This is a genomic window from Sphingobium agrisoli (assembly GCF_041877245.1).
Classification (GTDB): domain Bacteria; phylum Pseudomonadota; class Alphaproteobacteria; order Sphingomonadales; family Sphingomonadaceae; genus Sphingobium.
The window spans coordinates 222,113-276,795 of sequence record NZ_JBHDJI010000004.1; the positions used below are offsets into that span (position 1 = coordinate 222,113).

55 protein-coding genes and 1 tRNA gene (2 of these 56 running past the window's edge) are annotated in these 54,683 nt (G+C 65.9%); 31 read left to right on the plus strand and 25 right to left on the minus strand.

From position 1 onward, the window contains the following. Positions 1 to 1,447, plus strand: partial view of a gamma-glutamyltransferase gene (gene ggt, locus ACETPF_RS09330; RefSeq protein WP_373934305.1) — the 3' portion only. 251 nt of this gene lie to the left of the window's left edge; the window shows 1,447 of its 1,698 coding nt (coding positions 252–1,698); its start codon lies beyond the left edge, outside the window; the stop codon is at positions 1,445 to 1,447. Between the two features lie 261 nt (positions 1,448 to 1,708). On the opposite strand, the gene ACETPF_RS09335 is transcribed toward ggt, so the two are convergent. The 3 genes from ACETPF_RS09335 to ACETPF_RS09345 all read right to left on the minus strand — a co-directional run bounded on the left by ACETPF_RS09335 (position 1,709) and on the right by ACETPF_RS09345 (position 3,256). Beyond that, complete coding sequence (locus tag ACETPF_RS09335) at positions 1,709 to 2,212, minus strand: LolA-like protein (protein WP_373934173.1); 504 nt, start codon at positions 2,210 to 2,212, stop codon at positions 1,709 to 1,711. Between the two features lie 63 nt (positions 2,213 to 2,275). Next, positions 2,276 to 2,698, minus strand: coding sequence for a SufE family protein (locus ACETPF_RS09340; protein WP_373934174.1), 423 nt, complete (start codon positions 2,696 to 2,698; stop codon positions 2,276 to 2,278). Positions 2,699 to 2,746: 48 nt separating this feature from the next. Next, positions 2,747 to 3,256 (minus strand): hypothetical protein, encoded by a 510-nt coding sequence (locus tag ACETPF_RS09345; RefSeq protein WP_373934175.1) that lies wholly within the window; start codon positions 3,254 to 3,256, stop codon positions 2,747 to 2,749. A gap of 128 nt (positions 3,257 to 3,384) precedes the next feature. Between ACETPF_RS09345 and ACETPF_RS09350 the strand changes: the two genes are divergently transcribed. Both ACETPF_RS09350 and ACETPF_RS09355 read left to right on the plus strand, forming a co-directional pair. Then, entirely contained in the window at positions 3,385 to 4,272 is an 888-nt protein-coding gene (locus ACETPF_RS09350; protein ID WP_373934176.1) for an aldose 1-epimerase family protein, read from the plus strand. Positions 4,273 to 4,722: 450 nt separating this feature from the next. Next, the gene (locus ACETPF_RS09355; RefSeq protein ID WP_373934177.1) at positions 4,723 to 6,300 is read left to right on the plus strand and encodes a peptide chain release factor 3; all 1,578 of its coding nucleotides are present in this window, start codon (positions 4,723 to 4,725) and stop codon (positions 6,298 to 6,300) included. Between the two features lie 155 nt (positions 6,301 to 6,455). Here ACETPF_RS09355 and ACETPF_RS09360 read toward each other — a convergent pair whose 3' ends face one another. After that, on the minus strand, positions 6,456 to 7,589 hold the full coding sequence (locus tag ACETPF_RS09360; RefSeq protein WP_373934178.1) for an FAD-dependent oxidoreductase: 1,134 nt from the start codon (positions 7,587 to 7,589) through the stop codon (positions 6,456 to 6,458). 404 nt (positions 7,590 to 7,993) lie between these two features. Between ACETPF_RS09360 and ACETPF_RS09365 the strand changes: the two genes are divergently transcribed. The 4 genes from ACETPF_RS09365 (at position 7,994) to ACETPF_RS09380 (ending at position 11,672) form a co-directional block, all read left to right on the plus strand. Then, positions 7,994 to 9,244 (plus strand): putative DNA modification/repair radical SAM protein, encoded by a 1,251-nt coding sequence (locus tag ACETPF_RS09365; RefSeq protein WP_373934179.1) that lies wholly within the window; start codon positions 7,994 to 7,996, stop codon positions 9,242 to 9,244. 66 nt (positions 9,245 to 9,310) lie between these two features. Then, positions 9,311 to 9,661 (plus strand): hypothetical protein, encoded by a 351-nt coding sequence (locus ACETPF_RS09370; protein ID WP_373934180.1) that lies wholly within the window; start codon positions 9,311 to 9,313, stop codon positions 9,659 to 9,661. A gap of 56 nt (positions 9,662 to 9,717) precedes the next feature. After that, positions 9,718 to 10,182 (plus strand): hemerythrin domain-containing protein, encoded by a 465-nt coding sequence (locus ACETPF_RS09375; RefSeq protein WP_373934181.1) that lies wholly within the window; start codon positions 9,718 to 9,720, stop codon positions 10,180 to 10,182. Positions 10,183 to 10,274: 92 nt separating this feature from the next. Continuing rightward, positions 10,275 to 11,672, plus strand: coding sequence for a UdgX family uracil-DNA binding protein (locus ACETPF_RS09380; protein WP_373934182.1), 1,398 nt, complete (start codon positions 10,275 to 10,277; stop codon positions 11,670 to 11,672). 81 nt (positions 11,673 to 11,753) lie between these two features. On the opposite strand, the gene ACETPF_RS09385 is transcribed toward ACETPF_RS09380, so the two are convergent. Next, positions 11,754 to 11,843 (minus strand) — tRNA-Ser (locus ACETPF_RS09385). A gap of 137 nt (positions 11,844 to 11,980) precedes the next feature. Between ACETPF_RS09385 and hspQ the strand changes: the two genes are divergently transcribed. The 5 genes from hspQ (at position 11,981) to ACETPF_RS09410 (ending at position 15,578) form a co-directional block, all read left to right on the plus strand. Continuing rightward, entirely contained in the window at positions 11,981 to 12,352 is a 372-nt protein-coding gene (hspQ, locus tag ACETPF_RS09390; RefSeq protein ID WP_373934183.1) for a heat shock protein HspQ, read from the plus strand. Continuing rightward, on the plus strand, positions 12,309 to 13,043 hold the full coding sequence (locus ACETPF_RS09395; protein WP_373934184.1) for a GDSL-type esterase/lipase family protein: 735 nt from the start codon (positions 12,309 to 12,311) through the stop codon (positions 13,041 to 13,043). The genes hspQ and ACETPF_RS09395 overlap by 44 nt, the downstream gene beginning before the upstream one ends. A 109-nt stretch (positions 13,044 to 13,152) precedes the next feature. After that, entirely contained in the window at positions 13,153 to 15,090 is a 1,938-nt protein-coding gene (locus ACETPF_RS09400) for an OPT family oligopeptide transporter (RefSeq protein ID WP_373934306.1), read from the plus strand. A 70-nt stretch (positions 15,091 to 15,160) separates the two neighbouring features. Next, the gene (locus ACETPF_RS09405; RefSeq protein WP_373934185.1) at positions 15,161 to 15,340 is read left to right on the plus strand and encodes a DUF3606 domain-containing protein; all 180 of its coding nucleotides are present in this window, start codon (positions 15,161 to 15,163) and stop codon (positions 15,338 to 15,340) included. A 52-nt stretch (positions 15,341 to 15,392) separates the two neighbouring features. Further along, positions 15,393 to 15,578, plus strand: coding sequence for a hypothetical protein (locus tag ACETPF_RS09410; protein ID WP_373934186.1), 186 nt, complete (start codon positions 15,393 to 15,395; stop codon positions 15,576 to 15,578). Positions 15,579 to 15,626: 48 nt separating this feature from the next. Here ACETPF_RS09410 and ACETPF_RS09415 read toward each other — a convergent pair whose 3' ends face one another. Continuing rightward, the gene (locus ACETPF_RS09415; protein ID WP_373934187.1) at positions 15,627 to 17,957 is read right to left on the minus strand and encodes a TonB-dependent receptor plug domain-containing protein; all 2,331 of its coding nucleotides are present in this window, start codon (positions 17,955 to 17,957) and stop codon (positions 15,627 to 15,629) included. 118 nt (positions 17,958 to 18,075) lie between these two features. On the opposite strand from ACETPF_RS09415, the gene ACETPF_RS09420 reads away from it, so the two are divergent. After that, positions 18,076 to 19,134, plus strand: a complete 1,059-nt coding sequence (locus tag ACETPF_RS09420) for a phytase (protein WP_373934188.1) — start codon at positions 18,076 to 18,078, stop codon at positions 19,132 to 19,134. A 20-nt stretch (positions 19,135 to 19,154) separates the two neighbouring features. Here ACETPF_RS09420 and ACETPF_RS09425 read toward each other — a convergent pair whose 3' ends face one another. From ACETPF_RS09425 to ACETPF_RS09435, 3 genes are all read right to left on the minus strand, one after another. Then, positions 19,155 to 21,806, minus strand: a complete 2,652-nt coding sequence (locus ACETPF_RS09425) for a M1 family metallopeptidase (RefSeq protein WP_373934189.1) — start codon at positions 21,804 to 21,806, stop codon at positions 19,155 to 19,157. A gap of 546 nt (positions 21,807 to 22,352) precedes the next feature. Further along, positions 22,353 to 22,550 carry a hypothetical protein gene (locus ACETPF_RS09430; RefSeq protein WP_373934190.1) on the minus strand — a complete coding sequence of 66 codons (198 nt, stop codon included), beginning with the start codon at positions 22,548 to 22,550 and terminating at the stop codon, positions 22,353 to 22,355. A 58-nt stretch (positions 22,551 to 22,608) separates the two neighbouring features. After that, positions 22,609 to 23,430 (minus strand): cold-shock protein, encoded by an 822-nt coding sequence (locus tag ACETPF_RS09435; RefSeq protein WP_373934191.1) that lies wholly within the window; start codon positions 23,428 to 23,430, stop codon positions 22,609 to 22,611. A 281-nt stretch (positions 23,431 to 23,711) separates the two neighbouring features. Here ACETPF_RS09435 and ACETPF_RS09440 point away from each other — a divergent pair, with 281 nt between their 5' ends. Genes ACETPF_RS09440 through ACETPF_RS09455 form a run of 4 tightly spaced genes read left to right on the plus strand, consistent with a single transcriptional unit; the run spans position 23,712 to position 25,867 of the window. Beyond that, complete coding sequence (locus ACETPF_RS09440) at positions 23,712 to 24,329, plus strand: ribonuclease D (protein ID WP_373934192.1); 618 nt, start codon at positions 23,712 to 23,714, stop codon at positions 24,327 to 24,329. Between the two features lie 19 nt (positions 24,330 to 24,348). After that, entirely contained in the window at positions 24,349 to 24,999 is a 651-nt protein-coding gene (locus ACETPF_RS09445; protein WP_373934193.1) for an LPS export ABC transporter periplasmic protein LptC, read from the plus strand. Continuing rightward, positions 24,996 to 25,550, plus strand: coding sequence for an LptA/OstA family protein (locus ACETPF_RS09450; protein ID WP_373934194.1), 555 nt, complete (start codon positions 24,996 to 24,998; stop codon positions 25,548 to 25,550). Before ACETPF_RS09445 ends, ACETPF_RS09450 begins: the two co-directional genes overlap by 4 nt. A gap of 23 nt (positions 25,551 to 25,573) precedes the next feature. After that, the gene (locus tag ACETPF_RS09455; protein WP_373934195.1) at positions 25,574 to 25,867 is read left to right on the plus strand and encodes a hypothetical protein; all 294 of its coding nucleotides are present in this window, start codon (positions 25,574 to 25,576) and stop codon (positions 25,865 to 25,867) included. Positions 25,868 to 25,875: 8 nt separating this feature from the next. On the opposite strand, the gene ACETPF_RS09460 is transcribed toward ACETPF_RS09455, so the two are convergent. From ACETPF_RS09460 to ACETPF_RS09470, 3 genes are all read right to left on the minus strand, one after another. Then, positions 25,876 to 27,183, minus strand: coding sequence for a sensor histidine kinase (locus ACETPF_RS09460; RefSeq protein WP_373934307.1), 1,308 nt, complete (start codon positions 27,181 to 27,183; stop codon positions 25,876 to 25,878). 181 nt (positions 27,184 to 27,364) lie between these two features. Beyond that, positions 27,365 to 28,030, minus strand: a complete 666-nt coding sequence (locus ACETPF_RS09465) for a response regulator transcription factor (RefSeq protein ID WP_328276995.1) — start codon at positions 28,028 to 28,030, stop codon at positions 27,365 to 27,367. A 47-nt stretch (positions 28,031 to 28,077) separates the two neighbouring features. Beyond that, entirely contained in the window at positions 28,078 to 28,416 is a 339-nt protein-coding gene (locus ACETPF_RS09470; protein WP_373934196.1) for a hypothetical protein, read from the minus strand. 35 nt (positions 28,417 to 28,451) lie between these two features. On the opposite strand from ACETPF_RS09470, the gene ACETPF_RS09475 reads away from it, so the two are divergent. Next, on the plus strand, positions 28,452 to 29,981 hold the full coding sequence (locus ACETPF_RS09475; RefSeq protein ID WP_373934197.1) for a DUF389 domain-containing protein: 1,530 nt from the start codon (positions 28,452 to 28,454) through the stop codon (positions 29,979 to 29,981). A 15-nt stretch (positions 29,982 to 29,996) separates the two neighbouring features. On the opposite strand, the gene ACETPF_RS09480 is transcribed toward ACETPF_RS09475, so the two are convergent. Further along, positions 29,997 to 30,725 (minus strand): SIMPL domain-containing protein, encoded by a 729-nt coding sequence (locus tag ACETPF_RS09480; RefSeq protein ID WP_373934198.1) that lies wholly within the window; start codon positions 30,723 to 30,725, stop codon positions 29,997 to 29,999. 141 nt (positions 30,726 to 30,866) lie between these two features. Here ACETPF_RS09480 and ACETPF_RS09485 point away from each other — a divergent pair, with 141 nt between their 5' ends. Together ACETPF_RS09485 and ACETPF_RS09490 are read left to right on the plus strand one after the other, a co-directional pair. After that, entirely contained in the window at positions 30,867 to 32,648 is a 1,782-nt protein-coding gene (locus ACETPF_RS09485; protein WP_373934199.1) for an ABC-F family ATP-binding cassette domain-containing protein, read from the plus strand. A gap of 228 nt (positions 32,649 to 32,876) precedes the next feature. Beyond that, entirely contained in the window at positions 32,877 to 34,127 is a 1,251-nt protein-coding gene (locus tag ACETPF_RS09490; RefSeq protein WP_373934200.1) for a dicarboxylate/amino acid:cation symporter, read from the plus strand. Here ACETPF_RS09490 and ACETPF_RS09495 read toward each other — a convergent pair. From ACETPF_RS09495 to mutM, 4 genes are all read right to left on the minus strand, one after another. Continuing rightward, complete coding sequence (locus tag ACETPF_RS09495; protein ID WP_373934201.1) at positions 34,096 to 34,689, minus strand: peptidylprolyl isomerase; 594 nt, start codon at positions 34,687 to 34,689, stop codon at positions 34,096 to 34,098. The genes ACETPF_RS09490 and ACETPF_RS09495 overlap by 32 nt on opposite strands. Positions 34,690 to 34,721: 32 nt before the next feature. Beyond that, positions 34,722 to 36,128: a chromosomal replication initiator protein DnaA gene (gene dnaA, locus ACETPF_RS09500; RefSeq protein ID WP_373934203.1), complete on the minus strand. Its 1,407-nt coding sequence runs from the start codon at positions 36,126 to 36,128 to the stop codon at positions 34,722 to 34,724. A gap of 422 nt (positions 36,129 to 36,550) precedes the next feature. Continuing rightward, positions 36,551 to 36,814: a 30S ribosomal protein S20 gene (gene rpsT / locus ACETPF_RS09505; protein WP_373934204.1), complete on the minus strand. Its 264-nt coding sequence runs from the start codon at positions 36,812 to 36,814 to the stop codon at positions 36,551 to 36,553. A 121-nt stretch (positions 36,815 to 36,935) separates the two neighbouring features. After that, positions 36,936 to 37,748 (minus strand): bifunctional DNA-formamidopyrimidine glycosylase/DNA-(apurinic or apyrimidinic site) lyase, encoded by an 813-nt coding sequence (gene mutM / locus ACETPF_RS09510; protein WP_373934308.1) that lies wholly within the window; start codon positions 37,746 to 37,748, stop codon positions 36,936 to 36,938. 81 nt (positions 37,749 to 37,829) lie between these two features. Between mutM and ACETPF_RS09515 the strand changes: the two genes are divergently transcribed. From ACETPF_RS09515 to ACETPF_RS09550, 8 genes are all read left to right on the plus strand, one after another. Continuing rightward, on the plus strand, positions 37,830 to 38,561 hold the full coding sequence (locus tag ACETPF_RS09515) for a class I SAM-dependent methyltransferase (protein WP_373934205.1): 732 nt from the start codon (positions 37,830 to 37,832) through the stop codon (positions 38,559 to 38,561). Between the two features lie 130 nt (positions 38,562 to 38,691). After that, complete coding sequence (gene ubiB, locus ACETPF_RS09520; RefSeq protein ID WP_373934206.1) at positions 38,692 to 40,230, plus strand: 2-polyprenylphenol 6-hydroxylase; 1,539 nt, start codon at positions 38,692 to 38,694, stop codon at positions 40,228 to 40,230. After that, the gene (locus ACETPF_RS09525; protein ID WP_373934207.1) at positions 40,231 to 41,070 is read left to right on the plus strand and encodes a nucleotidyltransferase domain-containing protein; all 840 of its coding nucleotides are present in this window, start codon (positions 40,231 to 40,233) and stop codon (positions 41,068 to 41,070) included. It abuts the gene before it with no gap. Next, positions 41,067 to 42,308 (plus strand): bifunctional phosphopantothenoylcysteine decarboxylase/phosphopantothenate--cysteine ligase CoaBC, encoded by a 1,242-nt coding sequence (coaBC, locus tag ACETPF_RS09530; RefSeq protein WP_373934208.1) that lies wholly within the window; start codon positions 41,067 to 41,069, stop codon positions 42,306 to 42,308. Before ACETPF_RS09525 ends, coaBC begins: the two co-directional genes overlap by 4 nt. Then, on the plus strand, positions 42,286 to 42,732 hold the full coding sequence (gene dut / locus ACETPF_RS09535; protein WP_373934209.1) for a dUTP diphosphatase: 447 nt from the start codon (positions 42,286 to 42,288) through the stop codon (positions 42,730 to 42,732). The genes coaBC and dut overlap by 23 nt, the downstream gene beginning before the upstream one ends. 4 nt (positions 42,733 to 42,736) lie before the next feature. Beyond that, on the plus strand, positions 42,737 to 43,141 hold the full coding sequence (locus ACETPF_RS09540) for a hypothetical protein (protein ID WP_373934210.1): 405 nt from the start codon (positions 42,737 to 42,739) through the stop codon (positions 43,139 to 43,141). Then, positions 43,138 to 43,911 carry a HesA/MoeB/ThiF family protein gene (locus tag ACETPF_RS09545; RefSeq protein WP_373934211.1) on the plus strand — a complete coding sequence of 258 codons (774 nt, stop codon included), beginning with the start codon at positions 43,138 to 43,140 and terminating at the stop codon, positions 43,909 to 43,911. The genes ACETPF_RS09540 and ACETPF_RS09545 overlap by 4 nt, the downstream gene beginning before the upstream one ends. Then, positions 43,893 to 44,258, plus strand: a complete 366-nt coding sequence (locus ACETPF_RS09550; protein WP_373934212.1) for a DsrE family protein — start codon at positions 43,893 to 43,895, stop codon at positions 44,256 to 44,258. The genes ACETPF_RS09545 and ACETPF_RS09550 overlap by 19 nt, the downstream gene beginning before the upstream one ends. A 3-nt stretch (positions 44,259 to 44,261) precedes the next feature. Here ACETPF_RS09550 and ACETPF_RS09555 read toward each other — a convergent pair whose 3' ends face one another. The 4 genes from ACETPF_RS09555 to ACETPF_RS09570 all read right to left on the minus strand — a co-directional run bounded on the left by ACETPF_RS09555 (position 44,262) and on the right by ACETPF_RS09570 (position 47,148). Then, on the minus strand, positions 44,262 to 44,441 hold the full coding sequence (locus ACETPF_RS09555) for a hypothetical protein (RefSeq protein ID WP_373934213.1): 180 nt from the start codon (positions 44,439 to 44,441) through the stop codon (positions 44,262 to 44,264). A gap of 58 nt (positions 44,442 to 44,499) precedes the next feature. Continuing rightward, positions 44,500 to 45,579 (minus strand): M48 family metallopeptidase, encoded by a 1,080-nt coding sequence (locus ACETPF_RS09560; protein ID WP_373934214.1) that lies wholly within the window; start codon positions 45,577 to 45,579, stop codon positions 44,500 to 44,502. A gap of 3 nt (positions 45,580 to 45,582) precedes the next feature. Continuing rightward, the gene (locus ACETPF_RS09565; protein ID WP_373934215.1) at positions 45,583 to 46,635 is read right to left on the minus strand and encodes a YjgN family protein; all 1,053 of its coding nucleotides are present in this window, start codon (positions 46,633 to 46,635) and stop codon (positions 45,583 to 45,585) included. 75 nt (positions 46,636 to 46,710) lie between these two features. Then, positions 46,711 to 47,148 carry an ExbD/TolR family protein gene (locus tag ACETPF_RS09570; protein WP_373934216.1) on the minus strand — a complete coding sequence of 146 codons (438 nt, stop codon included), beginning with the start codon at positions 47,146 to 47,148 and terminating at the stop codon, positions 46,711 to 46,713. 171 nt (positions 47,149 to 47,319) lie between these two features. Between ACETPF_RS09570 and thrS the strand changes: the two genes are divergently transcribed. Both thrS and infC read left to right on the plus strand, forming a co-directional pair. Beyond that, on the plus strand, positions 47,320 to 49,302 hold the full coding sequence (thrS, locus tag ACETPF_RS09575) for a threonine--tRNA ligase (RefSeq protein WP_373934309.1): 1,983 nt from the start codon (positions 47,320 to 47,322) through the stop codon (positions 49,300 to 49,302). A gap of 131 nt (positions 49,303 to 49,433) precedes the next feature. Continuing rightward, complete coding sequence (infC, locus tag ACETPF_RS09580) at positions 49,434 to 49,967, plus strand: translation initiation factor IF-3 (protein WP_373934217.1); 534 nt, start codon at positions 49,434 to 49,436, stop codon at positions 49,965 to 49,967. Positions 49,968 to 50,029: 62 nt separating this feature from the next. Here the strand turns inward: infC and ACETPF_RS09585 are convergent, their stop codons facing one another. From ACETPF_RS09585 to ACETPF_RS09600, 4 genes are all read right to left on the minus strand, one after another. Further along, on the minus strand, positions 50,030 to 51,145 hold the full coding sequence (locus ACETPF_RS09585) for a zinc-binding dehydrogenase (RefSeq protein WP_373934218.1): 1,116 nt from the start codon (positions 51,143 to 51,145) through the stop codon (positions 50,030 to 50,032). Positions 51,146 to 51,161: 16 nt separating this feature from the next. After that, complete coding sequence (msrA, locus tag ACETPF_RS09590) at positions 51,162 to 51,836, minus strand: peptide-methionine (S)-S-oxide reductase MsrA (RefSeq protein WP_373934219.1); 675 nt, start codon at positions 51,834 to 51,836, stop codon at positions 51,162 to 51,164. After that, a complete protein-coding gene (locus ACETPF_RS09595) occupies positions 51,820 to 52,005 on the minus strand; it encodes a hypothetical protein (RefSeq protein ID WP_373934316.1) in 186 nt (61 codons plus the stop codon). The genes msrA and ACETPF_RS09595 overlap by 17 nt, the downstream gene beginning before the upstream one ends. A 211-nt stretch (positions 52,006 to 52,216) precedes the next feature. After that, positions 52,217 to 53,419, minus strand: coding sequence for a pyridoxal phosphate-dependent aminotransferase (locus tag ACETPF_RS09600; RefSeq protein ID WP_373934220.1), 1,203 nt, complete (start codon positions 53,417 to 53,419; stop codon positions 52,217 to 52,219). 208 nt (positions 53,420 to 53,627) lie between these two features. Here ACETPF_RS09600 and ACETPF_RS09605 point away from each other — a divergent pair, with 208 nt between their 5' ends. After that, on the plus strand, positions 53,628 to 54,683 hold the 5' portion of the coding sequence (locus tag ACETPF_RS09605) for a helix-turn-helix transcriptional regulator (protein ID WP_373934221.1). The gene runs 6 nt beyond the window's last position; only the first 1,056 of its 1,062 coding nucleotides appear in the window; it begins with the start codon at positions 53,628 to 53,630; its stop codon lies off the right edge, out of view.

The following is a 54,683-nucleotide window of genomic DNA, read 5'->3' on the forward strand; positions in this document are numbered from 1 at the left end:
TCATGACGGCCGCACCGGCGCGCTCGAAACGCTCGACGGCCGCGAGACCGCGCCCGCTGCCGCCCGCCCTAATCGCTTCATGAAGGACGACAAGCCCCTTTCCTTCCGCGACGCCTGGCCGGGCGGCTATTCGGTCGGCGTCCCCGGCAACCTCCGCATGGCGTGGGACGCGCACACCAAATGGGGCAAGCTCCCCTGGGCGGACCTGTTCCAGCCCGCGATCCGCTACGCGCGCGATGGCTTTCAGCTCGGCGAACGCACCGCCACCGCGCTCCGGGCCACGCAAACGGTCTGGGCCGATTTCCCCGAGATTCAGAAGCTCTTCTGGGTGAACGGCGCCCCGCCCCCGGTCGGCACGACCCTCAAAAACCCGCCGCTCGCCGCCCTCTACCAGCGCATCGCGGCGGAAGGCCCCGACGCCTTCTACACCGGCGAGAACGCAAAGCTGCTGAGCGCCGCCGTCACCGGCGCGCCGCGCAACCCCGTCCCCATGACGGAGGCCGACATCGCCGCTTACCGGGCGATCCCGCGCGACCCCGTCTGCGGGACATATCGCGTCTGGAAAGTCTGCGGCATGGCCCCGGCCTCGGCTGGTGGCATCACCGTCCTCGAAATATTGGGCATGGTCGAGCGCTTCCCGCTCAAGCAATGGGGCAAGGACGACCCGCGCAGCTGGCACGTCATCGCCGAAGCGATGCAGCTCGCTTATGCTGATCGCGAAACCTGGCTGGGCGATCCCGCCTTCGTCGCCGTGCCGGTCAAGGGGCTGACCTCCTCCGCTTATCTCAAGCAGCGCTCGGCCCTCATCCGCCTCAACCGGGCGCTGAACGACTATAAACCCGGCACGCCCCCCGGCGCCCCACCCCGCACCCCCGCCAGGCCCCAGCCCGAGGAAGGCACCAGCCATTTCGTCGCCGTGGACCGCAACGGCGATATCGCCGCCTGGACCTCCACCATCGAAAGCTTCTTCGGCAGCCAGCTCGTCGCCAACGGCGTGATCCTTAACAACGAACTCACCGACTTCAGCTTCACGCCGGAAAAGGACGGCGCCCCCGTCGCCAACCGGGTGGAGCCGGGCAAGCGCCCGCTGTCCTCCATGTCGCCGACCATCGTCTATGACGCGAAGGGCGTTCCCGTCTTCACCGTCGGCGCGGCGGGCGGCAAGACCATCATCATGCAGGTGGCGAAGGCGCTGATCGCCCATTTCGACTGGGGCCTGTCGACGCAGGATTCGATCGCGCAGGGGCTTGTCTTCTTCAACGGCGACGGCCTCGTCCTCGAACAGGGCACCGACCGCGAGGCGCTCAAGACCCCCCTCGAAAAGCTGGGCCACCGCGTCAACGTCACCCGCCTCGGCCTCAAGGCCAACGCGGCTGAGCGCCTTCCCGACGGCCGCTGGACGGGCGCCGCCGATCCCCGCAGCCCCGGCGTCTCGCTACAGGAATAGCCCCCCCGTCGCCCCGGCCATGAGCCGGGGCCCCGCTTCTTCTCGCCCTTGCGGGGAGAAAAGTGATCAGGTTCACGCGGAGCCGCGGAGACACGGAGGAGTGGGACGCTCAATGACAATGTTCGCGCAGAGGCGCAGAGGCCGCGGAGAAAGGTGAAATGCCGCCAAAGGCGGCCTCATTTTCTCTCTTTGTCTCCGCGCCTCCGCGCCTCCGCGTGAACAAAACTCTGCGCCTCTGCGCGAACCAAAACCGACTTGCCGTCACCCCTTCAAATCCAGCCCCGCCACGTTGAAGGTGAAAGGCGCGGTCTGCGCCTTGCCATCCACCACCAGATCGACCGTCACCGTCTTCGCCTTGCGGATCGCGGCATAGGCCCCCTGCGAAGGGGCAATCGTGATGCCGTCGTCATTGGTCGCGACCCGGCCCTTCCATTCCTCGGCCTTGCCCCCGTCGATCCGCGCCGTCACGCGGCAATCGGACAGGTCGCAGGTGAAGGGCGCGCCCACCAGCTTGACGGTCACGTCCGCCGTACCGCTCTTGAGCGGCTGCACGAGCAGAACGGAAAAGGTATCCGGCGCGGTCATCGTCTGCACCGCATTGGCGCTGCCGATATAGGCGACCTTCGCGCCCTTTGCGCTCTCGCCCTCGCCGCCTTCATATTTCCATGTCTGGCCGATCTGCTCGCGCTGGGTCGGCCCCTTGTCCTTCTCGCCCGAACAGGCCGTCAGTGCGGCAACGGCCGCGATCGTCAGGATGGCGCGCATCGCTCGTCTCCTCTTGTGCGTTGGTTACGCAGGGAGAATGTTTCGACCCGCGATAAGGTTGCCTCAGGCGTAGCGCGCGGCGGTTTCGCGGATCAGCGCGATCATGTTGGGGATGCCCTGGGTCCGGTTGGAACTCAGCTGGTTCCTGAGGTCGAAGGGCGCGAGCGTCCCTTCGATATCCGCCGCACCGATTTCCCCGGCCGCGCGGTCCTGCACGCTCAGCAGCACCAGCGCGATGATCCCCTTCGTGATGGCAGCGTTGCTGTCGGCCAGGAAATGCAGCCGGCCATCCTCCAGAACGGTCGGATAGACCCACACCGCCGCCGAACAGCCGCGCACCAACGTCGCGTCGGTCTTGAGCGCGTCGGGCATCGGCTCCAGCTTGCGCCCCAGGTCGATCAGCAACCGATAGCGGTCGTCCGCATCGAGAAATTCATACTCGTCCTGAAGGTCGGCGATGGTCGGCAGATCGGTCATGCCCGCCATATAGGGCCATTTGCCGGCGGCGGAAGCGGCTTTTGGGCCAGCCTCCGATCAACTCGCGACCTTGCACCCCTTCGCACTCGCCAACCCGCGCAAATAGCCCCGCCGCGCGATCCCCGCCGTCACCGCCGCCTGCAATCGCCGCTCGGCCGGGGCCGCGCCGCTGATCTCGCGCACCAGGCCGCGGAAGGGGATCAGCGAATTGACGATCGTCTTGCCCACAGCCTCGGCGATCTTGCCCGTGCGGTTCTCGTTGGCCTGCGTGCCCACGGTGAAGTCGGCGCCCAGCACCGCGTTCAGTTCCGCCATCGCGGCATTCAGCCCCTTGCACGTCCGCGACGGCGGCGCAGCATAGGGATTCTCGACCGCCTTCACCAGCACCGGCGGGATCTCGTCCTTGTCGAGGCCCACATCCTTGGCCGGCTGCGTCGCGATCTTGCCGGCCTTGTCCAGCGTGTCGTCCCGCTTTTCCTCCTGCTTGCTCTCACTCTTCTGTTCCTGCGCTTGCGCGAGCGCGGGCGTGAGCAGCATGAGCGCGGCGGCGATGGCGATCTTGGTCATCCGATTGTCTCCCTGACCGCCAAACCGCCATCGGGGCGTCATGGTTCCCCGCCCGAAACGATATGCCGTGCGAGACAGGCCCGCCGCCCCGCGCTAGAAGGGCCGTCCCTCTCACGGAGCCACCATCCTTGTTCGATCCCGAAGCGCATTTCGCCATCGTCTCCCCGGCGCTGTCCGCCAGCATCAATCCGCTCGGCGCTGAACTCTGGTCGCTGACCGACGGCGCCGGCCGCAACCTCATGACCGACGCCGATCCGCGCTGGTGGACGGGCCATGCGCCGCTGCTCTTCCCCTTCGTCGGCCGATCGCGCGGCGATATCTATCGCCTTGACGGCCATGAATTCCCGATGCCCCAGCACGGCTTCGCTCGCCGCAAATGCTTTACCCTGGCCCACCAGTCCGACGCCCGCGTCACCCTGCGCCTCGACGCTGATGACGAGAGCCGCGCCGCCTATCCCTTCGACTTCCGGCTCGACATGGATTTCGCGCTGGACGGGCCGACGCTGCACATGACCGCGACGGTCAGCAACATGGGCGAGGCAAAAATGCCCTTCGCCTTCGGCTATCACCCCGCCTTCGCCTGGCCGCTCCCCTATGGCGGCGGCGTGGAGGATCACCGCATCACCTTCGAGAGGCCCGAACCCGCCCCCATCCGCAAGGTCGGCGACGAACCCGGCCTCATCGCCCGCGAACCCTTCCGCTCACCGGTCGAAGGCGACACGCTCGCCCCGAACCACGCCCTGTTCGAGGGCGACGCCCTCATCTGGGATGACCTGAACAGCCGATCCCTCACCTGGGGCGTCCCCGGCCAGCCGCACCTGCGGATCGACTTCCCCGACACGCCCTGGCTTGGCCTGTGGCAAAAGCCGGGCGCCCATTATCTCTGCGTCGAACCCTGGGCCGGCATGGCCGATCCGGTCGGCTTCACCGGCGACGTCTGGGACAAGCCCGGCATCATGGCCCTCCTCCCCGGCGACACCCGCAGCTTCCGCATGGACGTGACGCTGGTTCAATGACTGATGTCAATCTTCGAACCGTGAGGAACAAAAGGCCGCCGTTCGTCGCGGCAGCTATATGGGCAGCACTTATATTGGGGCTTGTAGTCTTCCTGTTTTGGGTGCGGGAATATTCCGAAGAACGCGAGGCCGCACGATCCCATTTGGTTTATTCTGCTAAAACTACAGCCGATCGCGACAATATCGCCACATGCCTATCGGACGACTTGCCACTGACGGACAGGGCGTGGACAGCCCAAGCCGTCGGCAATTGGGAGCGTGAAAACAGCGCTCGCCATCTGAGCGTCGCGATACTTGATATGCAAGACAGCCGAAGCGTAGCCATCTTCACGCGAGACGGACGGCCTCTGCGCGAACAGGAACGCGCAGTCATCGGTCGATGCTTGCGTACTTCGGAGCACAGATAGAACGGGCTGGGAACTCCACCGATATTCGCTATATGGGCGCGCCATGACCATCCCCTCCCGCCGCACCTTCGCCATCATCTCGCACCCGGACGCCGGCAAGACCACGCTCACCGAAAAGCTCCTGCTCGAAGGCGGCGCGATCCACCTCGCCGGCGAAGTGAAGGCGCGCGGAGCCAATCGCCGCGCCCGCTCCGACTGGATGAAGATCGAGCAGCAGCGCGGCATCTCCGTCACCTCCTCGGTCATGACGTTCGAGCGGACGCGCGACGGAGAGACGATCACCTTCAACCTGCTCGACACGCCGGGGCACGAGGATTTTTCCGAGGACACCTATCGCACGCTGACCGCCGTCGATTCCGCCGTCATGGTGATCGACGCGGCCAAGGGCATCGAGCCGCAGACGCGCAAGCTGTTCGAGGTCTGCCGCCTCCGCAACGTCCCCATCATCACCTTCGTCAACAAGGTGGATCGCGAAGGCCGCGAAATCTTCGGCCTGCTCGATGAAGTCGCCGACCAGCTCCAGCTCGACGTCTGCCCCATGAGCTGGCCCGCCGGCATGGGCGGCGAGTTCGAGGGCATATACGACTTCGCCACGAACCGCCTGCGCCAGCCGACCGGCCCCTCGCGCGAATATGAGGGCAAGGAAGCGCATCTCTCCGGCTTGGACGATCCGAAGCTGGCCGACCTGCTATCGGCGCAAGCGCTCGACCGCCTGCGCGAGGAAGCCGAACTGGCGCAGGGCGGCTATGCAGAATTCGACCTTGCCCGTTACCGCGCGGGCGACCTGACGCCCGTCTATTTCGGGTCGGCGCTCAAACTCTTCGGCGTCACCGAACTGATCGACGCGCTGGCCGCCCACGCCCCGCCGCCCCGCGCCCAGCCCGCCGAACCCGCCGCCGTCGAACCCGACCAGAACGAAGTCACCGGCTTCATCTTCAAGGTGCAGGCGAACATGGACCCGATGCACCGCGACCGCATCGCCTTCATGCGCCTCGTCTCGGGCAAGTTCCGCCGCGGCATGAAGCTCACCCCCTCAGGCAGCGGCAAGCCGCTCGCCGTTCACTCGCCCATCCTCTTCTTCGCGCAGGACCGCGAACTCGCCGACGAGGCGTTCCCCGGCGACATCATCGGCATCCCCAACCATGGCGCGCTGCGGGTGGGCGACACGCTCAGCGAAAAGCCGGGCCTGCGCTTCACCGGCCTGCCCAATTTCGCGCCGGAAATCCTGCGCCGGGTGCAACTGAAAGACCCCACCAAGACCAAGCAGCTTCGGAAAGCACTCGACGACCTGTCCGAAGAAGGCGTCATCCAGGTCTTCTACCCCGAAATCGGTAGCCAGTGGATCGTCGGCGTCGTCGGCCAGCTCCAATTGGAAGTGCTGATCTCCCGCCTCGACGCCGAGTACAAGGTCGCCGCCGGCCTCGAACCCTCCCCCTTCGACACCGCCCGCTGGATCAGCGGGGACGAGGCCGCGATCAAGGATCTGGTCGCCTATAACGGCGCGAACATGGCGAAGGACCGCGACGGCAACCTTGTCTTCATGGCCCGCAGCGCCTGGGACATAGGCTATCAGCAGGAACGCCACCCCAAGGTGAAGTTCAGCGCCACGCGGGAGCGGTAGCATGCAACCCTATAACCGTTCGTGCTGAGTAGGGACTGAGCTTGTCGAAGGCCCGTATCGAAGCATCCGCGCTAAGGCGGGATCCTTCGATACGCCATTTCGACTGCGCTCAATGGCTACTCAGGATCAACGGAAAAGTTCAGACCAGCTCCCCCTCACCTCCAAAACCCCGCCAGCCGCCTGACCCACTCCTGCGCCGCCACATGGTCCGGCTCCTCATTGGCGTCGCCATAGCCGAACCATTCATCCTCGCCGACCTCCTGCACGACGATCCCGTCGCGCCGCGCCAGCATCGAGAGCGTCCCATAATAGACGCCATAGGTGACGCCCGCCTGCGGGATCAGCCAGGCGATCTGGCCGCGCACCGGCACGATGCTCTCGTCGCGCCACAAAGCCCGCGCGCCATAGCCGGTGCAGTGGATGATCGCCGGCTGCTTCAGTTTCGTCACGTCGCCGGGCGCATGAAACTCCATCGGCACGATCGTCCCGCCCGCGATGAGGAAATCGGTCGTCAGCTGCCGCATCAGATCGGCGACGTTGAAGGTCAGCGAACTGTTGCGCCGCGCATAGGCCGGCCGGAAGGGATGCGTCCCCGGCGCCAGATCGACGCTGCGCGGCATGATGTCGGCGAGGCGGCTTTCCAGATGCAGGAAGTCATCCTCTCGCTCCACCTCCGGCGTCGCCATGCGCGGCTGGCCGAACGGCGTGTCCGACAACGCATAGCGATCGGTCCATTCGACCGGATCGCCCGCCATCCCGAGCAGGCTCTGGAAATAGGAAAAGGACGCCCGCGCCATCCTTTCCCATCGGTCGCCGAAGCCGGGATCGACCGCCTTCTCCATCGCGACCCGGCTGTCGGGCGACCAGGTTCCGGTCGCCCGCGCCGACCGGACGAAGGGGAACTGCTCCTTGGCATAGATGGTGACGTGCGCGCCCGCGCGCTGCGCCGTCAACGCGGCGGTCAGCCCCAGCGCGCCCGCGCCGATCACCGCCACGTCGCGCACCCCGTCCGCCAGCGCCAGCGCGACCGCCATCTCCGCCGATCCCCAGCTCAACGACCAGCCGCTGCCGCCATGGCCATAATTGTGGACGACGCGCTTGCGCCCGACCTGCTCCGCCTCGATGCGTGGGCCCGCCGCGCGGAAGGGGCGCAGGCAGACGGTGGTGCGGAATATGCGATCGGGCGTCGCGCGCACCGGCTCCACCACCGCGAACGGATCGAACGCCGCGCCCGCCTTGGTTGCAAAGGGCAGCGCTCCCGCAATGCCCATGAATGCCCGTCTGTCCATCCGCGCCTCCCGCCTGATCCGCCCTCTCCAACGAACCATAACGGCGCGACCGCAGGACCAAAATGTGTTTCACGCGGGGACGCGGAGAATGGATGATGCCGGCTTTGCCGGCCCATATCTCCTCAGCGCCCTCTGCCTCTCTGCGCCAACATTGTCCCAAGCCCCCTCCGCGCCCCCGCGTAACTCCCAAAAACAGCAGCCCCCAAATCCTATTCTCCTACGCCCGTCCGCGAACAGGCTCCAACACGGTCAGAAATACCGTATAATTTACAATGACTTATCTGTAGGAGAATCGCGAACATGCGAATCAACTGTTCAACTCGCTGTCCAAATTGCCCTGCCCCTTCGGCCACCCTTGATCCATATCATGGACAGTGGCGCACTTTGAACATATCAGGAACGGCATGGCGCAGCTGACCACCCGGCAGAAACTGGAAATCCTCGCCGACGCGGCGAAGTACGACGCTTCCTGCGCCTCGTCCGGCACGGCCAAGCGCGACAGCCGCGGCGGCAAGGGGATCGGTTCGACCGAGGGCATGGGCATCTGCCACGCTTACGCCCCCGACGGCCGCTGCATCTCGCTGCTCAAGATATTGCTGACCAACAGCTGCATTTTCGACTGCCACTATTGCATCAACCGCCGCTCCAGCGACGTCCGCCGCGCCCGCTTCACGGCGCAGGAAGTCGTGGACCTGACGCTCAGCTTCTACCGCCGCAACTATATCGAGGGGCTGTTCCTTTCCTCAGGCATCATCCGATCGTCCGACTACACGATGGAGCAACTGGTCGAAGTCGCCCGCTCGCTCCGCGAAGATCATGACTTTCGCGGCTATATCCACTTGAAGACCATCCCCGACGCCGACCCCGAATTGGTGCGCGTCGCCGGTCTCCACGCCGACCGCCTCTCGATCAATGTCGAACTGCCGACCGAAAGCGGCCTGAAGCGCCTAGCCCCGGAAAAGGACGGCACCCGGATCGAGGGCGCGATGGGGCATCTCAAAAGCGAGATCGATGACACCAGGGACGCCAGGCGCAAATATCGCCACGCCCCTAAATTTGCACCCGCCGGCCAGTCCACCCAGATGATCGTGGGCGCCGACGCCGCCGACGACCGCGCCATCATCGCCCGCGCCAGCAATCTCTACGACCGGCACAGGCTGCGCCGCGTCTACTACAGCGCCTTCTCCCCCATCCCCTCGCCCAGCGCCGTCCTGCCCCTGAAGCGTCCACCGCTGCTGCGCGAGCACCGCCTCTACCAGTCGGACTGGATGATCCGCTTCTACGGCTATGACGCGCGCGAGATTGCGGCGGCGACCGATCAGGCGACCGGCAACCTGCCGCTCGACATCGATCCCAAGCTCGCCTGGGCGCTCAACCACCGCGCCGCCTTCCCGGTGGACGTCAACCGCGCCCCGCGCGAGGCGCTGCTGCGCGTCCCCGGCCTCGGCGTCAAGGCGGTGGACCGCATCCTCATGAGCCGCCGCCACCGCCGCCTGCGGCTCGACGACATCGCCCGCCTGACTACATCGATCAAGAAGCTCCGCCCCTTCCTGATCGCCGCCGACTGGCGGCCGCTCGCGCTCACCGACCGCGCCGACCTGCGCGCCCGCCTCGCCCCGCCGGCGCGGCAGCTCGACCTTTTCACTCAATTGTAATTTTGGGTTGATCGCCGGGCCGGATCGTGAAACTCTGCTGCGGGGTCTTCGGAAGGGAGTATCGGCTTGGCGACCGCACTCGGCAACGGCGCGCATCCGCGCAAAAGCTTCGCCAAACGGATCAGCACGCATCTCGCCGCCGCGCTGGTCGTCTTCTGCCTGGCGCAGATCGGCATCGTGGCGAAAATGGGCGGCTCGCTGGTCCTGCACCTCGGCATCATCGTCGCGATCGGCGGCTACGCCATCGCCGCGCGCGGGCTTGAGCGTCGCTGGCGGATGCTGGAGCGCGGCACGCTGTCGGCAAGCAGCCTTGCCACCCGCTATCGTGTCGATGTGGCGCAAATCTGGGCCGCCAGCATCGTCGGCGCCCTGCTCTGGATACCCGTCGGCATCATCTATCGCTTCCTCTTCGGGTAGGTTCGGACCCAAAAGCGCCCGCCATCGTTGTCCGCCCGTAACTAAGGAGGACTCCCATGGCCGACGCCACCATCTTCGATCGCCTCAAGCAGGATCATGACAGCCACCGACAGCTCTTCGCCAAGATGGACGAGGCGAAGGACGATGCCGACCGGCTGGAAAAGCTGTTCGACCAGTTCAAGGTCGAGGTGAAGGCCCACGCCGCCGCCGAGGAGGAAACCCTCTACGCCACCATGCTCTCCCGCCCCGACCTGCGCGAAGACGCCCAGCATAGCGTCTCCGAGCATAAGGAGATCGAGGATTATCTGGAGGAGATGGAGGAGCAGGAGTTCAACGGAAAGGAATGGCGCGAAACCTTCGCCCAGCTCAAGAAGCGCTACCTCCACCATATCGAGGAGGAGGAAGAAGAGATGTTCCCGGACGCGGCCAAGGATTTGACGGACGAAGAGGAAAAGTCGCTCGGCGACAAGTTCGCCGAACGCAAACCCGCCGAACTGGAACGCGCCCAGGCAGAGGACTAAGCACTCCGTCACAACATCCGTTCGGTTCGAGCTTGTCGAGAGCGATTCCCTGGCTTCTCGACAGGCTCGAACCGAACGGGCTTTAGGAAGCAATGCACCGCATCGCCCTCTCCACCCCGGACGATTTCGACGGCTGGCGCACCGCTGCCCGTCGGCTTGCGGTGGCGGGGGTCGATCCGGCCGACGTGACCTGGCAGGTGGGCGACGTTCCCACCGACCTCTTCGCCGCCGATCCGCTCCCGCCAGAGCCGCTCCGCGCCGCCTTCTCGGTTCCCCGCGCCTTCATCGACCTTGCCGGAAAGGCGATCCTGCACAACGACCCTGAACGTTTTGCCCTGCTCTACGCCCTGCTGACGCGCCTGCGCGACCGACCCGGCACGATGGAGGACAAGGCCGATCCGCTGCTCCGCCGCGTGGACGTGCTGGCGAAGGCGGTGCGCCGCGATATCCACAAGATGCGTGCCTTCGTCCGCTTCCGCGAGGTCGAGGAAGGCGGGGAAACCCGCTTCGTCGCCTGGTTCGAGCCCGACCATCATATCGTCCGCGCCAATGCCGGCTTCTTCGTCCGCCGCTTCGCCACAATGCGCTGGTCGATCCTGACGCCGGAGATCAGCATCCATTGGGACGGCGAGGCGTTGACGCAAGGACCGGGCGCAACGCGCGCCGACGCCCCCGACGGCGATCCGGTCGAGGCTTTGTGGAAGGGCTATTATGCCGCGATCTTCAACCCCGCCCGGCTCAAGACCGGGGCGATGCTATCGGAAATGCCCAAGAAATATTGGCGCAACCTGCCCGAAGCCGCGCTCATCCCCGATCTCATCGCCGGCGCACAAGCGCGCGAGGCGGCCATGATCGCCACCGCCCCCACCCCACCTAGGCGCCAGGGCAACGCTGCCACCGTCTGGGCCGGCATCCGCGACGCGGCGATGGCCTGCACCCGCTGCCCGCTCCACCAGGACGCGACCCAGACTGTGTTCGGCGAAGGCCCGCTCGACGCGCCCCTCCTCTTCATCGGCGAGCAACCCGGCGATCAGGAGGATCGGGCCGGCCGGCCCTTCGTAGGCCCCGCCGGGCAATTGTTCGATCAGGCGCTGGAACAGGCCGGCGTCGACCGCGGCAGCGCCTATGTCACCAACGCGGTCAAGCATTTCAAGTTCGTCCGCCAGGGCAAGCGCCGTCTCCACCAGTCGCCCGATGCCGGCGAGATTCAGGCGTGCCGCTGGTGGCTGGGGCAGGAAATCGATCTCGTCCGCCCCCGCCTGATCGTCGCCTTGGGGGCGTCCGCCGCCCGAGCGATGCTGGGCAAGGCGGTCACGATCAGCCGCACCCGCGGGTCCGCGATCCCGCTGGACAACGGCGCCGAAGGCTGGGTGACGGTCCACCCCAGCTACCTCCTCCGCCTCCCCGACGAAACCAGACGCGCCGAAGAACGCGCCCGCTTCATCGAGGAACTCCGCGCCATCGGCGAACGGCTGAAGGCACTCGCCTGAGCCAGGTCTTTCGTTCCGGCTTTTGCCGCATCGGCCGGCCATGGGGCGTGGCCCGCGAAGCCCGCGATTTTCTAGGAAAACTGGCGGAGAGGGTGGGATTCGAACCCACGGTACCCGTAAAGGCACACCGCATTTCGAGTGCGGCGCATTCGACCACTCTGCCACCTCTCCGCAGAAGGTCCGCGATGCGCCGTTTGCGGCGCTGCATCCCCGGTCGAGCGGCGGCCATTAGCGAATGAAAACCGGCTTGCCAAGCATAGCGCCGCTATTTTTCTTGTCTGCGCGCAACCGTTCCCTAAGTTAGGGATATGACAGATGTGACTCAGATTTTCGGCACCGGCATCACCGCTCCGCCGATCGTCCATGCCCGTTTCAGCATCGGCGATGTGGTCAAGCACCGCATGTTCGGCTTTCGCGGCGTCATCTTCGATATCGATCCGGTCTTCGCCAATAGCGAGGAATGGTATGAAGCGATTCCCGAAGCCGCCCGACCCGACAAGCACCAGCCCTTCTACCATCTGCTCGCCGAGAATGGCGAGTCGAGCTATGTCGCCTATGTCAGCCAGCAGAATCTGGTGTCCGACGACAGCGACGAGCCGGTCGACCACCCCGCCATCACCGGCATGTTCGGCGCCTATGCCAACGGCAAATATCGCCTCCGCCCGCTCCATCGCCATTAAGGCGGCACGATGGCGCGCGGGCGCACTGCTGCTGGCCGGCGCGTTGCTGGCGGCGGCGGCGCCGGCGCAGCCGCCCAATGCCGACCCGGCCTTTCCCTTCTCCAACGAGATCGAGGCTTTCGCCGGCGCGAACAATAGCGGCGCGATGGTGCGCGAAGGCGTCCTCTTCCTGGGAAGCTCGAGCATCCGCCTGTGGGACATAGCAGGCAGCTTCCGCGACCGCACAACCATCAATCGGGGCTTTGGCGGTGCGACCACTGCGCATGTGCTGCATTATTACAAGCGCCTCCTGCCCCCTGCCTCGCCGCGTTCCGTGATCGTCTATGTGGGCGAGAACGACCTTGCCGCCGGCACGCCGCCCGATGCGGTCAGTCGTAACGTGCTTGCCCTGCTCAAGCGGCTGAGGGCGGACTATCCCCGCGCGCCCATCGCGTTCCTTTCGCTCAAGCCCAGCCCGATTCGATGGACGCTGCGCCCCAAAATGGCCGCCGTGAACGATGCCGTCGCTGCGAAGGCCAAGGATATGGACGTCACCTATCTGGATGTCGGCAGCAGCCTGCTGGCGCCCGACGGCCTGCCCGACGCATCCCTGTTTCGGCCCGACGGGCTGCACATGAACGCACGGGGCTATGATCGCTGGACCCGGCTGGTCGACGCGTGGCTTGGCCGGGCGGGGCAGAAAGCCTCCTGATCCACTTTGCGATTGATCCACGGCCAAGCAACATTATTACCGTTCGCACGAAACGCATAGAAGGCAGGGGGACGCGAGGGTGACGACTGACAAGGCAGCAGGCCAGGCCATGGCCGAACTGACGATCCGTGGGGTCGTTCTCGGCGGCCTCATCACCCTCGTCTTCACGGCGGCCAATGTCTATCTGGGCCTGAAGATCGGCCTCACCTTTGCCACGTCCATCCCGGCGGCAGTCATATCGATGGCGGTGCTGCGGCTGTTTTCGACCGGCACGATCCTGGAAAACAACATCGTCCAGACGATTGCATCGGCGGCCGGCACGCTGTCGGCGATCATCTTCGTGCTGCCCGGCCTCGTAATCATCGGTTGGTGGCAGGGCTTTCCCTATTGGCTGTCCGCCTGCACGATCGCGCTCGGCGGCATATTGGGCGTCATGTATTCGGTGCCGCTGCGCCGCGCGCTCGTCACCGGATCGGACCTGCCCTATCCCGAGGGCGTAGCGGCCGCCGAAGTGCTCAAGGTCGGCGCCGGATCGCGTGAGGGGCTGGAGGAGAACAGGCGCGGCCTTGCCGCCATCGTGGCGAGCGCAGCGGCCGCCGCGACCTTCTCGATCGTCGCCAAGACGAAGCTGATCGCGGAGGAAGCCGCGACCTTCTTCCAGTTCGGCGCGGGCGCGACCTCCATCTCGACCAGCTTCTCGATGGCGCTGATCGGCGTCGGCCATCTGGTCGGGCTGTCGGTCGGCGTCGCCATGTTCATCGGCCTGCTGATCAGCTGGGTCGGCCTTGTGCCCTACCTCACCGCTCCCCTGCCTGCCGGTGCCGACTTGGGCGAGATCGTTGGCACGGCCTTCCGCATGAAGGCGCGCTTCATCGGCGCGGGCACGATCGGCGTGGCGGCGATCTGGACGCTGCTCAAGATATTGGGGCCGATCGTCAGCGGTATTCGCTCGGCGCTCGTAGCCAACGCGACACGCAAGGCGGGCAACGCCGCCAGCCTGGACATTACCGAGCGCGACCTGCCGATCGGCATCGTCGGCGGCGTGATCCTCGCCAGCCTTGTCCCCATCGGCGTCCTGCTCTGGATCTTCGCGCAGGGTGGGCCGATCGCCGCCAATCCGGTGCCAGTGATCGGCCTGACGCTTGCCTATGTGCTGGTCGCGGGCATCGTCATCGCGTCCGTGTGCGGTTATATGGCCGGCCTGATCGGCGCGTCGAACAGCCCGATCTCCGGGGTCGGCATCCTTGCCGTGCTCGGCGCGTCGCTGCTGCTGGCCGCGCTCTATGGCGCAGGCGGTGATCCCACGCAGACCCAGGCCCTGATCGCCTACGCGCTCTTCACCACCGCAATCGTATTCGGCATCGCCACCATCTCGAACGACAATCTCCAGGATCTCAAGACCGGCCAGCTCGTCGGCGCGACGCCGTGGAAGCAGCAGTTGGCGCTTGTGCTGGGCGTGATCTTCGGGTCGCTGGTGATCCCGCCGGTGCTTGACCTGCTCAACAGCGCCTTCGGCTTCGCCGGCGCGAGCGGCGCGGGCGCCAATGCCCTGCCCGCCCCGCAGGCGGCGCTCATCTCCGCGCTGGCGAAGGGCGTTCTGGGCGGCGATCTGGATTGGACCCTTATCGGCATCGGCGCGGGCATCGGGGTGGTAGTGATCGCCATCGACGAGGCGCTCGGTCGCGCCGGCAAGCTGCGCCTGCCGCCACTTGCCGTGGGGATGGGCATCTACCTGCCGATGGCGCTGACGCTGCTGATCCCGGTCGGCGCGGTGGTCGGCCATCTCTACAATCGCTGGGCGCTGCGCCAGTCCAGCCCCGAATTCGCCGAGCGCATGGGCGTGCTCATGGCGACCGGATTCATCGTCGGCGAAAGTCTGTTCGGCGTCGCCTTCGCCGGCATCGTGGCGGGTACGGACAGCGACGCGCCGCTCGCGCTAGTCGCAGAAAACGGCTCGGCCGTGCCGCTTGCCATCCTGATCTTCGCGGGCGTCATCGCCGGTCTCTACGCCCGCCTGAGGCGCTGGGCGTCCGACCCCCTGTCCTAAAGGGAAGCGGAAAAAGCGCCTCGTTTATGCGCTTCTGACGATCCGGCCGGAAAGTCAGAAGGGTTGCCACATGAATGACGATCAGCGCGCCGACCGCGTGACGATCGAGTCCGACGCGTCGGTGCTGTACTGGACCTATCGCTTCAACGTTTCGCGGGAGGAGCTGGAAGAAGCGATCGACGCCGTGGGCGACAGCGCCGCCGCCGTCGCCGCCTATCTCAAGGTCGATCCCGCCGCGAACCGGGGATAGGAAAGCGCGCCGGCGCGTTTCCCCTCCTTCGCACCACGCACGGGAGGTTGCCATGCCGCAGGATGACGCACCGCATCCCACTAACCAGGACGATGACGACGCGCCCGCGCCGGAGCAGGGCTCGCCGGAGGGCGATCCGCAGGACGTGCCGGCCGATGCCGCCGCGCAGGTTGAAAAGGGCGAACCGGCGCAGGTCAATCCGCTAGCCCCGCCCGGCAATTCCAAGGCGGGAAGCTGAACGCAAAAAGGGGCCGCGCATCAGCGCGGCCCCCTCAACGTCAGTGTGTCAGAATGCCATGCGAGCGATCAGCTGGAAGACCGGGCCGGCCTTCTCGCTTTCAAGCTCATATTCGTCGAAGTCGCGGTCGATCTGGTCGGCCAGATTGTCGAACTTGTTGAAGCGCTCGCGCTTCGCGCCGTTCAGCAGGTTCGATCCCACCGCGCGGATGGTGAATTTCTTGCCGAAGCGCTTTTCAACGAAGACTTCCAGCTCCGCGCCATAGGTCGTCGTCACCTCCTCTGCGATGACGCGGCTATAGGCCGTCCCCTGCTTGCGATAGGTCGCGCCGAACGCTGCGCCAAAGCTCGGAAAATCCTGGATGAAGCCGAAATTATAGACATATTTCGACTGATTGTTGAAGCGCCGCTTGCCCAGCTCATCGCGGATCTCGCTGTCCAGCCAGGAGAGGTTGCCGAAGAGGCCGGTATTGGGCAGGCCGATGAAGCCGAGATCGGTCGACAGGTCGAACTCGACGCCATAAACCTTGCCATCGCCGACATTGCGCGGGGTATAGACGAAGGTGCCCTCGCCTTCCGACCCTTCCTCGCCGGTATTGGTCAGCTCGATCAGATCCTTGACGTCGCGGTAGAAGAAATTGACGCCAACGATGCCGCGCGCGCCCATGCGATGCTCATAGCCCAAGTCGATACCCCAGGCGCTTTCCGGGTCCAGCCGCGGATTGCCGAGCAGATCGCTGTCGCCGACCTCCTCTTCCAGCGTCGACGGCAGGATATAGTCGAATTGCGGCCGGCGCAGCGTGCGCGCGACCGATCCAATCAGCCGGTCATGATCGGTCAGTGACAGCTTGAACGAGGCCGAGGGGAGCAGTTTGCCATAGCTGTTGCGCTGGTTGGCGTCCGCCTCATCCACCGTATAGTCGGTGATGTGCACCTTGGTATGTTCGTAGCGGACCCCCGCTTCCCATTTGAAACTCGCGGTGGCGCCCTCCACCAGCGCAAAGATGTCGCGCCGCTTCTCCTTGATGCGGTTGTCACCGCCATCAATCGCTTCGGGTTCTTCGAACGCCTCCGCCAGTTCGGTGGGGTTCCTTTCGAACTGGTCCCAGGCGAAGCTGCCCTCGCTTTCCTGTTCCGCCTCGAAAATGCCGGTGCGACGGACCTTGTCCTGGTAGAAACCGCCGACCACGAACTTCATCGTCTCACCGAGCGGAATTTCGTGGTCGAGCTTAATCGAAAATTCCCGGTCCTTGATGTCGGTCCGGGTCAGCGTGCCCTCGAATTCGGGGTCGTCGCCTTCGTCGACGTCAAAGCCGATCTCATATTCGGTCTCGCGGCGATCCTCGATGAACTTGGCATAGCCGACGCGCAGCGACGTCTTTCCCGCTGACCAGCTCTGCGTGAGCTTGCCGTCGATCGAGAAATTCTCCTGGTCGATCTTCGCCACATTGGCATTGTCGCTCAGCAGATTGCCGACCGGCACCGGGCCCGTCACCGCAATCGGATCGTCATATTCGAAGCTGCGCTCGTCCTCGGTCCGGTCGGTCTTCACATAAAAGCCGTTGAGCTTGAAATTGGTGTCGCCCGCGTCGATCTCGTAGCTGCCGTTGAAGCTGTAATCCTTGCCATCGCGGGTGTCGGTCTGATCCTCGCGGTTGTCGAAATCGTCGACCGCATAGTCGGGATTATTCTCCGGCGAATCGCCGTAGCGCAGGCTTTCCTTCTTCTTGGGATTATGACGCCCCTGAAGATTGCCCCCCAGCAGCAGCCGGCCCGGCCCGACCGCACCGCCCCAGACGAAGCCGAGGCTCGGCTCCAGTTCATTGTCGTCGTAGATCAAGCCGCCGGCGCGGACATAGCCACCATTCAACTCATAGCCGTCGCGCAGGTTGATGTTGAGCGTACCCGCGATCGCATCGCCAGTGCGGCGCGCCGAGGAGGAGCGCACGATCTCCACGCTGTCGATCAGTTCGGCGGGGATGCGGTCCATGAAGAAGCTGCGGTCGGCCGAGGAACCGGGGACGCGCTCGCCGTTGATGAGGATCTGGGTATAGCCGGGCGGCAGGCCGCGCAGCTGTGGCGCGTCGCTTTCGATCACGTCGGACAGGAAGGTGACGGACGGCACGCGCTTCAGCGCATCGCCGGCGGTCAGCGGCTCGAAGCGCTGAAAATAGTCGGTGCCATATTTCAGCACGGGTTCGGGGCTGTCGGTGCGGTCGCGATAGCCGATGCCCGCGATGACGACGATGTCGGCGGCATTGGTAATCGAATCGTCGCCGCGTGCGATTTCGTCCGATGTCGCCGGTGCCTGCGCAAGAGCTGCTGAAGATATCAGCGCGAACGGCGCGCATCCGAGCATGAGCCACTTATTCGCGGTCATAACTTTCCCCTATTTTGGTGCAATGGTTTGACGCGCGAGCCGCTTCTTGTATTGGCCCGTCTCGAAGCGCGGCTAGGAGTTGTTCATGACCAGATCACGAAACTTTTGTTTCAATCCGATGACTATGCTGCCAGCGATTGTGACATTTTGTGGCTGCGTAGCGACCGAGCAAGACGTTCCGGTCGCCGTGCGCATCGCTAACGCCACCCCGGCAGTCACCGTGACCGCGCGCGGCGAGACGACCCCGGTGGGTACGTCAAACGCCGACGCGGCAGACGATCCGGCGATCTGGCGGAATACCGCCGATCCGGCGCAGAGCCTGATCGTGGGCACGGACAAGAAGGCGGGGCTCTATGTCTATGGGCTGGACGGCACGACCCGCGATTTTCTCGACGCGGGGCGGGTCAATAATGTCGATCTCAAGGATGGCGTGGCCATCGGCGGCGCGGATGGCATATTGGTCGCGGCGTCCGATCGGAACGACATCACCCAGGCCAAGGTCGCGCTGTTCCGGCTCGATCGCGCCACCGCAAAGCTGACCGCGTTGGGGAAGATCGATGGCGGCAGCGGGGAAGCCTATGGCATATGCCTTGGCCGGGACGAATCCGGGCTATCGGCCTTCATCGTGCTCAAGGACGGCACCATCAATCAGATCGCGATCGATGCGTCCGGCGCGACGCCCACCGGTACGATCGTGCGCACGATGAAGCTGGGCACGCAGGCGGAGGGGTGTGCGGTCGATGACCGGACCCATATCCTCTACGTCGCCGAGGAGGATGTCGGGCTGTGGCGGTTCGACGCCCGCGCCGGCGGATCGACCGCCCCCACCAAGATCGCGGCGGCGGACGGCAAGAACCTGGTCATGGATGCCGAGGGTGTGGCCATCGCGCCGGCGGGCGAGAAGGACGGCTATGTCATCGTCTCCAGCCAGGGGGACAATGCCTATGTCCTCTACCGGCTGTCCGACGACGCCTATGTCGGACGGTTCCGGATCGTCGATGGGGCCATCGGCGGCGCGGAGGAGACCGACGGGATCGAGTTGATGCTCGGCGACTTCGGGCCGAACTATCCCGGTGGGCTGTTCATCGCGCAGGACGGGCATAACGCCGCCGCCGCGCAGAATTTCAAGCTCGTCGCGTGGGACGATATCGTCAAGGCGCTGGGGCTGCCGAACTAGCAGCCCCAGCCCTTTTCCGCTTACCGCTTGGCGGCGAACCAGGCGGTGAGCGGGGCTTTCAGGCGCGCGCGCGTCTCGATCCGGGTCTTGATCGCCGAGATGGAGCGATCGACCACCTTGCGCGATTCGGGCGTCAGATACTGGGTCGCATAGGCGTCCAGCTTCGTCACCATCGCCGGGTCGGCCGATCCGCCGCCAAGGCGGGCAAGTGCCTGGCTACGGGCCGATACGTCGATCATCGCCTCATATTGGGTGCGGTGCACCAGCACATAGTCGACCGCGAGCATCGGGTGCTCGCCACCCACCTGCGCGATGATCGCGGCGCTGGTGGTCTTGCCCGGTTCGTCGGTCATGGCGAGGTCGAGCGCCTGCGCGCCGAGCTTCTCGTCACGCGCCCCGCCGAGCAAGCCGTAGAGCGTGCTCTTTTCCAGATCGGTCTTGGCCCCCTTCGCCATCGCGCGCAGCTTGTCCCAGGTCGCCTGATCGGCGTTCTTGGCGATGATCGAGAGCCAGACGTTCCGCAGCGGCCCGTCGAGCGCGGTGGGATCGGTCGCCAGCGCGGCGAATCGGCGATTGGCTTCGGCGACGACGCCCTTGTCGCCCATATCGCCCAGCGTCGAGACCAACGCCGAACGAAGCACCGGCACCTGCGGCCCTTCGCCCGGCTTCACATCATAGCCGATGCCATTGAGGACCGGGGTCAGCTTGGCCGAGGCATAGGCCAGCACGCGGGCCTGCGCCGCCTTGTCGCTTTCCAGCATGGCATAGGCGCTGTCGAGATAGCCCGGCACTTCGGCAAGCACGGCGGGGCTGGCAGTCGTGGGCACCGCGTCCACCAGGTCGAGCGCCAGCCCGATCGGCTGATAGCCGCCCAGGCCCAGTGCGAAATTGTCGGCGAGAAGCCCGGTCTGGTCGATACTGGCGAGCTTCGTGAAGTCCTTCGCCAGCGCCTTCACGTTCGCTTCGGGGTAGAGCGAGCGATAATAGCCCGTCTGGCCGGCATTCACGACATAGGCGCCGCAGCCCGGCAGGGTCAGCTGCCCCTTGCCCTGGAGGATCAGCCGCTGCGCGTCGCCGCCCACGGTCTGCGCCTTGACCGGCACGTTCCAGCTCAGGGGCGCCTTGTCCTTCTGGTCGCGGCTGAACTCGCTCTGGCTTAGCGTCAGGACGGTCTGGCCACCCTGACATTGGGCGCTGTCGACCTTGACCAGCGGGATGCCGGGCTTCGAAGTGAAATCATGCGCGATGCTGACCAGGCCCTTGGCCCCTGCCCCCTCAACCGCCTTCCACAGGTCGTCGGTAACGGTGTTGCCGTAAGCATGGGCCTTCATGTAGCTGCGGATACCGCTGCGCCACACATCCTCGCCGGCATAGCCCTCCAGCATGGTGATGACCGCTTCGCCCTTTTGATAGGTGATGGCGTCGAACGCCTGGTTCACCTGATCGACGGTGGTGATCTTCTGCACGACCGGATGGGTCGTGGCGAGCGCGTCGAGGCTCATCGCCGCCTCGCGCCCGTCGACGCGGGTCAGCAGCATTTCCCAGCCGGGTTGCAGCTTGTCCGTCACCTTGGTCGCCATCCAGCTGGCGAAGCCTTCGTTCAGCCACAGATCGTCCCACCAGGCCATGGTGACGAGGTCGCCGAACCATTGGTGCGCCATTTCATGCGCGACGGTTTCGTAGATGCGGCGCTTGGTCGCTTCGGAGGTGAAGCGCGGATCCACCAGCAAGGCCCGCTCGAAGGTGAAGATCGCGCCCCAATTCTCCATCGCGCTGAAGAACTGGCTCTGGCCGGGGCCGGCGACATTATCCAGCTTGGGCAGCGGATAGGGCACGCCGAAATAGTCGTTGAAATACGGCAGGATGGACGCCGAGGCGTCGAGCGCCAACTGCGCCTTGCCCGTATTGCCCTTGCCGGTGATGACGCCCACTTCGGTCGCGCCCGCCATCTTGGTCGCGCGCTCCAGTTCGCCCAGGCCGAAGAACAGCAGGTAGGACGACATTTTGGGGCTGGTGCCGAAGGTCACTCGGGTCTTGCCGCCGCCAAGGTCGGTCGAGCCTTTGACCGGCATGTTGCCGACCGCCAGTTCGCCGGTGGGGATGACCGCCGACAGGTCGAACGTCGCCTTGTAGCTGGGCTCATCCCAGCTCGGTACGAAGCGGCGGGCGTCGGGCGCCTCGAACTGGGTGAAGAGGGCGCGCTTCGCTTGTCCCTCATTATTGGTGTAATCGAGCGCGAACAGGCCGTTGGCCTGCTGGTTGATGATGCCGGCATAGGCGATGGCGAGTTTATAATTGCCGGGCGCGAGCGGCTTGCCGAAATCGAGCGTGACGGTCTGCGCGTCGGCATCGACCTTTGCCGTGCCCTTGATCGGCTTGCCCTTGGCGGGGGTCAGGGTTACGTCGCCGATGCTCAGGTCAGCCGCGTTCAAGACGAGCGTCGGCAAGCTCTGGCTGACGGTCACGTCGATCGCGACCTTGCCCGTGAACTTCAGGTTGGCGGCGTCGGGCGTCACCTCGATCGCATAATGGCTGGGCGCAGCGCCGCGCGGCAGCTGGGTCGTGATGGTGGCGGCAGGGCCGGCGGGCTGGGCCGGCTGCGCCAGCGCGGGCGCGGCGATCGCCAGCGGTGCGGCGGCGACCAGCAGCGGCAGGATTTTGGTGAAGGGCATAGGTGGGACTCCGACACGTCGTGGGACTGCGCGCCGGATTAGGGCGCGCGCGATGAACGCGGGATCAACCGTTTCGCTGCATCGGTCAAGCGATGGCGATCCGCCATTATGTCGTTGGTCGAATGTTGTTGGCCGTTTGTCAAACAGGATCGCGGGGCGGATGGCGGCTGCGCGGCGGTTCCTACGAAGTATACAGCGTGGCGGGGGTCAAGCGCCCGCGACGCGCCCGTGACGCGCCACCGACGCGTTCGCGACGCGCCTCTTCCTACAGAGGGGCGGGATTCTTCGTGCGAGGGGCGCAGTGGGTGAGGCATCGACCAGGATGGAGCACAACAAATCCTATTAGGAAAGGGCTTGTCGCTGTGGTGGCCGGGCGGGCGAAGGCAGCGGGATGCCGGGTCGAGCCCGGCATGACGAAGGAGGAGCGATCAAGTTTACCTTTATCGTGCGCTGGCGCGGGAGGCCAGCTCAGAGCGCGAGACCGGACCTTGGCGTGCGCCGGGGCGCAGCGCACTCTGGCCCATACGGAAATCGTGCAATTCGCAATCAAAGACCGCGCAGGAGATGGAAGAGCCACATCAGCCCGAACATGGCGGCGGCAATCAGAATCAAGCAGCCGATAGGATGCATGGTAACGGTGCAGCCGGGGTTGTGATCCCCCCGACGCTCCTCCGCCTTCCAAATTTCCTCGTCCGTCAGTGTGCTTCTCCACCGGAACCCAACAAAAAGGGAGGCGACCCGCATTGGCGCCTCCCTTTCGCATCCTCTCCCCTGCGCGAACAGGGATGGTAGGCCTTGAGCCTTATTCGGCCTTCGACTGGAGGTTCACCGCCGCATATTTGCCGCGACGATCGACTTCCAGCTCGAAGTCCAGGCGGTCGCCTTCGTTGAGCGCCGACATGCCGGCGCGCTCGACGGCGCTGATGTGGACGAAGGCGTCGGGCTGGCCGTCGTCACGCTGGATGAAGCCGAAGCCCTTCATGGCGTTGAAGAACTTGACCGTGCCGCTGGCGCGCTCACCGGTGAGCTGGCGCTGCGGGCCGCGATCGCCGCCGCCGAAGCCGCCGCGATCGGGACGATCGCCGAAACCGCCGGCGCGGGGTTCGCGCGGAGGCGCGCGATCGGTCACCGGCAGGGGCTCGCCCTCGATCACCAGATCGGTCGCCGACACCTTGCCACCGCGATCGACCAGGGTGAAGCCAAGCGGCTGGCCTTCGGCAAGACCCGTCAGGCCCGCCTGCTCGACCGCGCTGATATGGACGAACACGTCCTCGCCGCCGTCATCACGGACGATGAAGCCGAAGCCCTTCTGCCCGTTGAAGAATTTGACGACGCCTTTGCCTTCGCCGACGACCTGGGCGGGCATGCCGCGACCACCGCCGCCGAAACCGCCGCCGCCGCCACCGAAGCCACCGCCCCGGTTGCCGCCGCCAAAGCCGCCGCCGCCGCCGAAGCGGTCACCGCCGCCGAAGCCGCCGCCGCCACCGAAACGATCACCACCGCCGAAGCCGCCACGATCGCCACCAAAGCCGCCGCGATCACCACCGCCGTAGAAATTGTCGTCGCCGAAACCGTCGCGCTTGTCCTTGCCGCGCCCGCCGCGGCGACCTCTGTCAAAACTCATGCCCTGTTAGTCACTTTCGCTTCGCCCCAAGACACATTGGACAAACATGTCGGGCGAATGACATGCAGAATCCACCGCAATCGCGCGGTTTGGGAATCACTATATCAACTTTTCACGGAGGCGCGAATGATTTTCACCAAAGCGATCCCGTTCCGTTCCATTTGTCGCGCCCGTTGCGCGCAAGGCACAATTCGTCGCGCATACGAGGCGTTTCGGCCAGAATTCGAGCGGATGCAACGGCTCGATTGCGGTTGCGCCGCTTTCCCCATAGAGGGAAAGCCATGACCGTGCATTTTCATGAAGAAGACCTGCCCGAGGGCGTGCTGGCCCCCGGCCCCATAGCCGTCGACACCGAGACGATGGGCCTGATCACCCCGCGCGACCGCCTGTGCGTCGTCCAGATCAGCGACGGCAAGGGCGACGAGCATCTGATCCGCTTCAACCCCGGCAGCGATTATGCCGCGCCGAACCTGAAGGCCGTGCTGGCCGATCCTTCGCGGCTCAAACTCTATCATTTCGGCCGGTTCGATATCGCCGCGATCCAGCATTATCTGGGCGTGGTCGCGGCGCCCGCCTATTGCACCAAGATCGCCTCGCGCCTGATCCGCACCTATACCGACCGCCATGGCCTGAAAGAACTGGTGCGCGAACTGCTGGGGCAGGACATCAGCAAGCAGCAGCAGTCGAGCGACTGGGGCGGGCCGGTGCTGTCCGACGCGCAGAAGGATTATGCCGCGTCCGACGTGCGCTACCTCCACCAACTCAAGGCCGAGCTGGACAAGAGGCTGGTGCGCGAAGGACGGATGGACCTTGCCCAGGCCTGTTTCGATTTCCTGCCGCACCGCGCCGCGCTCGATCTGGCGGGCTGGCCCGAGATCGACATTTTCGCGCATATGTAAAGGGGAGCCGACCGGGTCCATGTCCGTCCAGGCCGATCAGCAACGCGACGTGCGCCGCCAATGGGCGCGGCCGGGCGGCAGCCATGACCGGATGGTGGGGCTGCTGAAGAACTGGCTGCCCGTCGCGGTCGGCGTGCTGGCGGCTTTGCTGGCGACCGCGCCCTTCACCAATGGCGACAAGGTCAGTTTCGTGCTCGACAAGAACAAGGTCGAGGTGGCGAAGGACCGGATGCGGCTGACCGAGGCGCTCTATCGCGGCGAGGACAGCAAGGGCCAGCCCTTCTCGCTGCGCGCCGGGAGCGCGGTACAGAAAAGCTCGCGCGAGCCGATCGTGGATTTGAACGACATGTCGGCACGCATCCTGCTGTCGGACGGTCCTGCGCTGCTGACGGCGCAGAGGGGCCGCTACGACATGGACAGCGAGCGGGTCGGGATCGACGGGCCGGTGCAGTTCGAGGCGGCGGGCGGATATCGCCTGACCACCCGCGACGTCGGCGTCGACCTCAAGACGCGGCGCATGAAGAGCGCGGGGCGGGTTGACGGGCGCATCCCGATCGGCACTTTCAGCGCCGATCATCTGGAGGCCGACATGGGCGCGCGGACCGTGACGCTGAACGGTCGCGCCCGCTTGCGTATCGAGCAAAATGGCCTCAAAGGGCAGAAGCGATGAAGCCTTTCCTGATCCAGCTATCGACCGGCCTGATGGGCGCGGCCGCCATGATGTTCGCCAGCGCGGGCGCGCAGGTGTTCCGCAACCATGACAGCAACGCGCCGGTCAACTTCACCGCCGACCGGATCGAGGTGCAGGACCGCGCCGACCGGGTCGTCGTGTCGGGCAATGTCGAAGTGACGCAGGCGGGCATGACGCTCAATGCCGCGCGCATGACGGTGGCGTACAGCAACAAGCCGGGCAGCGGCGGCGGGGTGGACATCAACCGCATCGATGCGTCGGGCAATGTCGTGGTGACCAAGGCAGATCAGACCGCGCGCGGCAATGTCGCCATCTACGACCTCAATTCCAAGCTGATCACCATGCTGGGCAACGTGTCGCTGACGCAGGGGTCCAACCGGCTGACCGGCGGGCGGCTGGTCATGGATCTGAACAGCGGACGCTCCACCGTCGATGGCCGCTCTTCGGGCGGCAGCGGCGTGCCGGGCGCATCGACCAGCCCCAGCGGCCGGGTGTCGGGCACGTTCACCGTGCCGCAGCGCAACAATTGAGCCGCTCGCGCGCTTTGAGGGACATGCGTAGATCCAACCCCTTTTCGCTCGCCCTCGATTGCTGGAGCCTTGGCATGGAGGCGAGTTCGGTGATCGGCATGCGCCTGCCCAAGCTGATGGAGGGCAACGCCGCCGCGATGACCGAGGCGCAGCGGATGGTGAGCGAGAAAGTGGAGGCGGCCGCGCTGCTCCAGTGGAAGCTGATGACCGGGGGCCTCGGCCAATCCGGCCCGGCGGTGATGCGCGCATCGGTCGCCCATTATCGCAAGGCGGTGCGCAAGAACCGCCGCAGGTTGAGCAAGCCCGCCAAGGACTGAAAACGGCCCTAGGCCGAGGGCAGGCGCAATCGCACCAATAGCCCGCCCAGATCCTCGCTTTCCTCCAGCGCGACCGCGCCGCCATAGATTTCCGCCACATCACGCACGATGGCAAGACCGAGGCCCGTCCCCGGCTTGCCCGAATCAAGCCGCACCCCCCGGTCGAAAATCCGCACCCGATCGGTCTCCGGGATGCCCATGCCGTCATCCTCGACCAGGATTTCGACCATGCCCGCGCTGCGCGCCACCACCGTCGCGAACACGCTGCCGCCGCCATATTTGGCCGCATTCTCGATAAGGTTGCCGAGCATTTCGTCGAGATCCTGCCGCTCGACGCGCACCGCCGCGCCCTTGTCGCCGTCCATGTCGATCCGCACGTCGGGATAAAGGCGCTGCACCGCCCGCTCGACAGCTTCCAGGCTCGCCCAGACCTCGGCCCGGCTCTGCGCCGCGCCGCGCCGTCCCACCGCGCGCGCGCGCGCGAGATGATGGTCGACCTGCCGCCGCATCGTCGTCGCCTCGCGAATGACCGTATCGCCAAGGTCCGGCGCCTTGGCCGTCGCGGCGTTCATGATAACGGTCAGCGGCGTCTTGAGCGCATGGGCGAGGTTGCCCGCATGCGTCCGCGCTTCCTCCGCCTGGCGTTCGTTATGAGCCAGCAGCGCGTTCAACTCCTCGACCATCGGCAGCACCTCGGCCGGCATCGGTTCGGTCACGCGGCTCTTCTCGCCGCCGCGCATTCGCACAATCTCCTGCCGCACCTTGCGGAGCGGCCGCAGCCCGTAGATCGTCTGGAGGCTCGCCAGCACGAACAGCCCCAGCGCCAGCAGCGCGAAGCTTTGAAACAGGGTCGACCGCAGCGTCTTGATCTGCCCGTCGAGACCAGCGCGGGCCTGCCCCACCATGAACAGCCATCGGGTATTCGACCCCGGCAGGATCACCGTACGCTCCATGATACGCAGATCCTCGCCGGGAAACTGCTTGCTGTTATAGACGTGCAGTTGCCGGTCATTATGGGCCGCCGGCACCTTCAATGCCCGGTCCCAAAGCGAGCGCGAGCGCCAATCCTCATGACCCTTGGCGCTGATCTGGTAATAAAGGCCGCTATTGGGCTCCAGGAAACGCTGGTCGGCGAGTTCCCGGTTGAACAAGACCTCCCCGTCCGGGCCGATCTCCGACGCGGCGATCATGGCGGTCAGCACATAATTCATGCCATCGTCGAAATTGCGCGTGATAGCGTCCGCCAGCACCCGGTCCAGCGCGACGCCCCCGCCGATCAGCAGCAGGCTGATCCACAGCGCGGCGATACCGATCATCCGGCGCGTGATCGAGCCGGTCGAGCGGACGGTGGTGGGGGATGCTGGATCGCTTGCCAAAAGGCCGTTCGCCCTGAGTAGCCACTGAGCGAAGTCGAAGTGGCGTATCGAAGGGTTCGTGCGAGGTGCTTCGATACGGGATTTCGACTTCGCTCAATCCCTACTCAGCACGAACGGTGGATTATCTGCCCGGCTCGTCCAGGCTGTAGCCGAGGCCCCGGATCGTGGTGATGACGTCCGCGCCCAGCTTCTTGCGGATGCGCGTCACGAACACTTCGATCGTGTTGGAATCGCGGTCGAAATCCTGGTCGTAGATATGCTCGATCAGCTCGGTGCGGCTCACCACCTTGCCCTTGTGGTGGAGCAGGTAGGACAGCAGCTTATATTCCTGCGCCGTGAGCTTTACCGGATCGCCCTTCAGCGTCACCTTGCCCGATCGCGTGTCCAGACGCACGTCGCCCGCCGTCAGTTCGCTCGACGCATTGCCCGACGCGCGGCGGATGAGCGCGCGCAGCCGCGCGATCAGTTCCTCGCTCTGGAAGGGCTTGGCAAGATAGTCGTCCGCGCCCGCGTCGAGCCCCGCGACCTTGTCCGACCAGCTGTCGCGCGCGGTCAGCACCAGCACCGGAAAGGCGCGCCCTTCCTTGCGCCATTTGTCGAGGACGGTCAGGCCGTCGATCGTGGGCAGGCCGAGGTCGAGCACCACCGCGTCATAGCTTTCGGTCGAGCCCAGGAAATGCCCGTCCTCGCCATCGGTCGCCAGATCGACGGCATAGCCCGCGCCCTCCAGCGTGTTCCTGAGCTGCTGGCCCAGGCTCGGTTCATCCTCGACGATCAGCAGACGCATAGGCTTTTGTCCGTTTCTGTTGTGACGCTCGCGACGGCTCGCCCCTTTTAGCGCGCCATGCCGATGATATCGCCTGTCCGGCCGTCCGCATCAACCCACATGACCTTGCCGTCGCGCACATATTTCAAGCGATACCGGTTGGCGGCGGGGTTGAATTCACTGCCGACATAGGTGGCGCCGCCCATCATCGCGTCGACGCGCCGCTTTATCATGGCAAAGGGCATGACCTGCCCGTCCAGCATCGCGCGCCGCGCCGCATCCTGCTCGTCGCGACGGCTGCCCGCCTGTGCCATCGGCATCGTCACCGCGATCGCCAGCGCCGCCACGATCGCGGAGGTCATCGTCTTCCGCTTCATATTCATGGGCATGGCATAGCCACAGCGCATTGAACAGGTGGTGAATGATGTGAACAAGCGGGCGGATGGTAACTGGCGGCGCGCTCGATTATGCGTCGGCCATGATGATGCAGGATGACAGGCCCGTAGCCGACCCGCCGCTCTGGCGCGCCGTTCCCCGTTGGTGGCGCAGCCATGTGATCCGCGAAATCGACCATCAGGCGGTGGTCGACCGCGTGCGCGAGGATGACGGCTGGACCCCCCGCTATGCCTTCATGATCCTCATGTCGGCCGGTATCGCGGTGCTCGGCCTTCTGCTGTCCTCGCCCGCCGTCGTCATCGGCGCGATGCTCATTTCGCCGCTCATGGGACCGATCGTCGGCCTGGGTTTTGCCCTCGCCACCGTCGATTCGCGCGAAATTCGCCGGACGATGATCGCGCTCGCCGCGGGCGCGCTCATCGCCATCCTCTTCACCGCCTTCATCGTCGTGCTCTCGCCGCTCCAGACCGTGACGAGCGAGGTCGCCGCACGCACCCGCCCCAACCTGTTCGACCTTGTGGTCGCGCTCTTCTCGGCGCTGGCGGGCGCCTATGCGATGATCCGAGGCAAGGCAGGCACGATCGTCGGCGTCGCGATCGCCACCGCGCTGATGCCGCCGCTCGCCACCGTGGGCTTTGGCGTCGCGACACTCAACGCGACCGTCGCGGGCGGCGCGTTTCTGCTGTTCTTCACCAACTTCGTGACGATCGCGCTGACGGCTGGCATCATGGCGCGGCTCTACGGGTTCGGCCGCGCGCTCTCGCCCCGGCAAAGCTGGATGCAGAGCCTTTTCATCGGGGCGATCTTCGTTGCGCTGGCGGTGCCTCTTGGCCTGTCGCTGCGGCAGATCGCCTGGGAATCCAGAGCCGCACGCGAAGCGCGGGACATCATCCGCAAGGAGTTCACCGGAGAAGCGCGCATTTCCCAGATCGATATCGATTTCGACGCGCGCCCGCTTGCGGTTACGGCCAGCGTCCTTACCAGCCGATACGAACGCGACGCCACCGCGCGCGCCAGGCGCGTGATGGCAGCCATGCTGGGTCAGCCGGTTGCGCTCGACATCGAACAAATCCGCGTGGGCGACGGTGCCGACACCGAGAATGCGCAATTGCTGGCGTCTCAGACCGCGCGGCGCGATGTTCAAGGGCAGGTCGATCGCCTTACCGATCGCCTGGCCCTGATCGCCGGCGTCGATGCTGACGCAGTCATCGTCGATACCGCGCGCAAGCGGGCCGTCGTCCGCGCGCGCCCGCTTCCCGACGCCGGCCTCGCCACCTATCATGTGCTGGAACAGCGCGCGGCGGCGACCGCGCCCGGCTGGACGGTCACGGTCGAGCCGCCAGTCCTGCACCTGCCTGACATTGCGCTCGACGGGTATGGCGCGCCCGCCGATCCCGATTCCCTCGCATTGGCCCTGTGGGCGGTGCAACGCGCAGGCTTGCCGATCGACATTGCCGTGCGCGGGACCGATCATGCCGCGTTGATCCGGCCCTTCGCGGATCGCGGTCTGGATGCGCGCCTGACGAGCGGTGCCAGCGCGGACCGGGCGGTCCTGCGCTGGCGCATCGCCGAATGAGGGATACTCAGCCCGTCATTTCTCCAGCGCGTACTGCACCGTCAGCGTCACCGAAGCGCTGACCTGCCCCGGTTCGACCGGCGTGACTGGCGCGGCGTCGGCCTTGAAGCTGCGCACCATCATCGGCATCGGCGGCTGGCCGCCGCTGTTGCTTTCGCTGATCGAAACCAGCCGCGCGGTGCGATAGCCCGCCGCCTGGGCGTAGAAGTCGGCCTGCGTCTTGGCGCTCTTGAGCGCCTGCCCCCGCGCCTGGACCAGCAGCGGCGAGGGATCGTCGATCGAGAAGGCGGGGCCATTGATGTTGGTCGCGCCCGCCGCCACCATCGCGTCGAGCGACGCGCCGACCCGCTTGATATCGCGCAGCTTGACCGTCAGCTGGTTCGACGCCTCATAGCCGATGAAACGCGGCCCCTGCGGCTGGCCGTCCTGATTGCTGTAATCATATTGGGCGCTGAGGTTGATGCCGCTCGTCTGGATGTCCTTCTTGGCGATGCCCGCCTTCGCCAGCGCCGCGATCAGCTTTTCGGTCTGCGCCGCATTCTGCTGCATCGCCGCCTGTGCGGTGGGCGCACGGGTCTGGACCCCGGTGCCGACTGTCGCCACATCGGGCGCGGCCTCGACACTTTCGGTGACGTTCAGCGTCACGACCGGCGCGGTTTCGGCGATGGTGACGCTGGTCTGCGCCAGCGCGGCGACCGGCAGCGCGGCGGCACCCAGGGCCATCAGGGCGAAAGCGGATTTCATGGGGGAAGTCTCCTTGAGCGGTGATGCCGTTCATTTGGAACGGCTGCGGTGAATGGACGCTGACGTGCGTTGAAAGCCGTGCGACAGCTTTGTGTTCCATGGCTCTTGCCCGCCCCGACCGGAGCGCCTAGCTGCACCGCCATGGCGGCTCCCATCCTATCCTTTGAAAATCTTGGCCTGAGCCAAGGCACCCACTGGCTGTTTCGCGGCATCGATATCCATGTCGGCCAGCGCGACCGGCTGGCGCTGATCGGCCGCAACGGCGCGGGGAAGACGACGCTCCTGAAACTGCTCGGCGGCCAGATCGAGGCGGACGAGGGCACGCGGTCCGTGCAGCCGGGCGCGCGCGTCATTACGCTGGAGCAGGACCCGGACGTCACGCCCTTCGCCACGCTCCATGATTTCGCGCTGGCGGGCGCGTTCGCTCCCCCCGCCCACGAGGTCGAGGCCATCGCCGACCAGCTCGGCATCGACCTCAGCCGCGAAGCGAAGACCGCGAGCGGGGGCGAGCGCCGCCGCGCCGCCATCGCCCGCGCTCTGGCAAGCGAGCCCGACCTGCTGCTGCTGGACGAGCCGACCAACCATCTCGACATCGCCGCGATCGACTGGCTGGAAAACTGGCTGGCGCGCTACAATGGCGCGTTCATCGTCATCAGCCATGACCGCGCCTTCCTGACGCGCCTGACCAAACAGACGCTGTGGCTCGACAGGGGGCAGATGCGCCGCAATGAAGTGGGCTTCGGCGGTTTCGAGCAGTGGATGGAAGCGGTCTATGCCGAAGAAGCGCGCGCCGCCGAAAAGCTGGACGCCAAGCTCAAGATCGAGGCACACTGGCTGGAACGCGGCGTCACCGCCCGGCGCAAGCGCAACCAGGGCCGGCTCGCCAAACTGTGGGAAATGCGCGCAGCCCGCGCCGCTATGCAGGGACCGCAGGGCACCGCCAAGCTCGCCGTCGCCAGCGACGACAGCAAGACGAAAAGCGTCATCAAGGCCGAGCATGTCACGAAGGCGTTTGGCGACCGCACCATCATCAGGGACTTTTCCCTGCGCGTGCAGCGCGGCGACCGCATCGGCATCGTCGGCGGCAATGGCGCGGGCAAATCGACGCTGCTGAAACTGCTCACCGGCGAACTGGCGCCCGACAGCGGCGAGGTGACGCTGGCGAAGACGCTCGACATGATCTTCATCGACCAGCAACGCAGCCTGATGCAGGGCGACAAGTCGGTCCGCGACATATTGGCCGAGGGCGGCGACTGGATCGACGTGCGCGGTGTCCGCAAGCATGTCCATGGCTATTTGAAGGACTTCCTGTTCGACCCGTCGCTGGCCGAGGCGAAGGTCGGCACGCTTTCGGGCGGGGAGCGCTCGCGGCTCCTGTTCGCGCGGGAGTTCGCCCGCGAATCCAACCTGCTCGTGCTGGACGAGCCGACCAACGACCTCGACCTGGAAACGCTCGACCTGCTTCAGGAAGTCATCGCCGACTATGACGGGACGGTGCTGATCGTCAGCCATGACCGCGACTTTCTCGATCGCACGGTGACGGTGACTTTGGGCCTCGACGGCAGCGGCACGGTGGACGTGATCGTCGGCGGCTATGCCGACTGGGTCGCGAAGCGCTCGCCCGCCCGCGCGCCGAAGGCGGAAAAGAAAGAGGCCGCGCCGCCCCCGCCGCCCAGGCCGGCGTCAGCGAAGCTCAGCTACAAGGACCAGCGCGACCTCGACCTGCTGCCGAAGCGGATCGAGGAACTGGAAGCGGCGATCGCAAGAGACGAGGAGGCGCTGGCCGACCCGGCGCTTTACACGCGCGATCCCAAGCGGTTCGCGGCGCTGACGAGCGCCATCGAGAAGGCGCGCGACGAAAAGGACGCGGCAGAGGAGCGCTGGCTGGAACTGGCGGAAAAGGCAGAGGGGTTAAGCACCTAATCCACCAATGTCGTCACCCCGGACTTGATCCGGGGTCACGCTTCTTGGCCGGAAGGAAGCGGGATGCCGGGTCAAGCCTGTCCTGAGCCGGTCGAAGGGTCCGGCGTGACGAGGAATGGCGACGTAGGGCCATGCGAAACCTGCATTAGCGAATTTTCGCTGTCTATGGTCGAGCGATAGCGGCTAGCCTGCTCTCGCCCGTTCCCCATGGGCGGGAGAAGCCATCGCATGTCGCTGACCGTCCGCATCCTGATTGGCCTGGCGCTGGGCCTCGCCAGCGGCATTGCGCTCACCGAATGGGGCGCGGCGTGGGAGGCGGACGCGGTCGCGATCGCGCAGCCTATGGGCAAGGCGTGGCTGGGCGGGCTTCAGATGCCGCTCATTCCGCTGATCTTCGCGCTGCTGGTCACGGGCATCACGCAGGCCGCCGCGACCGCGCGGGGCAATCGCATCGCCGGGCGCGCCATCGCGCTGTTCGCGATCCTGCTGCTCGCGGCCGCCAGCGTCGCGGCGCTCGCCGGGCCGATATTGCTTCGGATCTGGCCGGTGCCGTCGGGCGCGGTCGGCGCGCTGGCCGGCGCTGGCACCGTCGCCGAAGTGCCTGACGTGCGCCCCTCGGCCGAGTGGCTGCTGGGCTTCATCTCCGTGAACCCGCTCAAGGCCGCGAGCGAGGGGCAGGTGGTCGCGGTCGTGCTCTTCGCGCTCGTCTTCGGCTTTGCCGTCACGCGGATCGCCGCCGATCGCCGCGCGCTGCTCGCCGGCTTCTTCCAGGCGGCGGCCGACGCGCTGCTGGTGGTCGTCGGCTGGGTGCTGTGGCTGGCCCCCATCGGTGTGTTCGCGCTGGCGCTGGTCGCGGGCGCGCGATCGGGGCTGGCGACGGCGGGCGCGCTGCTCCACTATATCGGCTTCATCCTGCTGCTGTGCGTCATCGTGACGTTGCTCGTCTATCCGCTCGCGGTGATGGCCGGGCGGATCGGCCTCGCCCGCTTTCTGAGGGCGGCGCTCCCCGCTCAGGCCATCGCCTTCTCGACCCAAAGCTCGATCGCCTCGCTCCCCGCCATGATCCAGGCGAGCGACGGCCCCTTGAGCGTGCGCGAGACCAGCCGCTCGATCGTGCTGCCACTCGCCATCTCGCTGTTCCGCGTCACCAGTCCGACCGCCAATCTGGGCGTCGCGATCTACGTCGCGGGGATGAACGGGGTGCCGCTGGGCGCCATGCAGCTCATCCTGGGCGTCGCCGTCGCCGCGATCGTCAGCCTGGCGGCGGTGGGCCTGCCGAGCCAGATCACCTTCTTCACCACCACCGGCCCCATCTGCCTCGCCATGGGGGTGCCGGTGGAGGCGCTGCCGCTGCTGCTGGCGGTGGAGACGGTGCCGGACATTTTCCGCACCGTCGGCAACGTCACCGCCGATCTGGCGGTGACGCGGATCATCGACCAGTCGTCGGTCAGGGAAAGCGACGCGCCGCCAGAATCTTGACCGGCGCTTCGAGCATCTGCCCCTTCATCACCCCCTCGCCCGCGGTCGGCGACTTGGGTTGGGCCAGGATCGCCCTCACGACATCCATCCCCTCGACCACATGGGCGAAGACGGCAAAACCCTGATTGTCGCCGGCCGCCTGCGGCTGCGCGTCCATCGCGGGCATCTTGCCCAGCACGATGAAGAAATCCCCGGTCGCGCTGCCCGGCGCGTAGCGCGCCATCGACAGAGCGCCATCGTCATGGGTGAGGCCGGTCAGCGTGGTCGGCTCATGCTTGATCGGCGGCAGGATGCGTTTGGGATCATTCTGCACCCCGCCCTGCACGAAGCCATAGTCGGCCGTGCCGACGCCCCGATAGAATAGCGTGCCGTCGAACCGCTTCTGGTCGACATATTTCAGGAAATTGCCCGCCGTCACCGGCGCCTTGCCGGGATGGACGGAAATGACGATCCGCCCCAGGCTTGTCTCCAGCGCGACCCGCACATCGTCGGGCGACGTCTGCGCGGCGGCAGGCGAGAGGGTGAAGGCGGCGAGGAGCAGGAGGAGGAGCTGGCGAATCATGGGCTCCAGCCTAACGTCCCCGCTCCGGCGCGTCAGCCCTCCAGCTGGCGCAGGAGCGCGCGGATGTCGGCGTCGATCTCCGGGTTGCTCTCGCGCAGGGCTTCGATCGTGCGGACCGCGTGGATCACCGTGCTGTGATCGCGCCCGCCAAAGATGCGGCCGATTTCAGGAAGCGAGCGCGGCGTCATCTTCTTGGCGAGATACATCGCCACCTGGCGCGGCCGGGCGACCGCGCGGGCGCGGCGCTTGGAGCGCATTTCGGCCGGGTCGATCTTGTAATGGGCGGCGCACGCCTTCTGGATTTCGTCGACGGTGATGCGCCGTGCGTGCGCCCGCACCGCGTCCGCCAGCATCCCCTGCGCGAAATCCAGGTCGATCGAACGGCCGGTCAGCTGCCCATAGGCGACCAGCTTGTTGAACGCCCCCTCCAGCTCGCGCACATTCGACCGGATCGAGCGGGCGAGAAAATCGATGACGGCGTCCGGCACTGGCGGATCGCCCGCAACCAGCCGCTTGGCTTCGAGAATCGCGAGCCGCAGGTCCAGGCCCGCCGGCTGGATGTCGGCCACCAGCCCGCCGGCCAGCCGCGACAGGATGCGCGCGTCGATCGATTCGAGTAGTTGCGGCGCGCGGTCGGCGGTCACGACGATGCGCGCGCCCGCGTCGATCAGGTCGTTGACGGTGTGGAGAAATTCCTCCTGCGTCGATCCCTTGCCGGCGATGAACTGGATGTCGTCGATCAGCAGCAGCCGCGCCGCGCGCAACCGCGCCTTGAACGCCATGGTCTCGTTCGCGCGCATGGCGCTGACGAACTCCATCATGAAGCGCTCGGCCGACATATAGAGCACCGGCGCGGCGGGCGAATGGGCGGAGAAGGCGCGCGCGATGGCATGGAGCAAATGGGTCTTCCCCTGACCCGTGCCGCCATGGATGAAGAGCGGGCTAAAGCGCGGGGTGGCCTCGCCGGCCATGGCCTGCGCCGCCGAACAGGCGAGCCGGTTGGTTTCGCCCACGACGAAATCCTCAAACCCATGGCGCGGCAGGAAATTGGACGCGGCGACAGGCGTTTCGGCCGGCTTTTCCGCCGCCGGCTCGACATGCACGACCTCCAGCAGGCGCGGCCCGGCGGCTTCGGCCGCGCGGCGCACCCGCACCTCGCGCACGCCCACATTGGCGGCGCGCCAGGCGAGCCGAAGCCGGTCGCCGAACTGGCCCGACACGAAATTGGCGCTGAAATCGCTTGCGACCAGAAGGTCGAGCGTCTGCGATTCGGGGCAATAATCGCCCAGCCGCACGGGTTTCAGCCACTGGTCGAACATGCGCGCGCCCACGTCGCGGCGCAGACCGGCGCGGATGCTCGTCCAGGCGGATTCCAGGGCGTCGTCCGCCCGGATCACAGCGCCTTCCTGCCAAGCCACCACACGCACGCTATCCTTCATAATCCTGCCATTCCCCACCTTGTCACGCCCCCGTCCGGGCAGGAAAACTCGACGCAAGAAACCCGGTCGGAAAAGCCCCCGCTTCCCCGAGTCCTTGCGACGATCGATCTCAATGACGGCCGCGAGAGGTGATTCGACAGCGGCCGGATTTCAAAAATAGACAGGGGCGCAGTGCCGGATCAAGGCCGGATCGGGTCAAAAAAATGAAATAAAGGGTTTGACGACGCAAAGCCGCCGAAAACAGCCGGAAGAAAAATAGCTTCTATATTTCAATGATTTAAACGCCATCCACCATGCTGCGACGCGTCGAATCGCGGGAAAAGCGTCATTACATCCGGGTTACCAAATCATGACCCAAACGCCGAAAGGCCCGCACCGGCGATCCGGTGCGGGCCTTGCAATTCGACCAGTGTCGAATGGGGTCAGGCGAGCGCGCTGACAGCCTTGGTCAGGCGGCCGAACTTGCGCGAAGCGGTATTCTTGTGCAGCACGCCGCGCGCCACGCCGCGCGCGAGTTCCGGCTGCACGGTGGCAAGCGCGGTGGCGGCGGCGTCCTTGTCGCCGGCGGTGATGGCGGCTTCCACCTTCTTCACCAGGGTGCGGATCCGGCTGATGCGGGCGCCGTTGATCGCGGCGCGACGCTCATTGCGACGGATGCGCTTCTTGGCTTGCGGCGTATTGGCCATTGATGTTCCTCGGTTCTCGTCAAATCTTGGGACAAGAGGCCCGATCAGATTCGCCGACCAGCCTCGTGAAGGTGCGCCCCTTACAGGGGAACACCGCACCCGTCAACGGGGCGGAGCCGCGCTATTTCTGGCATTTCGCGCAGAAGAAGGTGGAGCGCCCCCCATCGACTCGGCGCTGGACCGTGCCGCCGCACGGGCATGGCTCGCCCTCGCGCCCATAGACGCGCCACTGCTTGGAAAAATAGCCGAGTTCCCCGTCCGGCCGGGCATAATCGCGCAGCGTCGATCCGCCGGCGGTGATTGCGGCGCTCAGCACCGTGCGAATCGCCTCCACCAGCAAAGCGAGGCGCGGTCGGCTGATCTTGCCCGCCGCCCGCGTCGGCGCGATGCCCGCCATGTTGAGCGCCTCGCACACGTAGATATTGCCCAGGCCCGCGACGATCCGCTGGTCGAGCAGCGCCGCCTTGATCGAGGTCGCCTTGCCCTTGAGCGCGGCGGCGAGCCGGGCGGCGTCGAACGCCTCGCCCAGCGGCTCCGGCCCCATGCGGGTGAAGGGCGCATAGGCTTCCCACGCATCCGCGCGCACCAGGTCCACCGATCCGAATCGCCGGGGATCGTTGAGCGACAGCAGCCGCCCGCCGCCCGTCTCGATCAGCAGATGATCGTGTGCGCCGATCGCGGCCGGGTCGATCCGCCAGCGGCCCGACATACCCAAGTGGAAGATCATCATGTCGCCCCGATCGGTTTCGATGAGGCCATATTTGGCGCGACGGGAGAGGCCGGTGACGGTCGCGCCGGTGAGCCGCTGGCGTAGGTCGACGGGGATGGGGAAGCGCAGGTCCGCGCGACGCGGCTCCACCCGCGACAGGGTGGCGCCTTGCAATACGGATCGCAGGCCAGCGACGGTGGTTTCGACTTCGGGAAGCTCGGGCATAAAGTCCATCTAGGCATGGGCGCATTCCATTCCCAGCTTCTTGGCTGGAACGGGACACAATCTCTGTCTAGAGGGCTTTGCATGAGCGAAACAGCATCCTTCGGCTATCGCGACGTCGATGCCGCCGAGAAAGCGGGCATGGTCCGCGAAGTCTTCTCCAATGTGGCGGGCAAATATGACCTGATGAACGACGCCATGTCGGGCGGCGCGCATCGGCTGTGGAAGGACCAGTTCGTGCGCCGGGTGAAGCCGCGTGCGGGGGAGCAGATTCTCGACATGGCGGGCGGCACCGGCGACATTGCGTTCCGGATGCACCGCCATGGCGCGCAGGTGACGGTGTCGGACATCAACCCCGAGATGCTCGCCGTCGGCGTCGAGCGGGCGCAGAAGAAGGGCTATGAGGGGCTGATCTGGTCGGAGCAGAATGCCGAGGAACTGACATTTGGCGACCGGGCGTTCGACGCCTACACGATCGCCTTCGGCATCCGCAACGTGACCCATATCGACAAGGCGCTGACGGAAGCCCACCGCGTTCTGAAATATGGCGGGCGCTTCTTCTGCCTGGAATTTTCGACCACCAGCTGGCCGGGCTTCTCGGACGTCTATGACGTTTATTCCCACAAGCTGGTGCCGCAGCTGGGCAAGATCTTCGCCAATGATGCGGACAGCTACCGCTACCTCATCGAATCGATCCGCCGCTTTCCTGACATGCCAAAGTTCGAGGGCATGATCCGCGAGGCGGGCTTTGTGAACACGAAGGTCGAGCCGATCCTGGGCGGTCTTGTCGCGATTCATTCGGGCTGGAAGGCGTGATGCGCCCCACAAACGAAAAGCCCCTGCCCTTGAGGGGAGGGGTTGGGGTGGGGCGTTGCCCCAAGCGCTGCTCCATAAGGCCAAGCCCCACCCCCACCCCCTCCCCTGAAGGGGAGGGGAGCATTTAGTCATGACCTCCCACGCCACCCATATCTGGCGGCTCCTGAAATGGGGCCGCACACTGGCGCGGCATGGCGCGCTGACCGGCATCGAGCGCGATCCGCTGACCCCCGCGCCGGTGCGTCGCCTCGTCCGCCTCGCCCGGTTCGGCGCGCGAGTCCCCGCGCAGCCGCGCTATGCCGACGCGTTCCAAGCGATCGGCCCGGCCGCGATCAAGCTCGGCCAGACGCTCGCCACCCGCCCTGATCTGGTGGGGGAGGCCGCAGCCACCGACCTGCTCCGTCTTCAGGATGCGCTGCCACCCGTTCCGTTCGAGACGATCCGCGCCGAGATCGAACAGAGCTTTGGCCGTCCGTTGGAGGCGCTTTACAGCCGCTTTGACGAAACGCCTGTCGGCGCAGCGTCGATCGCCCAGGTGCATCGCGCGCTTACCACCGACGGGCGCGATGTGGCGGTCAAGGTCATTCGCCCCGGCGTCATCGACCAGTTCAACCGCGACATCCAGACCTATGAATGGGCCGCCGCCCATGTGGAGCAGCTGGGCGGCGAGATCGCCCGGCTGCGCCCGCGCCTCGTCATCGCCAACATGAAGCGCTGGACGGCGCGCGAGCTGGATCTGCGCCGCGAAGCCGCTTCCGCCTCCGAACTCGCCGAAGCGATGGAGGCGATGCCGGGATACCGCATTCCTGAGATCGACTGGGACCGCACCACCGGCCGCGTCATGACGATGGAGTGGATCGACGGCGTCAAGATCGCCGATCGCGCGGCGCTGATCGCGGCGGGGCATGACGTGAAGGAACTCGCAAGCCGCCTCGTCAACGCATTCCTGCGGCAGGCGATCGCTGAGGGCTTCTTCCACGCCGACATGCACCAGGGCAATCTGTTCGTGACGCCCAATGGCGATATCGTCGCCATCGACTTCGGCATCATGGGCCGGATCGACCGGCGCGCGCGCATGTGGCTGGCGGAGATTCTTTACGGCCTCATCACCGGCAATTACCGCCGCGTCGCCGAAATCCATTTCGAGGCGCAATATGTGCCCGCCCACCATAATGTCGCCGAGTTCGCGACCGCGCTGCGCGCCGTGGGCGAACCGATGCGCGGCAAGCCGGTGCGCGAGCTTTCCGTGGGCGGGATGCTCGACGGGCTGTTCGCCATCACCCGCGACTTCGACATGCAGACCCAGCCGCATCTGCTGCTGCTGCAAAAGACGATGGTGATGGTGGAGGGCGTGGCCACCGCGCTCGACCCCGACATCAACCTGTGGGAAACCAGCGGCCCCTATGTCCGCGAATGGCTGCGCACCGAACTCGGGCCGGAGGCGAAGGCCGCCGACACGCTGATCGAGAACTGGCGCACGCTCCAGCGGCTCCCCGCCCTCGTCCGCCGTATCGAGGACGCCTTCCCGGAGAAAGGCGGCGCGCCACCGCCCCCGCCGCTGACCGAAGTCAAGCTGATCCGCGTCGGCGGCGGCTGGCGCTATGCGCTGGTGGCGGTGCTGGCGGCGGCGGCCGGGGCTGGCGCGATGTTCCTTGGATCCCATCTTTAGATGACCATGTTTCCGTCGATCCGATCCATCCCCGACAGCTTCGATGCGACAGCGGTCCACCATATCGACGAGCGGCTTGCCCAAATCGAGACACAGGACCATGTCGTAATCGGGTGGGCCATAGAGAGCGGGAGCAGGGCGTGGGGCTTCCCATCCCCCGACAGCGATTATGACTGCCGCTTCCTGTTTGTCCGGCGCGCAGACGACTATCTCTCCCCTTGGGTCCGACGCGATGTGATCGAAACGCCTCTGGACGGTGATCTGGATGTCAACGGCTGGGACTTGGGCAAGGCGATCAAGCTGCTGCTTAAGGGCAACGCTGTGGTGATCGAATGGCTGACTTCGCCGATTGCATATCGGGGCGACATCTGGCTGCGCGAGCAACTGCTTGATCTGGCCCGCCGCTTCACAGATCGTGATGCGGTGGCCCGCCATTATCTGCATTTGGGCGAGGGCCAACGGCGCGCCTATTTTTCGGACGACAAGAATGTCGGAATGAAGAAGCTCTTCTACGCGCTTCGACCCGCTGCCGCACTGCGTTGGATGCGGTTGCATCCTCAAGAAAGGGTAGCCCCGATGCATTTCCCGACACTGATGGATCAATGCGACCCCCCGTACGACCTAGTGCCGATCGTTTCCGACCTCATCAGGCGCAAAGCCGAAACCAAGGAAATGGGCAGCGCTCCTCTTCCCGCTCCGGTCAGCGCCTTCGTGGACTCGGAATTTGCGGCTGCTCGCGATCATTTCGCGCCACGAAGCACATCGACGAGTGTTGAGGGCAGAGAGGCTGCCGAAGCACTTTTCCGCAATGCCGTTGGGCGATATGCACAGTTCTCATGACCCCACGCGTCCTCCTCATCGTCTCCGGCGGCATCGCGGCCTATAAGGCGCTGGAGCTTGTCCGTCTGCTCAAGCGGCGCGGTATTGCGGTGCGGGCGGTGCTGACCGAGAGCGCCAGGCAGTTCGTCACGCCGCTCAGCCTTGGCGTCCTCACCGAAGATCATGTCTATGGCGACATGTTCGACCTCAAGGAAGAGCGCGAGATCGGACATATTCAGCTCAGCCGTCAGGCCGATCTGGTGGTCGTCGCACCCGCGACCGCGAATATTCTGGCGCGGATGGCGAACGGCATGGCCGACGATCTGGCGACGACGCTGCTGCTCGCCACCGACAAGCCGGTGCTGGCGGTGCCGGCCATGAACGTGCGCATGTGGCATCATCGTGCGACCCGGCGGAACCTCGACACGCTGCGCGGCGACGGCATCCACATATTGGAGCCGGCGAGCGGCTCCATGGCCTGCGGCGAATATGGCAAGGGCCGGCTGCCCGAGCCTGAGGAGATCGTGACCGAGATCGAGCGGCTCCTTGCCCTTCCCCGCCCCGCCGATCCTCTGGCCGGACAGCCCGATTTCGCCGGCGATGACCTGCCGCTCACCGGCAAGCACATCCTCGTCACCGCCGGACCCACGCATGAGCCGATCGACCCGGTGCGCTACATCGCCAACCGATCGTCGGGCAAGCAGGGCTTCGCCATCGCCGCCGCCGCCGCGCGGGCCGGGGCGCGGGTCACGCTGGTGGCGGGGCCGGTGCACGTGCCGACACCCGCCGGAGTCGATCGGGTGGACGTGGAGACGGCGCGGGACATGCTGGCCGCCGTCGAGACCGCACTGCCCGCCGACGCCGCGATCATGGTCGCCGCCGTCGCCGACTGGCGCACCGCCGACGCCGCCGACCAGAAGATCAAGAAGGACGGTTCGGGCCAGCCCGCGCCGCTGGCGCTCGTCGAAAACCCCGACATCCTCGCCACGCTTGGCCACCACCTCCGGCGCCCCGCCCTGCTCGTCGGCTTCGCCGCCGAAACCGAAAAAATCGCCGATCATGCCCAAGCCAAGCTTACCAAAAAGGGCGCGGACTGGATCGTCGCCAATGACGTTTCCGGCGACGTGATGGGCGGCGACAGCAATGCGGTGCAGATCGTGACCGCCGCCGGCATCGACGTCTGGCCGCCGCTGCCCAAGAACCAGGTCGCCACCCGCCTCATCGAGAAAGTCGCCCATGCCCTCGCCCATCGAGATTAAACTAAAGCGCCTGCCCCATGGCGAAGGGCTGCCTGTCCCCGCTTATGCTACCGCACATGCCGCCGGCATGGACGTGGTCTCGGCGGAGGATGTGATCTTGCCCCCCGGCGGCCGTCATGCGGTCGCGACCGGCTTCGCCATGGCGATCCCGCAAGGCTATGAAGTTCAGGTCCGCCCGCGCTCCGGCCTCGCGCTCAAGCATGGCATCAGCCTGCCCAATACGCCCGGCACGATCGACGCCGATTATCGGGGGGAGTTGAAGGTCATCCTCATCAACCTTGGCGACCAGCCCTTCGTCATCGCGCGCGGCGACCGCATCGCCCAGCTCGTCGCTGCCCCGGTGCAGCTTGCCAGCTTCGCGGAAGTCGATAGTCTGGACGAGACCGCGCGTGGACAGGGCGGTTTCGGGTCGACAGGAGTGTGATGCGATGACGATGCTGATTTCGCTGCTGCTGGCCGTCGCCGCTCCCGGAGCCGCCGCGCTTCCGCCGATGCCCGAGGATATCAGCGCCGTGCCGGTGATTCATGGCTGGCAGGGCCGCCGCGTGTCGCCGCGCTGGTCGGAGGATGTCGCGCGCTTCTACCGCAAGGGCGAGTGTTCGAGCGCGGTCAGCTATGAAGGGTCGTGGCTGCTGGAAATCGACATGCTCTTCCTGCTCTCGCCCGAAGGCAAGCCGCTCAAGATCGCCCCGGTCAACGCCCGCTGCCCCGAAGTCGAACGCTTCGTCAGCGCGCGCATCCTCAGCCTGCTGGGCAAGAGCTTTCCCGCCGGCGGCACGCAGCCACGCTGGATGCGCTCGCAGGTGCGGTTCCTCTGGTCCGACGCCCCATGACATTGACCGACGATCAGCTGGATCGTTACGCCCGCCATATCATCCTCAAGGAAATCGGCGGCGCGGGACAGATGCGGCTGTTGTCGGCCGATGTCGCGGTGATCGGCGCGGGCGGGATCGGCAGCCCGGCCATCCTCTATCTCGCGGCGGCCGGGGTCGGGCGCATTCGCGTGATCGACGATGACGCGGTGGCGCTCTCCAATCTTCAGCGGCAGATCGCGTTCGGCACGCAAGATGTCGGCGCGCCCAAAGCAGAAGCCGCGCGTGCCGCCGTCGCGCGGCTCAACCCGGACGTCACGCTCATCCCCATTAACGCCCGGATCGATGCGGACAATGCCGCGCTGGTCCTGCGCGACGCCGACGTGATCCTGGACGGCTGCGACAATTTCACCACCCGCCTCGCCGTGGCCGACGCGGCGCAGCGGCTCCGCATCCCACTCGTGTCGGCGGCGGTCGGCCCGTTCGAGGGGCAGCTCGCCACCTATCGCGGATGGGAGGCGGACAAGCCCTGCTATCGCTGCCTGGTCGGCGCGCCCGACGACGCACCGGAGCGCAACTGCGCCGAAACCGGCGTGCTCGGCGCGCTCACCGGCACGATCGGCAGCCTCGCCGCGCTCGAAACCCTCCGCCAGATCGTGCCCTTCGGCGCGGACATGGCGGGCCGGCTGCTGATCGCCGACCTGCTCTCGATGCGATTTCGTACCCTTGCCGTGTCCAAGGATCCGGGCTGCGCCGGATGCGCCATGGATCTATGCGTCCCCTCGCTCTGATCGTCGCCACGCCCGACCCGGAAAGGCTGCGCGGCGCACTCGCTTTGGCGGCGGCGCAGGCGGCGCTGGGCGGGTCGGCCAGCCTGTTCCTGCAACTCGACGCCGTCGCGCTGCTGCGCGCGCCGATATGCGCGCCGCAGGATGCCGCGCACCGCGCCGCCGGTCTCCCCGATCTTGCGACCCTGATGGAGGAAGCGCGGGCGATCGGCGTCCGCCTTATCGCCTGCCAGAGCGGGCTGGCGCTTGCCGGCCTGTCCGCGACCGACCTGCCGCCCGGCGTTGAGACCGCCGGCCCGGTCGCACTGATTCAGGGCCTGTCCGAAGACGCCCGGCTGCTGTTCGTCTGACGCTTAACGGATAACGGGGAAAATCCGGCTCAGCTTCTGCGCGGTCGCCGCGCCCGTCGTCGCCTGCGTCCCGAGCGTGTCAGGAGCCCCGGCAGCAAGACCCGGCAGCAGCCCGATATGCGCCGCGCCCCAGAAGGCGGCATAGCATATGAGCGCTGCCAGCGCGTAACGCATCGTCTTCATCGGCCGCCTCCTTTCCGGCCGCCTGCATAAAGACTGTGCAGGATGCATTCAACCGCGATCAGAAGGGGCGGCCCCAGGCGTCCTCCACGCTGGGATCGGACTTGCAGCTGCGCCGCAGCGCCTGCCACTGGGCCGCGTCCAGCGCCGGGCGATAGGCCGCGCCGCGCTGCACCGCCGCCTCGAACCGCTTGCGCCGGTCGGCCGACAGCGGGTGGGACGACAGCCAGGTCATCGCCCGCTCGACGTCCGCGCCCTCGCCCTTGCCGCCCATCCGCTCGAAAAAAGCGGCGGTGCCGGCCGGGGAAATCCGGGCGGCGCGCATCTGCGCGATGGCGACGCTGTCCGCCGCATCCTCCGCCTTGCGCCCGTAGGTCAAGGACAGGACGCCGTTGAGATAGCCGCCCGCGTCGCCGGCGAACCCGCCCAGCAGCACGCTGAGTCCCAGTTGCCGCACCAGCCCGGTCATCGTGTCGCGGTGGCGCACATGGCCGAGTTCATGCCCCAGCACGCCCGCCACCTCGTCGGGCGATCCCGCTTGCTGGATGAGCCCGTCGAACAGGATGATCCGCCCGCCCGGCAAGGTGACGGCGTTGACCAGCGGGATGTTGGCGACCACCACGTCGCGCGCCTCGGCATCGGGGTCGATCCGCGCGACGAGCGCCGCCAGCGCCTTGTCGCCGGCAGGCGTGCTGCATATGCGGCCGCCGAAATCGCCGACCATCGCGTCGCCCATGCGGTTCTCCCAGCTTTGCGGGATCATCGGCGCGATCAACGAGGGCGCTTCCAGCGCGCCCCACACCACCAGCCCGGCGATGACGGTGAAGGCGGCCGCCGCCCGCCACAGCCCGAACCGGTCGACCCAGCGGCCATAGCGCTCCGCTCGTGGCAGCCGCGCCGCGATATCGGGCGGCGCGTTTCCGGCAAAGCCCACGCGCCATCCGGGCAGCGCGTGGTGGCCGTAAGCCGACCGCCCCTTGTCCGCGCCGATGACGGTCAGGTCATCCCATGCGACCGGCTCGCCGGTCCAGCCGCTTTCAGGCTCCGTCAGCCGGAAATGCGCGTCATCCTCCGCCACGAGCGCCACCGCGCGCCGCACGGCGGTGACGCCGTCATAATGCCAGAGGCGGAATTCCTCCACGGGTTAGAAGGCGCCCACATCCAGCGCGTCGAGCAGCCCTTCGCCATGGCGGGCCGTGCGGGTCTGCGACTGGGTGAGTTCGTCGGTGAAGATTTCGCCGGTCACGCCCATATGGGTGATGAAGAATTTCCAGTGCCGATATTGCAGGAAGATCGCGCCGATCCCGAGCGTGCCGATCACCAGCGCGATGTCGCCCAGGAACAGCATGATCCACTCGCGGGTCTTGGCATAGAAATGGAAGTTGAGCCCGGCGAGCGACAAACCATCGACCGCGACGCGGAAGAATTTGGCGTAGAAGGCCAGCGCGATCAGACCGAGGCCGATGTAGAACCCAACGCCAAGCGCGAAAATCAGAAAGGAGGAACCGGAGCTTGGCCGGCTCCTGCTGGCGAAGGTTATTCCCACCAGCGCAAATAATCCGAGCGGCGCCAAATAGAAGAGCAGAAACCGCTTCATCGTCGGCCCATGCTCGCCCGCCGATTCAAACATATGCGGGCCGAAGCTCATCTTGTTCCAGCGTTCGTTCCACAGCGACATCATCGACCAGGGGATCATGAGCCCCGCCGCCAGCGTGCCGACGAAGCTTTTCCAGATATAGGACACGCCATAGCCCCAGCCGGCGTCGTCGCTCCCTCCCCTTATCCCGTGCCACCAGGTGCGGCTGAGCCGATACCGCAAGGCGCGAAAGCGGGCGAGGCCGACCATGTAGAAGATGACGAAGAAGGCGACGAAGGTCAGGATCGCGGCGATCCCGCCATGCCCCTGAAGAACCAGCGCCTGCGCCCCGAACTGGATGAAGAAGAAAGGCAGGCCGATGAGCAGGATCACCATCAGGAAGCCGATGAACAGCTCAAGCCCTGTGCCGGTCCATTCCAGCCGGTCGTCGATGAAGCGGGTATTCGCCCAGAGATAGCGCCGCGTCCGCGTCGTCGCCCAGAAGCGATAAAAGCCCAGCGTCACGATCGTCAGCAGCAAATTAGTGAAGGCGATCGGCGCATAGTCCCGCCAATCGCCCTCGAACGCGAATCCTTCACGCCCGATCTGTTCCTCGTCCATGCCCCATGTCCCCCGAAATCCCCGGCGGGCAGGAAAGATCAGGGACTTATACAGGTCAAGCGAAAAGCGGTGTCCTCAAAACTCCCGATAGCGCTCATTCCCCACGAACCCCATCCGCGTCACGCCCGCGCGGCGGATGTCGGCCAGCACTTCGTCGACGATGATGTAGCGTGCCTGCGCGTCGGGCTGGAACTGCAATTCCGGTTCCACCGGCAGCCGCAGCGACGCGGCGAGATACCGGCGCAGCGTCAGCCGGTCGACCGCCGCGCCATTCCAGCGGATGAGGCCGGCGGCGTCGATCGTCACCTTGTTCTTGACGGGATCGGGTTTGGCCAAGGTCTGGTCGGGCTGCGGCTGTGGCAGGTCCACGCCTACGCTGTGCGTCTGGATGGGGATCGTGATGATGAACATGATGAGCAGCACCAGCATCACGTCGATCAGCGGGGTGGTGTTCATGTCGCTCATCGGCGCGCCGTCCGGGGCGCCGCGGGGTCTTGCAAAGCTCAAAGCCATCTGTCCCTCCTCATGCTGATTATGATATAACAGCACATCGATGATGCGCCTTTGGCTTCGAGCTGGCAAGAGGGCTTCTATTGACAGGATGGACCGCCCATTTAAGGGGAAGGCGCGGCTTTTTGCCGGCCGCGCCCTTATCCTTCATCAGAGAGTTTCCCCGTGTCCGCCATGCTCAAGATCACCCTGCCCGACGGTAACGTGCGCGAAGTCGCGCCCGGCACCACCCCGGCGGACATTGCGGCGGCGATCGGGCCGGGGCTTGCCAAGGCGGCGATCGCCGCGCGAGTCGACGGCGAATTGCGCGACATCGGCCGCCCGCTGGAAGCGGACGCGACCCTTGCGCTGGTGACGGCGAAGGATGAGGCCGACGCGCTGGAGCTCGCCCGTCACGACTTCGCCCATATCCTGGCCGAAGCGGTGCAGGCGCTCTTCCCCGGCACGCAGATCACTTTCGGTCCCGCGACCGAGGATGGCTTCTATTACGACTTCGCGCCGAAGGATCGCCCCTTCACCGAGGAAGACCTGCCGGCGATAGAAGCGAAGATGCGCGAGATCATCGCCGCCGACAAGGTGTTGCGTCGCGAGGTGATCGATCGCGACACGCTGATCGCGCAGTGGGAAGCTGCGGGCGAAACGTTCAAGGCGCAGTGGGCGGCCGAACTGCCGCAGGGCGAGGAACTGACCGTCTATCATAGCGGTGACGGGTGGTACGACATGTGCCGGGGGCCGCATCTTGCCTCGACTGGAAAGCTCGACCCGGCGGCGTTCAAGCTGACCCGCGTGTCGGGGGCTTACTGGCGCGGCGACCAGAAGAATGCGATGCTGAGCCGCATCTACGGCACCGGCTGGCTGAACAAGAAGCAGCTCGACGCGCACCTGATGCGCCTCGAAGAAGCGGCCAAGCGCGATCATCGCAAGCTGGGCGCGGAGATGGACCTGTTCCACCTCCAGCAGGAAGCGCATGGGTCGGTGTTCTGGCACCCCAAGGGCTATGTGATCTGGCGCGCGCTGGAAGCCTATATGCGCCGCGCGATCGACGACGCCGGCTATCGCGAGGTCAAGACCCCACAGGTGATGGACGCGCGCCAGTGGGAGCAGTCGGGCCATTGGGGCAAATATCGCGAAAATATGTTCGTCATCCCCGACGAAGTGCCGAACGTCGCGGACGAAGGCCCGCTGGTTTCGGACGATGCCGAGTGGATGGCCTTGAAGCCCATGAACTGCCCCGCGCATGTCCTGATCTTCCGCCAGGGGATCAAGAGCTATCGCGACCTGCCCCTGCGCTTCTACGAAAATGGTTGCTGCCACCGCAACGAGCCGCATGGCGCGCTCCACGGGCTGATGCGGGTGCGCCAGTTCACGCAGGACGACGCGCATATCTTCTGCCGCGAGGACCAGATCGTCGAGGAAGTCCGCGCCTTCTGCGCGCTCGCCGACCGCATCTACAAGGATTTCGGTTTCACCTATTCGATCAAGCTCGCCCTGCGCCCCGAAAAGCGCTTCGGCACGGAGGAGATGTGGGACAAGGCGGAGGAGGAACTGCGCAACGCGGTCGCCGCCGCGGGGTTGAATACCCCCGACTATGGCTGGGAAGAATTGCCGGGCGAAGGCGCCTTTTACGCGCCCAAGCTGGAATGGCACCTGACCGACGCGATCGGGCGGACCTGGCAGGTCGGCACGATCCAGTCGGACCGCGTGCTGCCCGAGCGCCTCGACGCCAGCTATGTGGGCGAGGATGGCGAACGCCACCGGCCGGTGATGCTCCACCGCGCGATCTTCGGCAGCTATGAACGCTTCATCGGTATATTGATCGAACATTATGCGGGCCGCTTCCCGCTCTGGCTCGCGCCATGCCAAGCGGTCGTTGCGACCATTGTGTCCGACGCCGACGATTATGCCCGCGACGTTGTGGCGCAGTTGCGCGCCGCCGGCATCCGCGCCGAAGTCGATACCCGCAACGAAAAGATCAACTACAAGGTGCGCGAGCACAGCCTGGCCAAGGTGCCCAACCTCCTCGTCGTCGGCCGGCGCGAGGCGGACGAAGGCACGGTGGCGCTGCGCGAACTGGGCAAGTACGGGCAGAGCGTCCTTTCCGTCACCGATGTCATCGCCCGGCTTGCAAAAGAGGCGCAGGCACCCGATATGCGGTGAGGCAGAAATGCCGCAAGGGTGCGTGATTCCGCTTTGGCGGAGCCACGCGCCCCTTTCGGTTTTCCGCAAAAGCCGCTAAGAGCCGTCCGTTTTCGATAACGACCACAGGAGATATTGCTATACGTCCCCCGATGATGCGCCGCCCGCTGGCGCCGCCGCCTAAGTCCGGCCCCCGCTACAACGAGTTCATCACCGTGCCCAAGGTGCGCGTGATCGATGACGAAGGCGAAAATCTCGGTGTGATGTTTACGCAGGAGGCGATCGAGCAGGCCTATGAGGTCGGTCTCGATCTGGTCGAGGTATCGCCCAACGCCGACCCGCCGGTCTGCAAGTTCCTGGACATCGGCAAATATAAGTACGAGGCCCAGAAGAAGGCGAATATCGCCCGCAAGACCCAGAAGACGCAGGAGATCAAGGAGATCAAGATGCGTCCGAACATCGACGATCATGACTATGATACGAAGATGAAGAAGGTCCATGACTTCATCGGCGAAGGCGACAAGGTGAAGATCACCCTGCGCTTCCGCGGCCGCGAACTCAGCCACCAGCAGCTCGGCATGAACCTGCTTCAGCGCGTGGCGGAGAATGTCGCGGAAATCGCCAAGGTCGAAGCCTATCCGCGCATGGAAGGCCGCCAGATGCTGATGGTGCTGTCGCCGAAATAAGGCGCGCGTCAACGGTCGGCCGAAACGGGCGGGCGCCGCAAGGCCCCGCCCTTTTTCATGGGTCAGCCGTTGGGCAGGATCAGATATTTCTCGCCCGTGCGGCGCGCATTATAGGCGAGCACCGCCTCACGGGTCAGCGCTTCCTCCAGCGACAACCGCGCCTTGTAATGGCTGGCGAACAGGGTGGTCAAATTGTCGCGGACGCGCTGGCGCATCCGCTCGGCCGTGTCCGGCCCGGCCTTTTGCAGAAACGGGAAAAGCAGCCAGCCCGATACGTCCCAGGTGAAGCCGAAGCTGCGCGTCAGGATCGTCGGCGCCATGTCGAGCGCGCCGTAGATATAGGCATGTTTGGGGCTGCTCGATCCGTAGCGGCTGTAAGTCGCGCCCCGGCCGGCGACCTTTTCCATCGCGTGCAGGATCTGGCTGACCTGCTTGCCGCCGCCAATGGCGTCGAACGCCACGGTCGCGCCGGTCGCGGCGATGGCCTCCTCCAGCCGGGCGGAGAAGTCCGCGTCGCTGCTGTTGATCACATGCTCCGCGCCGATGCCGCGCAGTAGCGCAACCTGCTCCGCGCTGCGAACGATGTTGACGAGGCCGAGGCCATCGACCTGCGCGACCCTGACGAGCATCTGGCCGAGGTTGGAGGCGGCGGCGGTGTGGACGATCGCCTTGTGCCCGCCGGCCTTCGCCGTTTCGATGAAGCCCAGGACCGTCATCGGATTGACGAACGCGGACGCGCCCTGCTCCGCCGTGACATCGTCAGGCAGCGCGATGCAATCGCTCGCGTCGATCAGGCGATATTGGACATACATGTCGCCGCCGATCATCGCGACTCGCTTGCCGATCAGCGCCTGCGCCGCCGCCCCGTCGCCGGCGGCCATGACAGTGCCTGCCGCTTCGTTCCCGACGCCCAGAGGCTGTCCGATTCGCGCCGCCATCGCCCTGACCGCCGGTTCGGGCATCTGCGCGACGATCCGGCGGGGGGCATAATCGGCGGAAGCGACATCGGCCGGACCGAACATCAGGCCAAGGTCGGACGGGTTGATCGGCGCGGCCTCGACCCGCACCAACAGCTGATTTCCGGTCGGCACGGGCAGCGCATCCTCGACCAGTTCCACCGTCAGGCGGCCGTCTTCCGCCAGGGTCGACAGCAGTTTCAGGCCCCTCGTCTCGCTCATGTCTCGCTCCTGTTCGTCAGGCGGACGGGCGATCCCGGTATAGGTCGGGGTACATCGCCTTCAGCGCCGCCAGCTTGGGTTGATCCCAGCGCATGATATAGGGATGGCGCGGATTTTTCCGCATGAAATCCTGATGGTCCTCGCCGGCATTCTGGAAGCCGGTGAAACGCTCGACCTTCGTCACCACCGGGTCACGCCACAGGCCGGCCTTGCCCAATTGCGCGAGATAGGCGCGCGCCGCCTTGTCCTGCTCGGCATTGAGCGGGAACAGCGCGCTGCGATATTGGGTGCCGTGGTCCGGCCCCTGATAGTTTAGCGTGGTCGGATCGGCGATGACCGAGAAGAAGACGCGCAGCAGCGTACCGTAGCTGACTTGCTTGGGATCATAGGTGACGCGCACCGATTCGGCGAAACCCGTGTCGCCGCCGCTCACCGTCTCATAATCGACGCGGCTGCCCTTCGGCCCGCCGGCAAAGCCGGAGACGGCGAGATGGACGCCCTTGATGTGGGAGAATACGCCTTCGACGCCCCAGTAGCAGCCACCGGCGAATATCGCCGTTTCCAGCTTGCGGGTGGGCGCGGCGTCGACCTGCGGCACGGGTGCCCGCACCGCACGCTCGGCGCAGGCGGGAGCCGCCACGGCGAGCGCCGTGACAGCGGCCAGGATCAAACGCTTAGAGCGCACCCGCATCGGTCTGGGTCGCCGCGACCGCCGTGCTGCTGAACATCGGTGGCTCGTCGGGCTGGAGCATGACCATGCCAACGGCGCCGATCGCAAACCCGCCCAGGAAGCGCAGGAACAGCTCAGATTTCAAAAACGCCAACATGGCGAACGCCTTTCGTCTCGTCTTGCCGGTCATCCCGGCCCCGGCTACCCGCATCCGACTTGCCCCTGTCTGAACGGCCGCCGCCGCATCAGCGACTTTCGACCAACATCGACATCAGGACGACGAACGGAGCGGAACTTTTAATTCAGTTTCTCTTCGCAACGGGGATATAGGCCGCGCCACGCCGAACACAAGACGGCGCGGCGCGAAAAGGACCGTTTCGGTTTTTTGCCTGGCCGGGCGCTTATTTCAGCGCGGCGCAGGCCTCCTGGATGCGGGTGCACGCCTTCTTGAGCACCTCGTCCGACGTCGCATAGCTGATGCGGAAGGCGGGCGAGAGGCCGAAGGCCGCGCCATGCACCGCCGCGACCTTCGCTTCGTCCAGGAAATAGCCGATCAGCGCCTCGTCGCTGTCGATCAGCGCGCCCTTGGGCGTCGTCTTGCCGATCACCCCGCTGGCGTCGGGATAGACGTAGAAAGCGCCCTCCGGCGTCGGGCAGTCGAGGCCCGGCGCATCGTTCAGCATTGCCACCACCATGTCGCGGCGCTTCTTGAACACGGCGTTGCGCTCCTCCAGGAAATCCTGCGGCCCGGTCAGCGCCGCCACCGCCGCCGCCTGGCTGATCGAGCAGGGATTGCTGGTCGATTGCGACTGGAGCTTGCCCATCGCCTTGATGATCCATTCGGGGCCGCCCGCGAAACCGATGCGCCAGCCGGTCATCGAGAAAGCCTTGGAGCAGCCATTGACCGTCAGCGTGCGGTCGTACAGCTCCGGGCACACCTGCGCGATGGTGGCGAAGGGGGTGGGCGCGTACCAGACATGTTCATACATGTCGTCGGTCATCACCAGCACATGGGGGTGGCGCAGCAGCACCTCCGCCAGCGCCTTCAGCTCATCGGCCGAATAGGCCGCGCCGGACGGATTGGAGGGGGAATTCAGCATCACCCACTTGGTGCGCGGCGTGATCGCGGCATCGAGCTGTGCCGCTGTGATCTTGTAGCCCTGGCTCGCCGGCCCTTCGATGAAGACGGGCGTCCCGCCCGCGAAGTTCACGATGTCGGGATAGCTGACCCAATAGGGCGCGGGAATGATGACCTCGTCCCCTACGTCCACCGTCGCCACCAGCGCGTTGAACAAAGTGTGCTTGCCGCCTGAATTGACGCTGATCTGGCTGCGCTTGAAGGTCAGGCCGTTGTCGCGCCGGAACTTGAACATGACCGCTTCCTTGACGTCGGCCGTGCCGTCCACGTCGGTATAGCGGGTCAGATTGTTGCGGATCGCCGCGATCCCGGCTTCCTTGACGAAGTCCGGCGTATCGAAGTCAGGCTCGCCCGCCGACAGGCCGATGACGTCCACGCCTTCGGCCTTCAGCGCGTTCACACGGGCGCTCATGGCGAGCGTGGCGGACGGCTGGATACGGCCCAGGGCGGCGGAAGTCTGGCTCATGGCAACAATCTTTCTCAAATTTCCCCTCGCCTGCACGATCGGCAGACGCGACGCCCCTTAGGCCGCAACGGACGCAGGGGCAACCGGCCACATCATGGCATCTGGCCCCGGAAGAAAATGCCAAGCCGCCCGTGCGCTCCCCCGCATCCTACCGATTTTGTTCTGGCAACCGTCCGCCACCGCCCGATATGAAGGACTTGGGGGAAAAATGCTGATCGATTCGATCTACGAAGCAGCCGTCGTGCCACAGAATTGGGCGGGCGTGCTCGACGCGATTTCGGCGCGGTTCCACGCGCGCGGCGGCATGTTGATCCGCGCGTCGAGCAGCGGCCAGTCCAGCATCACCTCGCCCGCGATCGAGGAAACCGTGCGACTGTTCGAACAGTCGCCCTATGTAACCCAGAATGTCCGGGTCGAACGGCTGGCTGCCCATCCGCCGCATCCCGGCTTCCTCACCGATCTCGATCTGGTGACGGAGGAAGAGACCCGCACCCTGCCCATCTACACCGGCTGGCTGATTCCAAAGGGCGTAGCAGTCGGCGCCGCCACCCTGATCAACGATGTCGGCGATTCGCGGCTACTGATGAGCCTCGAAGGGCTGCCCGATCATGACGCCGCCCGCCTCGCCATCCCGGAACTCGACACGCTGCGTCCCCATATCGCCCGGTCGGCGATGCTTGCCGCGCGCTTCCACTTTGAAAAGATGCGCTCCTCGGTCGAGGCGTTGTCGGCGGTCGGCTTCGCCGCCGCGCTGATCGACCGGCGGGGCCGAATCGCGCTGGCCAACCCCGCTTTCGAGCAGAGCCTGCCCACCCTCATCGGCCCGCACGGCGCGCTGCGCCTGCCCAGCCCGGCGGCGCAGGCACAGTTAGATCGCGGCCTGGCCGGCATCGATACGGCCGGCGCCTCGATCGGCCTTCGCGGCGGAGAGGAGGACGCCTTCCGCGTGCTGCATCTCGTGCCGGTGCGCGGCGACGCGCGCGACATCTTCACCAACGTCGCCGCCTTCCTGATTCTGGTCGATCCCGCCCGCCGCACGACGCCGGGCACTGGCCTGCTCCAGTCCTTGTTCGACCTGTCCCCCGCCGAAGCGCGCATCGCCGATCAGCTCGCGCGCGGCCTGTCCCTGGGCGAAACCGCGCAGGCAGCGAAAGTCTCGACCGAAACCGTGCGCAAGCAACTCGCCAGCATCTTCGCCAAGACCGGCGTCAACCGCCAAACCGATCTCGTCGCCATGCTGGGGCAGGTTGTTCGCCCCGGCGAA

Coding starts and splice junctions, on each gene's coding strand:
- ACETPF_RS09335 (WP_373934173.1), bottom strand. CDS start 2,212: ATGCGCGCCATCCTGACGATCGCGGCCGTTGCCGCACTGACGGCCTGT.
- ACETPF_RS09340 (WP_373934174.1), bottom strand. CDS start 2,698: ATGGCGGGCATGACCGATCTGCCGACCATCGCCGACCTTCAGGACGAG.
- ACETPF_RS09345 (WP_373934175.1), bottom strand. CDS start 3,256: ATGACCAAGATCGCCATCGCCGCCGCGCTCATGCTGCTCACGCCCGCG.
- ACETPF_RS09355 (WP_373934177.1), top strand. CDS start 4,723: ATGACCATCCCCTCCCGCCGCACCTTCGCCATCATCTCGCACCCGGAC.
- ACETPF_RS09360 (WP_373934178.1), bottom strand. CDS start 7,589: ATGGACAGACGGGCATTCATGGGCATTGCGGGAGCGCTGCCCTTTGCA.
- ACETPF_RS09365 (WP_373934179.1), top strand. CDS start 7,994: ATGGCGCAGCTGACCACCCGGCAGAAACTGGAAATCCTCGCCGACGCG.
- ACETPF_RS09375 (WP_373934181.1), top strand. CDS start 9,718: ATGGCCGACGCCACCATCTTCGATCGCCTCAAGCAGGATCATGACAGC.
- ACETPF_RS09380 (WP_373934182.1), top strand. CDS start 10,275: ATGCACCGCATCGCCCTCTCCACCCCGGACGATTTCGACGGCTGGCGC.
- hspQ (WP_373934183.1), top strand. CDS start 11,981: ATGACAGATGTGACTCAGATTTTCGGCACCGGCATCACCGCTCCGCCG.
- ACETPF_RS09395 (WP_373934184.1), top strand. CDS start 12,309: ATGCCAACGGCAAATATCGCCTCCGCCCGCTCCATCGCCATTAAGGCG.
- ACETPF_RS09400 (WP_373934306.1), top strand. CDS start 13,153: ATGGCCGAACTGACGATCCGTGGGGTCGTTCTCGGCGGCCTCATCACC.
- ACETPF_RS09405 (WP_373934185.1), top strand. CDS start 15,161: ATGAATGACGATCAGCGCGCCGACCGCGTGACGATCGAGTCCGACGCG.
- ACETPF_RS09410 (WP_373934186.1), top strand. CDS start 15,393: ATGCCGCAGGATGACGCACCGCATCCCACTAACCAGGACGATGACGAC.
- ACETPF_RS09415 (WP_373934187.1), bottom strand. CDS start 17,957: ATGACCGCGAATAAGTGGCTCATGCTCGGATGCGCGCCGTTCGCGCTG.
- ACETPF_RS09420 (WP_373934188.1), top strand. CDS start 18,076: ATGACTATGCTGCCAGCGATTGTGACATTTTGTGGCTGCGTAGCGACC.
- ACETPF_RS09425 (WP_373934189.1), bottom strand. CDS start 21,806: ATGCCCTTCACCAAAATCCTGCCGCTGCTGGTCGCCGCCGCACCGCTG.
- ACETPF_RS09430 (WP_373934190.1), bottom strand. CDS start 22,550: ATGCGGGTCGCCTCCCTTTTTGTTGGGTTCCGGTGGAGAAGCACACTG.
- ACETPF_RS09435 (WP_373934191.1), bottom strand. CDS start 23,430: ATGAGTTTTGACAGAGGTCGCCGCGGCGGGCGCGGCAAGGACAAGCGC.
- ACETPF_RS09440 (WP_373934192.1), top strand. CDS start 23,712: ATGACCGTGCATTTTCATGAAGAAGACCTGCCCGAGGGCGTGCTGGCC.
- ACETPF_RS09445 (WP_373934193.1), top strand. CDS start 24,349: ATGTCCGTCCAGGCCGATCAGCAACGCGACGTGCGCCGCCAATGGGCG.
- ACETPF_RS09450 (WP_373934194.1), top strand. CDS start 24,996: ATGAAGCCTTTCCTGATCCAGCTATCGACCGGCCTGATGGGCGCGGCC.
- ACETPF_RS09455 (WP_373934195.1), top strand. CDS start 25,574: ATGCGTAGATCCAACCCCTTTTCGCTCGCCCTCGATTGCTGGAGCCTT.
- ACETPF_RS09460 (WP_373934307.1), bottom strand. CDS start 27,183: ATGATCGGTATCGCCGCGCTGTGGATCAGCCTGCTGCTGATCGGCGGG.
- ACETPF_RS09465 (WP_328276995.1), bottom strand. CDS start 28,030: ATGCGTCTGCTGATCGTCGAGGATGAACCGAGCCTGGGCCAGCAGCTC.
- ACETPF_RS09470 (WP_373934196.1), bottom strand. CDS start 28,416: ATGCGCTGTGGCTATGCCATGCCCATGAATATGAAGCGGAAGACGATG.
- ACETPF_RS09475 (WP_373934197.1), top strand. CDS start 28,452: ATGGTAACTGGCGGCGCGCTCGATTATGCGTCGGCCATGATGATGCAG.
- ACETPF_RS09480 (WP_373934198.1), bottom strand. CDS start 30,725: ATGAAATCCGCTTTCGCCCTGATGGCCCTGGGTGCCGCCGCGCTGCCG.
- ACETPF_RS09485 (WP_373934199.1), top strand. CDS start 30,867: ATGGCGGCTCCCATCCTATCCTTTGAAAATCTTGGCCTGAGCCAAGGC.
- ACETPF_RS09490 (WP_373934200.1), top strand. CDS start 32,877: ATGTCGCTGACCGTCCGCATCCTGATTGGCCTGGCGCTGGGCCTCGCC.
- ACETPF_RS09495 (WP_373934201.1), bottom strand. CDS start 34,689: ATGATTCGCCAGCTCCTCCTCCTGCTCCTCGCCGCCTTCACCCTCTCG.
- dnaA (WP_373934203.1), bottom strand. CDS start 36,128: ATGAAGGATAGCGTGCGTGTGGTGGCTTGGCAGGAAGGCGCTGTGATC.
- rpsT (WP_373934204.1), bottom strand. CDS start 36,814: ATGGCCAATACGCCGCAAGCCAAGAAGCGCATCCGTCGCAATGAGCGT.
- mutM (WP_373934308.1), bottom strand. CDS start 37,748: ATGCCCGAGCTTCCCGAAGTCGAAACCACCGTCGCTGGCCTGCGATCC.
- ACETPF_RS09515 (WP_373934205.1), top strand. CDS start 37,830: ATGAGCGAAACAGCATCCTTCGGCTATCGCGACGTCGATGCCGCCGAG.
- ubiB (WP_373934206.1), top strand. CDS start 38,692: ATGACCTCCCACGCCACCCATATCTGGCGGCTCCTGAAATGGGGCCGC.
- ACETPF_RS09525 (WP_373934207.1), top strand. CDS start 40,231: ATGACCATGTTTCCGTCGATCCGATCCATCCCCGACAGCTTCGATGCG.
- coaBC (WP_373934208.1), top strand. CDS start 41,067: ATGACCCCACGCGTCCTCCTCATCGTCTCCGGCGGCATCGCGGCCTAT.
- dut (WP_373934209.1), top strand. CDS start 42,286: ATGCCCTCGCCCATCGAGATTAAACTAAAGCGCCTGCCCCATGGCGAA.
- ACETPF_RS09540 (WP_373934210.1), top strand. CDS start 42,737: ATGACGATGCTGATTTCGCTGCTGCTGGCCGTCGCCGCTCCCGGAGCC.
- ACETPF_RS09545 (WP_373934211.1), top strand. CDS start 43,138: ATGACATTGACCGACGATCAGCTGGATCGTTACGCCCGCCATATCATC.
- ACETPF_RS09550 (WP_373934212.1), top strand. CDS start 43,893: ATGCGTCCCCTCGCTCTGATCGTCGCCACGCCCGACCCGGAAAGGCTG.
- ACETPF_RS09555 (WP_373934213.1), bottom strand. CDS start 44,441: ATGAAGACGATGCGTTACGCGCTGGCAGCGCTCATATGCTATGCCGCC.
- ACETPF_RS09565 (WP_373934215.1), bottom strand. CDS start 46,635: ATGGACGAGGAACAGATCGGGCGTGAAGGATTCGCGTTCGAGGGCGAT.
- ACETPF_RS09570 (WP_373934216.1), bottom strand. CDS start 47,148: ATGGCTTTGAGCTTTGCAAGACCCCGCGGCGCCCCGGACGGCGCGCCG.
- thrS (WP_373934309.1), top strand. CDS start 47,320: ATGCTCAAGATCACCCTGCCCGACGGTAACGTGCGCGAAGTCGCGCCC.
- infC (WP_373934217.1), top strand. CDS start 49,434: ATGATGCGCCGCCCGCTGGCGCCGCCGCCTAAGTCCGGCCCCCGCTAC.
- ACETPF_RS09585 (WP_373934218.1), bottom strand. CDS start 51,145: ATGAGCGAGACGAGGGGCCTGAAACTGCTGTCGACCCTGGCGGAAGAC.
- msrA (WP_373934219.1), bottom strand. CDS start 51,836: ATGCGGGTGCGCTCTAAGCGTTTGATCCTGGCCGCTGTCACGGCGCTC.
- ACETPF_RS09595 (WP_373934316.1), bottom strand. CDS start 52,005: ATGACCGGCAAGACGAGACGAAAGGCGTTCGCCATGTTGGCGTTTTTG.
- ACETPF_RS09600 (WP_373934220.1), bottom strand. CDS start 53,419: ATGAGCCAGACTTCCGCCGCCCTGGGCCGTATCCAGCCGTCCGCCACG.